We start from the raw sequence: 57,671 nt of genomic DNA, 5'->3' as shown, positions 1-57,671 counted from the left end.
CGTCGGCCCTTGTCCGAGATCAGGGCCGAGTACTCAAACACCTATAGGGATTTCTGGGACCGCGTCGCAGCGGCTCGGAAAGTGGCATAATGGCAAGAAAACTCATTCTCGATACCGATGGCGGCGTCGACGACGCGCAGGCCCTGATGATGCTGATCGCCAATGGCAAGACGCCGGACGCGATCACCACCGTCTTCGGCAATGTCGGTCTCGATGCGGCAACGCGCAATATTCTCACCGTGCTCGAAGTTGCGGGCAAAGGCTCGGTGCCGGTCCATAAGGGTGCCGATCGTCCGCTGACCCAGCCGGTGATCGACGCGAAATATATCCACGGCGAAGACGGTCTCGGCGGCGCCCCGCGCCCCGCAAAGATTCCGGAGGTCGCCAGCACCGATGGCGTCGGCTATCTCGTTGAAACCTTCCGCGCCGCCGCCAAGGCCGGCGAAAAGGTCGATATCCTGATGATCGGCCCGCTGACCAATATGGCGCTCGCCCTACGCTTGGCGCCCGATATCGTTCCCGGCATCGGCCAGCTCACCATCATGGGCGCTACCGTCTATGGCCGTGGCAACACCACGCCGGCTGCCGAATTCAATATCTATGCCGATCCCGAAGCCGCCGCGATCGTCTTTGGTGCAGATGTCGAAACGCTCGTCGCGCCTTGGGAGCCCTGCGTCACCCATTTCATGACCGGTGATGAAGTCGAAGCGCTCCTTGCCGAAATTCCGGACAGCCCGGAAAAGACTTTTTCCGCCGCGCTTGTCGACCATGCGCGCAAGACCACTGTCGGCTATGGCGGGCCCGATCATTTCCGCTTCGTCGATCCGCTGGCCATTGCCGCTGTTATCGAGCCGGAGCTTGTGACCAAGACCATTCGTGCTTCCGTCGATGTGGCGCTTGCGCCGGGCATCGCGCGCGGCATGACCGTGGTCGATCCTTCAGGCCGCCTCGGCACGCCGATGGTGACCTTGATCGAGGAAGCAAAGGTCGATCGCCTCGTGGCGCTCTACCGCGCGTCCGTTGCCTACCGCGCCACCGCCTGACCCAAGCCTTAAGGGAGCTTCGTCAATGTCCAATCCAACCTTTACCCGCCGCGCCTTTGCCGGCCTTCTTGCCGCCGGTCTCATGACCTCGGTTTCGGCCGGCGCGGTTTTCGCCCAGGAATACACCAAGGAAAACCCGCTCAAGGTTGCCCTCGTTGTCCACGGCAATCTCGGCGACAAGAGCTTCTTTGACTCCGCCGCGGCGGGTCTGGATCGGGCCGAGGCGGAGCTCCCGGTCGATGTCACCGTCATCGAAGCAGGCAATGATCGTGGCCGCTGGCAGCCGGCCCTCGCGGACGCCACCGACCAGGGCTATGACGTCGTCATCGCCGGCACCTGGGAAATGACCGGCTTCATGGCCGAGCTGGCGCCGGACTATCCGGAAACCAAGTTCATCGTTTTCGATGATGCGCCTGATTTCACCGCCGGAAATCTCGGCAATATGCTTGCCATCAATTATCGCGTGTCGACCGCCGCGTATCTGGCCGGCTATGCCGCCGCCAAGATTTCGACCACCGGCAAGCTCGGCGAAATCCTCGGTGTCGAAGGCGCGACCATCCTCGAATTCGCCCTCGGCTTCGAGCAGGGCGCCAAGGCGGCAAACCCCGACGTGCAGGTCACCCGCGCTGTCGCCGGCTCCTTCACCGATCCGGCCAAGGGCAAGGAACTGGCGCTCGCCCAGTTCGCCCAGGGCGTTGACGTGGTCTTCCCGATTGCGGGCGGCACCGGCATCGGCGCGCTCCAGGCAGCCCGCGACGAGGGCAAGCTTGCTGTCGGCGTTGATAGCGATCAGGCCGAAATCTTCGCCCCGACCGATCCGGCCCAGGCCGATGTGATCTTCACCTCGGTCGAAAAGAAGGTTGGCGATTCCCTCTTTACCGCTCTGCAGCAGACCCTTGATGGCACCGCGCCCTATGGCACCAACCTGATCCTCGGCCTTGCCGATGGCGCCGTCGGCATCGCCAAGAACAGCTACTATGAAAAGCTCGTTCCCGCCGATGTCCGCGCCGAAGTCGATGCCGAGGAAGCCAAGATCATCTCTGGCGAAATCACCGTCGAAAGCGCCATGAAGTAAGCGTTCCGGCCCCGCCTGTCCCTCAGGCGGGGCTTTTTCTATTCCAGCGAGGAGACGCCATGGCGCCGCTGCTCGAAGCCATTTCCATCGGCAAGACTTATCCCGGCGGCACCGTCGCTAACGACGGCGTCAATCTTACTATCGCGGCAGGCGAAGTCCATGCCGTCGTCGGCGAGAACGGGGCCGGCAAGTCCACGCTGATGAAGATCCTCTTCGGCATCGAACAGCCCGATCGCGGCGAACTGCGCCTCGATGGCAAGCCCGTCTCCTTTCCCACTCCGCGCGATGCCATCGACAATGGCATCGGCATGGTATTCCAGCATTTCTCGCTGGTGCCGTCCTTCTCCGTCTACGAAAACGTCGTGCTCGGCTCCGAGCCGCGCAATGGCATCAAGTTCGACCGCCAAAAAGCGATCGAAGAGGTGCGCGCGCTTTCCGAAAAATTCCGCCTTGCGGTCGATCCCCTGCCGCCCGTTGGCCAACTCCCTGTCGGCCAGCAGCAGCGAGTGGAAATCCTCAAGGCGCTTTATCGGAACGCGCGCATCCTCATTCTCGACGAGCCGACCGCCGTCCTTGCGCCGCAGGAAGTCGAAGAACTCTTCGTCGCCGTCCGCGCCCTTGTCGCGCAGGGCCGCACGGTCATCTTCATCGCCCACAAGCTGCCCGAAGTCCTCGCCATTTCCGATCGCATCACCGTCATGCGCGCCGGTAAGACGGTCGGCTCGGTGAACGCCAAGGAAGTCACCGAGCAGAGCCTTGCCACCATGATGGTTGGCCGCGAAATTGCCCTCCGTGTCGATCGCGCCAAGGGCCGCGGCGATCTCGCCTGCGAGGTCAAGGCGCTCAAGCTCACTGCCGAAAGCGGCGCCCCGATCGCCGAAGACCTCAACCTAAAAGTGCATCAGGGCGAAATCCTCGGCCTTGTCGGCGTCGAGGGCAATGGTCAGGCGGAACTCCTCGAAGCCATTGCCGGCCTCCGCGCAATCGCCGATGGCGTCGTTTATCTCAATGGCGACAAGCTCAACCCGCTCTCGACCCTCGAACGGCGCGAGCGGGGCCTTGCCAGCATTCCCGAAGACCGTATCGCGCGGGGCCTTGCGACCGGCGCCACCATCGCCGAAAACCTCGTCGCCACCCGCCTGGCCGACAAGCGCTATGTCCGCAATGGCCTCCTCGATTTGAAAGCCATCAAGGCCCAGGCCCTAAAACTGATCGAGCGCTATTCCATCCGCGCCGGCGGTCCCGGCTATCCGGTCGGCACGCTTTCGGGCGGCAATATGCAAAAGGTCGTCGTCGCCCGCGAACTCTCCGAGCAACCAAAACTCCTGCTGGTCAATCAGCCGACCCGCGGCGTCGATCTTGGCGCCACCCAGTTCATCTGGAAGTCCCTCACTGAAGCGCGCGATGGCGGCGCGGCGGTACTTTTGAGCTCTGCCGATCTCTCGGAACTCCTCGCGCTCTCCGATCGCCTCGTCGTCTTTTATCGCGGCAAGATCGTCGCGGCCTTCGTCAATTCCGATGACCTCACCGCCGAAACGCTGGGCACCTATATGCTCGGCCTGTCGCGCCAGGATCCCGAAACCATGCGGGCAGCCTTCCAATGAGCCAGAACTCTCCTTCCCGCTGGGCCATGATTGGCCGCGAAACCGGTCGCGCCCTCACCGCCGTCGTCATTGCGCTGATCGTTGCCCTCGTCGTCATCCTTCTTACGTCGGCCGATCCCGGCGCCGCCTTCCAAACGCTGCTTACAGCGCCGCTTTCGTCCAACCGCACCATGGGCCTCTGGATCGACGACGTCGCGAAATTGACCCTGACCGGCCTCGCGTTCAGTTTGGTCTTCCAGGCGCGGCAATTCTCCATGGGTGTGCAGGGCCAGGTCTATATGGGCGGCCTTTTTGCTGCGCTCATCGCCATGTCGCCCATCGGCGCCACGCCGATGGCCATTCCCGTCGCCATGCTCGCCGCCATGTGCGCGGGCGCCGTCTATGGCTTCATTCCCGGCTATGCCAAGGCGCGGTTCGGTGCGAGCGAGATCGTCTCCTCGCTCATGCTCAATTACATCGCTATTCTCATCGTCAATTACCTGATCCGCGCGCACCTCGCGCCGCAGGGCACAGGCCAATTGGCGACGGCCAAATTCCCCGACACGGCCATCTATCCCGCCATTCTCCCCGGCACGCGCTTCGATCTCGGCATCCTCGTCGCTCTGGTGGCCACCTTCGTCGTCTGGTTCCTGCTCTACCGCACCAATTGGGGGCTCAAACTTCGGCTTGTCGGACACAATCCGAAATTTGCCGAATATTCCGGCATCCGCTCGAGCTTCATCATGGTCTCGGCCATGACCGTTGCCGGCGCCTTTGGTGGCCTCTTGGGCTCGGTCTTCGTCCAGGGCCGCGCCTTCGGCAATCTGGCGCAGAATTTTGACGGCAATCTCGCTTTCGAAGGCATTCTCATCGCCATCGTCGCCCGCTCGCGGCCGCTCGCCGTGCCCTTCGTGGCGCTGGCCTATGGCTATCTCCGTCAGGGCGCCCAGCTTATGGGCATCCGCACCGATGTGCCGACCGAAATGATCTCGGTCGTTCAGGCCATCATCATCCTTCTCGTTGCCTCGTCCTTCTCGCTGCCCGGCAAGAAATTCTTTGCCAATCTCCTCGGTCGCAAGACGACACCAGCCGCCGCACCGGAGGCCGCGAAATGATCGAACTCCTGATGACGGTCTTTTCCGCGACCTTCTTCGTCACGGTCATCCGCACCACGACGCCGCTACTGTTTGCCACCCTCGGCGGCCTCATTTCCGATCTCTCGGGCGCGCTCAATGTCGCGCTCGAAGGCATGATGCTGATCTCGGCGCTCACCGCCGTCATCGTCTCGGTTTATGCCCCCTGGTATGTCGCGGTGCTCTCCGGCATCTGCGCCGGCGCCATGCTTGGCGCCATCATGGCCTTCTTCCATCTGCGCATGAAAGCCGACATCATCCTCGTCGGGTTCGCCGTCAATATCCTTGCGACCGGCGGCACCGTCTTTGCCCTCTCGCAAGCCACCGGCGGTGACAAAGGCACCTCGATCAATCTCCAGTCCAAGGCCGTGCCCGCGGTCAATCTCTCCTTCCTCGACGCCATCCCCCTCATCGGCCCGACCCTCCGCAGCCTCCTTTCAGGCCACTCGATCCTCTCCTGGCTCGCGCTCTTTATGGTTTTTGCGGTCTGGTATTTTCTCTACCGCACCCCCTACGGCCTCTGGCTCCGCGGCGTCGGCGAATATCCAGCCGCCCCGGAAGCTGCAGGGATCAACGTCACCAAGGTGCGCGCTTGGAGCCTTGTCGCCTCCGGCGCCTTCGCCGGCATCGGCGGCGCGCAATTGGCCATGTTCAACTATATCGGCTTTACCCGCGACATGACGGCCGGCCGCGGCTTCATCGCCCTCGGCGCGGTGCTGCTTGGCGCGCGCCATCCGGTCGGGGCAATGCTCGCCGCGCTACTCTTCGGCATTTTCGAAGCGCTGGCCGTTGTCATGCCCAATCTCTTCAATTGGATCCCCGGCGAAATGATCCAGACTATCCCCTTCGTGGTGACGGTCCTCGCCCTGATCCTCTTCAGCTATCGCGCCCAGCGCGCCCGCCAGATGCGGACCCTGACCAAGATATGACCCTCCCCGACGACCTCATCCTCTCGGCGACCGATGAGGTCGCCATCCGGCAGCATCTGCTGCTGGTGTCCCTGGGCAAAAAGCCGGCCGATCTTGCCGTGGAAGTTGGTCGTCTCCTCGCCGTCCATGCCAATGAATGGATGGACAATCAGGAGATCATCATCGCCGGCCGCCGCATCGCCTATGTCGGCCCCGTGGGTTCCTATCGTGGCGAGGTCGCCAAGCGCGTTTCCTATCCCGACCTCTCCGCCGTCCCCGGCTTCGGCGAAGTCCACAAGCACATCGAATCCACGCACATCACGCCCGATTTCGAGGCTGAGCTCGTCCTGCCGCGCGGCAATACCTGGACCTGCGAAGCGAGCCACGAATTCGCCAACGTCAACGGCCCCAAAAACATCGAATTCTGGGAAAAGGCCCGTCGCGCCGGCTCGCCTTTAAAACTGTTCATCCAGCCAGGGTCTGCCGTGCCGCCCACGCCATGGGAACAGTCGGGCGGCTATTTTGGCTATGATGAGCAGAAAGAGTTCCTGTCGGAAAACCTCTCGGTCACCAGCCTCGACGAAGTCATGGATTGGCCCTCGGTCTGGGACCCGACCAATCCGGGCTACGCGCGCATGTGGGGCATGATCCGCGCTACCTTTGAAATGCGCGGCGTCGTTGAGGGCCACGGCAATGGCCTCACCGATCTCCACGACATTTCGGCCTTTGCGGCCGCCGGCCTTTCGTCCGATCACGAAGTCTGGGCGCTCGACGAAACCTGGGATCGGCTGCTGCGCGGTCTTTTCACCGAGCTGCGTCCCTTCTCTTATGATGCCATAATTCCGGGCCTGATCGAAAAGGGCCTGAAAGACTGGTCCAATATCGCCTTCACCACCGACGATCGCAGCGCCAGCGATACGCTGCGCGATGGCGCCACCGACCACAATGTCCGCCATGCCATCCACTATGGCCTGTCCCCCGAAATCGCCATCCAATGCGCCACCATCAATCCAGCGCGCCACATGCGGATCGATCAATGGGTCGGCTCGATCACGCCGGGACGCTATGCCGACATAGTGCTTTTGCGCGATGTCCCCGCGATCGACATCGCCCATGTCTATTCCGATGGACGGCTAGTGTCCGAGGGCAAGAGCTATACCGGCCCAAAAACCCGCATCGACTGGCCCGATTGGGCTTCGGGCTCCGTCAATATCGGCCGTACGCTGACCGCCGCCGATTTCGCGATTCTAGCCGAACCTGGGCGCACCACCATGCAGGCGGCGATCTCCCGCCCCTTCGCCTGGAACGAGGATTTTTCCGTCGAAACCCTCCCGGTCGAGAACGGTGAAGTGCAGCGTGACCCGGCAAAACTCATCACCAAATGGTCGATGGTGGATCGGTATCGCGGCGATGGTGCCGTGGCGTCCATGTTTTGGACCGGCGTCGGCCCCGCCGATCCCGATACCGCCCTTTGCTGCTCGGTTGCCCACGATAGCCACAATATCTGGTGTATCGGCTCTTCGGACGAAGCCATGGCCAAGGCGGTCAATCGCCTTGCCGAAATCGATGGTGGCTATGTCCTCGTCCATCGCGGCGAGGTCGTTGCCGAACTGCGCCTCGAAATCGCCGGCCTCATGACCGCGCGCCCCGCCGAAGCGTTTGATGTTGATATGAAAGCCTTCCTTGCTCGCGCCAATGAAGTCGACTGGGTCTATGCCCCCGCCGCCATGAACCGCTGGAAACCTGGTTTTCCTGAATTCCTGATCTTTGCCACGCTCACCTGCTCGCCCTGGCGCTGGGTGCTCGTCGCCCCATCCGCGCTTTGCCCCGAGGGCTTTGTGAATGTACAAACGGGCGAGACACACAAAATAGTCTGGTGAACATGGATATCAGCGGCGCAGGTATTATCGGGACCTTCTTCCATGCGCCGACGCGCGAAAAGCTTGAGGTGCTGGAGAATGTGCTGATCCGCGTCGATGACGCGGGCACCATCACCGATATTCACCCGGCCGGGGATTCCATGCGGACCCTCGTCGAGGCCGAGCTTGGCGATCGGCTCTATCGTCTGCCCGATGGCCATTATGGCCTCCCTGGTCTCGTCGACCTCCATATCCACGCCCCGCAATATCCCCAGCTTGGCCTCGCGCTCGATGAGCCGCTCGAAGTCTGGCTGCAGAAATATACGTTCCCGCTCGAAGCCAGATATGCCGATCTCGACTTCGCCCGCGAGCGCTATGCGGTCCTCGTCAGCGATCTCCTCGCCACCGGCACGACGACGGCCCTCTACTTCGCGACCCAGCACGAAGCCGCGACCAAACTCCTCGCCGATATCTGCATCGAAAAAGGCCAGCGCGCCCTTGTCGGCAAGGTGGTGATGGACGATCCCGCCGCCTGTCCCGACTATTATCGCGACGAGAGCGCTGAAACCGCGGTGGCTGAAACCCGCGCCGTCATCGACCATATCAGCAATCACCCCGATAACAGGGCAGGGCGCGTGCTCCCGGTGATCACGCCGCGCTTCATTCCCTCCTGTACCGACGAAGCCCTCGCCGGCCTCGGTGCATTGGCGGAAGAATGCGGCTGTCACGTCCAGACCCATTGCTCGGAAAGCGATTGGGCCCACGGCCATGTGCTCGAGCGCTACGGCAAAACCGACGCGGCTGCCCTCGACGCCTTTGGCCTTCTGACGCGCAAAAGCGTTTTGGCCCATTCCAATTTCCTCACCGACGAGGATATGGACCGCCTCGCCAATCGCGGCGCCGCGGTGGCCCATTGCGCCCTCTCCAACATCTACTTCGCCAATTCCGTCTTCCCGCTTCGGCACGCGCTCGAAAAGGGCGTCCATGTCGGCCTTGGCACCGATATTTCCGGCGGCCCCTCCGCATCGATGTTCGAAGCTGTGCGTACCACCGTCCAATCCTCCCGCATGCTCGCCGAAGGCACCGATCCCTCGCTTCCGGCAAGCGAGCGCGGCCGCCCCAACTCTGCCGTCGATCTCATCACTGCCTTCCATCTCGCCACAGCTGGCGGTGGCATCGCGCTCGATCTTCCCATCGGCCTCATCGCCCCCGGCTACCGCTTCGATGCCCTCGCTATCGACACCACTGCCCATACCGGCGCCATCCGCCTCTTTGGCGAAACCGACCCCAATGCCATCTTCCAAAAACTGATCTATGGGGCCACCCGCCCCAATATCGCGAAAGTGTGGGTCGACGGCCTCGATCGCACCCCTTGATGCCTGGGCCGTCTCATGTCCATGATGGCAAAGGCGATTTGCGGAACGAGTGCCATGGCGACGATGGATTTCAAGGTTGTGACGGCCAGCTACGATGCTGCCGCCCAGCTCCTCTCCTATACGGCGACGGGCCTCCGCGACGGGCTCCATTTCACCGTGTCCTCGCGCGTCAAATGTTTGAAAGATCCATCGACCAAGGAGCGGCTCCACATGGTCGTGCTCCTCGCCCTCACCGATCATTTCAAGCGCCCCAGTCCCTCGGGACACCGCTGGTAGGGCTTGCGCCAAGGCCCGGCTTGGGAATAATCCCAAGCGACAGGTGAGGACCATGGCAGCGCGACAGGACAATTCTGCGACCCGGCTCGACGACGCTGCCCGCGCCGGCTGGCTTTATTATGTCGCGGGCAATACCCAGGAAGAGATCGCGGCCAAGATGGGCATTTCGCGCCAGACGGCGCAGCGCCTCGTCTCGCTCTCGGTCAGCGAGGGCCTCATAAAAGTCCGGCTCGACCATCCCATTGGCCGCTGCCTCGACCTCGCCCAGCGCCTCACCGATCGGTTCGGCCTCGTCCAATGCGAAGTCGTTCCGTCCGATCCGGCCTCGGGGTCGACCACGATCGGAGTCGCCGAAGCGGGCGCCGCCGAGATCGAGCGCTATCTCAAGAGCACCGACCCCATCGTCATGGCCATCGGCACAGGCCGTACGCTCAAAGCCGCGATCGAGCAGCTCCAGCCCATGGATTGCCAGCACCATAAGGTCGTCTCGCTCACCGGCAATATCGCCCCCGATGGCTCCGCGGCCTTCTACAACGTCATTTTCAACGTCGCCGATACGGTCAAGGCCCGCTCCTTCCCCATGCCCTTGCCTGTCATCGCCTCCTCGGCCAAGGAGCGCCAACTGCTCCACACCCAGGCGATGATCGAAGCGACGCTGACCCTTGCCGCACAGGCCCAGATCACTTTTGTCGGCGTCGGCCATCTCGGCCCCGACGCGCCGCTGCTCCTCGATGGTTTCATCACCGAAGCCGAACATGCCGAACTTTTAAAGGCCGGCGCCGTCGGGGAAATCTGCGGCTGGACCTTTGATGCCGCGGGCGAATTGATCGCCGGCCTCACCAATGATCGCGTCGCCTCCGCGCCCATCCCCAAGGGCCCCGTCATCGCCCTCGCCATGGGCCGCAGCAAAGCCGCCTCCATCCGCGCCGCCCTCAAAAGCGGCCTCGCCAATGGCGTCATCACCGACGAAACGACGGCGGCACTTCTCCTCCAGTAAGTGAAAATCCCAAAGAGCAAAAATACCCCGCTTGACACTTTCGCTCAGCTGGTGAACATTTGCTCAAGATGAGAGCAAAAACTCGCTCCGTCCTTGGGAGGATATCAATGAAACTCACACCCCTTTTCGCGGGCGCACTTCTTCTTGCCCTGGCTGGTTCGGCTTCGGCGCAGACCCTGACGATCGCGACGGTGAACAATGGCGACATGATCCGCATGCAGGGTCTTTCGAGCGCCTTCACCGAAGAAACCGGCATCGAACTCAATTGGGTCGTGCTCGAAGAAAATACGCTCCGCCAGAACGTCACCACCGACATTGCCACCAATGGCGGCCAATACGACATCATGACCATCGGCACCTATGAAGCCCCGATCTGGGCCAAGCAGGGCTGGCTGAAGCCACTCGATGCGCTTAGCGCCGATGCCGAATATGACGTCGACGATCTCCTCCCCGCCATCCGCGGTGGCCTCTCGCTCGATGGCAAGCTTTATGCCGCCCCGTTCTACGGCGAGAGCTCCTTCATCATGTATCGCAAGGACCTGATGGAAAAGGCCGGCCTTGAAATGCCGGAAGCTCCCACCTGGGAATTCATCGGCGAAGCCGCCCGCGCCATGACCGATCGCGCCAATGACATCAACGGCATCTGCCTCCGCGGCAAGGCCGGCTGGGGCGAAAACATGGCCTTCCTCACCGCCATGTCCAATTCTTTCGGCGCCCGCTGGTTCGACGAAAACTGGAAGCCCCAGTTCGATCAGCCCGAGTGGAAGAATACGCTCGATACCTATCTCTCGCTGATGGCCGATGCCGGCCCGGCCGGTGCGTCCTCCAACGGTTTCAATGAAAACCTGACGCTCTTCCAGCAGGGCAAGTGCGGCATGTGGATCGACGCCACCGTCGCCGCGTCCTTCGTCACCAATCCGACCGACTCGACCGTTGCCGATCAGGTCGGTTTCGCCCAGGCGCCGGACAATGGCCTTGGTAAGCGCGGCAACTGGCTCTGGGCCTGGTCCCTCGCCATTCCCGCCTCCTCGCAGAATGCGGAAGCTGCCGAGAAATTCATCAATTGGGCGACCGACAAGGACTATCTCGCGCTCGTCGCTGAAAAGGACGGCTGGGCCAACGTGCCTCCGGGCACGCGTACCTCGCTTTATGAAAATGCCGACTATCAGGCCGCTGCGCCATTCGCGGCGATGACTCTGGCCTCGATCAATTCGGCCGATCCGACCAACCCGACGGTCAAGCCCGTGCCCTATACCGGCGTCCAGTTCGTCGCGATTCCGGAATTTGCAGGCATCGGCACCAATGTCGGCCAACTCTTCTCCGCCGCTCTCGCCGGCCAGATGAGCGCCGACGACGCCCTGGCCCAGGCTCAGGAAGCGACCACCCGCGACATGACCCGCGCTGGTTACATCAAGTAGAATCTTCCCGACTGCCGCCTGGCCGATCGATCCCCTCTTTTGGCCGGGCGGGTTTCTCTCCACCCACTGCGTCATTCCCGCGAAAGCGGGAATCTCGGGAGCGGGGCACGCTGAAGAAGGGATTCCCGCATTCGCGGGAATGACGCCGCGATACTTGCAAGGGCTGGATCGCGCCGGGAGAAAGTCACAAAAGAATGGCCACCAAACAAACCCGCGCCTTGGCGCGCACCATGATGGCGCCGGCCGTTATCGTGCTCTTCATCTGGATGATCGTGCCACTGGTCATGACCCTGTGGTTCTCGTTCCAGAACTATAGCCTCATCAATCCGATGATGACGGGCTTCGCCGGCTGGGCCAATTACGTCTATGTCATCGGCGACCCCAGCTTCACCCAGTCCCTGATCAACACGCTCCTCCTCGTCGGCGGCGTGCTCCTGATCACCGTTATCGGCGGCACTTTTCTCGCGCTGCTGCTCGATCAGCCGATCTGGGGGCAGGGGATTTTACGCATCATCGTCATCTCCCCCTTTTTCGTCATGCCGCCGGTTGCCGCGCTGATCTGGAAAAACGGCTTCATGCATCCGGGCTACGGCATGCTCGGGCATCTCTGGAAATTCTTCGGCCTGCAGCCGGTCGATTGGTTCAACCAATATCCGCTGTTTTCGGTCATCGTCATCGTCGCCTGGCAGTGGCTGCCTTTTGCGACGCTGATCCTCCTCACCGCCCTGCAGTCGCTCTCGGAAGAACAGCGGGAAGCCTCCGAAATGGATGGCGCCAACGCCGTCAATCGCTTCCGCTACATCATCCTGCCGCACATGGCTCGAGCAATCACCATCGTCATCCTGATCCAGACGATCTTCCTTCTGGGCATTTTTGCCGAAATCCGCGTCACCACCGGTGGCGGCCCCGGCTATGCCTCCACCAATATCGCCTTCCTCGTCTTCCGCACCGGTATTCTCAGCAATGACATCGGCGCCGGTTCCGCCGGCGGCGTCGTCGCCGTCATCATCGCCAACGTGGTCGCCATCTTCCTGATGCGCGCCGTTGGCAAAAACCTCGACGCTTAGGGAGAACGAAAATATGGCCCGCCGCGTCTCCGTTCAAACCCGCATCGGCTTCACCGTCCTCGCCTGGGTGATCGCGCTTCTGCTGTTCTCGCCCATCCTCTGGACGCTCCTAACCGCCTTCAAGACAGAAGCCGAAGCCATCGCCTCCCGGCCGACGTTCTTCCCGCAAAACTTCACGCTCGAAAATTTCGGGGCCGTGCAGGAGCGGTCGGACTATTTCAAGCACGCGATCAATTCAATCCTCGTGTCCTTCGGCTCGACCATTTTGGGCCTCATCATCGGTATTCCCGCTGCCTGGTCCATGGCTTTCGCGCCATCCAAGCGCACCAAGGACATCCTGATGTGGATGCTTTCCACCAAGATGATGCCCGCCGTCGGCGTCTTGATCCCGATCTACCTGATTTTTCGCGATCTAAGGCTGCTCGACACGGTCCATGGCCTCACTCTGATCATGACGCTGATCAACCTGCCGATCATCATCTGGATGCTCTACACCTACTTCAAGGAAATCCCGGTCGACATCCTCGAGGCTGCCCGCATGGATGGCGCCGAACTCTGGAACGAGATCACCCACGTCCTTGTCCCCATGGCCGTCCCCGGCATCGCCTCGACGCTGCTGCTCAACGTCATCCTCGCCTGGAACGAAGCCTTCTGGACCATCACGCTGACCTCGGGCCGGGCAGGGACGCTCACCGCCTTCATCTCCTCCTTTTCCTCGCCGCAAGGCCTCTTCCTCGCCAAACTCTCCGCCGCCTCGCTCCTCGCCATTGCCCCAATCCTGCTCGTCGGCTGGTTCAGCCAGAAACAGCTGGTGCGTGGCCTGACGTTTGGCGCAGTGAAGTAAAGGACTGAAAAAAATGGGTTCCATCACCCTCGAACACGTCAACAAGTCCTTCGGCGAAGTCGAGATCATTCCCGATATCTCGCTCGATATCGAGGATGGCGAATTCGTCGTCTTTGTCGGTCCTTCGGGCTGCGGCAAGTCGACTTTGCTGCGTCTGATCGCCGGCCTTGAAGACACCACCTCGGGCAAAATCCTCCTCGACGGCCAGGACGTCACCGACGCGCCGCCCGCGCGCCGGGGCCTCGCCATGGTGTTCCAGTCCTATGCGCTCTATCCGCATATGAGCGTGCGCGACAACATCGCCTTTCCGCTCAAGATGGCGAAAATGCCCCAGGCCGAGATCGACAAGAAAGTCGACTACGCCGCGCGTACCCTCAACCTCGGCTCTTATCTCGACCGTCGCCCGCGGGCCCTCTCCGGCGGTCAGCGCCAGCGCGTCGCCATTGGCCGCGCCATCGTCCGCGAGCCCAAGGCCTTCCTCTTCGACGAACCCTTGTCGAACCTCGACGCGGCCCTTCGCGTCAACATGCGCCTCGAAATCACCGAACTGCACCAGCAGCTCAAGACCACGATGATTTACGTGACCCACGACCAGGTCGAAGCCATGACCATGGCCGACCGGATCGTGGTGCTCAATGCCGGCAATGTCGAACAGTTCGGCTCACCGCTCGACCTCTACAAGAAGCCTGCCAATCGCTTTGTCGCCGGCTTCATCGGCTCGCCGAAAATGAACTTCGTGGACGGCCCGGAAGCCGCCAAGCACAATGCCCATTCCATCGGCGTGCGCCCCGAACATTTCAAACTCTCGACCACAGAAGGCGCCTGGAAAGGCACGGTCGGCGTTGCCGAACAGCTCGGCTCCGACACCTTCCTTCACGTCCAGACCGACGGCCTCGGCCTCATGACCATCCGCACCGACGGCGACCAGACTTTTAGCCACGGTGACGTAGTCTATCTGACACCCGACCCAACCCGCATCTATAAATTCGACGCTGCGGGCAAGGCCTTATAAGCCTGCCACACAAACAGCGTCATTCCCGCGAAAGCGGGAATCCCTCGTTGCAAACAGGAGAGAGATTCCCGCTTTCGCGGGAATGACGCCGGGGCAGGGCCGGATGTGAAGAATAGGACGACCAGAATGACCAAACTTGCCGCCGCCACCCTGCCGAGCCTCACCACCGCCGCGGTCCCCGGCTACACCCGCGCCGACCTAACCCCCGGCATCGTCCATTTCGGCGTCGGCAATTTCCATCGCGCCCACCAGGCCGTCTATCTCGACGCGCTCTTCAATATCGGCGAGGGCCACGATTGGGCGCTGATCGGCGCTGGCGTCCGCGACACCGACGAGGCCATGCGCCAAAAGCTCATGGGCCAGGATTGGCTAACGACCGTCGTCGAGCAGGAAGCTGACTCCAGCTCCGCCCATGTCACCGGCGCCATGGTGGATTACCTCAAGCCCGGCGATAGCGCGGCCGTCATCTCAAAACTCGCCGACCCCGCCATCCGTATCGTGTCGCTGACCATCACCGAGGGCGGCTACTATATCGATCCGGCATCGCAAAAATTCGATCCGACCCATCCCGACATCGCCTATGACGCCGCCCATTTCGACGCACCCAAAACTGCCTTCGGCCTGATCCTCGCCGGCCTCGTCGCGCGGAAAAACGCCGGTCTGCAGCCGTTCACCGTCATGAGCTGCGACAACATCCCCGGCAATGGCCACGTCACTGAAAACGCCGTCGCAGGCCTCGCTGCCCTGATCGATCCCGCGCTCGCCAACTGGGTCAAATCATCCGTCGCCTTCCCCAATGGCATGGTCGATCGCATCACCCCCGCGACCTCCGACCGCGAGAAAAAGCTCCTTGCCGACAATTTTGGGATCGAGGACGCCTGGCCCGTCTTCTGCGAAAATTTCAAGCAATGGGTGCTCGAAGATAATTTCCCGGCCGGCCGCCCGGCGCTCGAAAAGGTCGGCGTTCAGTTCGTCCCCGATGTCGCGCCCTATGAGCACATGAAGATCCGCATCCTCAATGGCGGCCACGCAACCATCGCTTATCCGGCCGGCTTGATGGACATCCACTTCGTCCACGAGGCGATGGAGCATCCGCTGGTCGCCGCGTTCCTTAAAAAGGTCGAGACCGAAGAGATCATCCCGGTCGTGCCGCCGGTGCCCGATACCGATCTCAACGACTATTTCGCGCTCTGCGAAAAACGCTTCGCCAATCCCAAGATCGGCGACACGATCCGCCGCCTCGCGCTCGATGGCTCCAATCGACAACCGAAGTTTATCATTCCGACCGCCTTGGATAGGGTCAACGCTAACGGAATGGTAACAGGCCTTGCCCTGGTGAGCGCACTTTGGTGCCGTTATTGCTACGGCACGACCGACAGCGGCACGGTCATCGAACCCAACGATCCAAGCTGGGATCGCCTCACCGGACAGGCCAAGAAAGCCAAGGATAATCCCGAAGCCTGGCTCGAGATGGCTGACATCTATGGCAACCTCGCGAAGGCCCCAAGCTTCATCGCGGCTTTCACCAAGTCGTTGAATTCATTGTGGTCTATCGGCACAAAGGCAACGCTCGAAGCCTATCTCGCCGACCGCCTCTAGCCCCGCCCGCTGCCTTCCGCTAAGCTCCGCCCGGGACGGAGAAGCGAGGGCAGCGTGGGGCAAGACCTCCTGGTGGGAGTGGACGTAGGCACCGGCAGCGCCCGTGCCGGAGTTTTCACAGTCGACGGTAAACTGCTGGGCCGTCACGAAAATCCGATCCTGATGCGGCGCAGCGACGCCAACTTTGCCGAGCACGACAGCGAAGACATCTGGACCGCCGTCTGCCTCGCCGTCCGCGCCGCCCTCACCCAAGCCAAGGCCGATCCCGCCGATGTCGTCGGCATCGGTTTTGATGCCACCTGTTCCCTCGTTGTCCGCGACGCCGCAGGCGCACCGGTCACTGTCTCCAAAGATGGAGAAGATCGTTGGGATACAATAGTTTGGCTCGATCATCGCGCCCTCGAAGAAGCCGATGAATGCACGCGAACCGGCCATGAAGTCCTCCATTATGCCGGCGGCGTCATGTCCCCGGAAATGGAAGTGCCAAAGCTCATATGGCTCAAGCGCCACTTGCCTAAAAGCTGGGCCCGCGCAGGCCATATGTTTGATTTGGCTGACTTTTTATCCTGGAAAGCCACGGGTTCGCTGGCGCGCTCGCAATCGACCCTGACCTGCAAATGGACCTATCTCGGCCACCAGAAGCCAAGCTGGCGTCGAGACTTTCTGCAGCTCGTCGGCCTCAACGATCTCATTGAAAAAGCTGCACTTCCTGACGCCGCGAGCCCCGTCGGCGATGACCTCGGCTCCCTCACGGAAGCCGCCGCCGCCCAACTCGGCCTCACCCAAAATTGCCGCGTCGGTGCCGGCCTCATCGACGCTCATGCCGGCGCTCTCGGCGTCCTCGGCGCCTTCACGTCCGACGTGGAAACCATAGACCGCCACCTTGCCCTCATCGCAGGAACATCGAGCTGTGTCATGGCTTTATCGGCCGAAGACCGTCCGACCACAGGGGTTTGGGGACCCTATTTCGGCGCCGTCCTGCCCGGCGTCTGGCTCAACGAAGGCGGCCAATCCGCCACTGGCGCGCTGCTCGACCACATCATCCGCTGGCATGGGGCAGGGGGTGAGCCGACCCGCGAAAGACACCTCGCCATTTGCCGTCGCGTCATGGAATTGCGCGAAACCGAAGGCCTCGCCCTCGCTAACCGCTTGCACGTGCTGCCAGATTTCCACGGCAACCGCTCGCCGCTAGGCGACCCCTTCGCCCTCGGCGTCATCTCCGGCCTTACTCTCGACAGCGATTTCGACAGCCTTTGCCGCCTCTATTGGCGCACCTGCGTTTCCATCGCTCTCGGTGTCCGCCACATCCTCGAAACCCTCAACACCCGCGGCTATGCCATCGACACGCTACACATCACCGGCGGGCACACAAAAAATCCATTGCTCATGGAGCTTTATGCCGACGCGACGGGCTGCGCCGTGGTCGAACCCTCAACGCCCGACGCAACGCTTCTCGGCATGGCCATGGTCGCTGCCAATGCCGCGGGGCTTTATCCGAGCCTTGATCAGGCGTGTCTAGCCATGCAGCAGAGCGGCACCTCGCGGGCACCCAATCCGGCAGCCCGGTCGCAATTCGACAGGGACTACCGGATATTCCTCGAAATGTTGAGGCAGCGCCAAGCTATTGACGCGATGGAATAATCAGGCGCGACGAACGCGCGTGAATTTTACGGGCTGCTTCTTGTATTCATTGCCGGCGCCGGTTTCGGCCTCGGCAAAAATCTTCATCACTGTATCGCGGCCATCGACCACCTGACCAAAGGCGGCAAAGCCCTGGCCATCGGGATTGCGGCGTCCGCCGAAATCGAGTTCGGGCTGATCGCCGATGCAGATGAAGAACTCCGAAGCCGCGGAACCGACGGCAAACCGGGCCATCGAAACGGTCATATCCCTATGGGCAAGGCCGGTCATTTCAGTGGTTTCATGGGCGATCGGCGGAAAGGGCGCCGGCCGGTCGTCGGTCGTGTGATAACCCCACTGCACGACTTCGATCTTGTGCACCGATTGCGGGTTCTGGTTTTCGTAGTTGACGATGCGATAGGCCTCGGCATCGTTGAGCAGGCCGTCATCGACATAGCGCAGAAAATTGGCCGCCGTAACGGGGGCCTTGGCGTCGTCGACGGCAATGGTGAAGCTGCCAAGCGCAGTTTCGAGCAGAACTGAAATGGTCACGTCTTTAATCCGATAAAAGAGAAGCTCCCGCCGGTGGTCCGGCGGGAGGCATTGATTTTATTCAGCGATTTCAACGTCGCGGAAGTAGGGGACGTTGAGCGGCGAGCGCCAGAAGCCGGTCACCTTGGGGCTCATCATCATATAGTTGTAGCGGTGATATTGGGGCAGGATGACGTGGTCATTCATCAAAATGGCCTCGGCCTTGCGCATGTCGTCGCGCGATTCCGCTTCATCGCCCGTCGCCTTGGCCGCTTCAATTGCTGCGTCGTAATCCGGGTTGGACCAATTGGCGAGATTGTTGGCGCTGCCGGTGACGAAGTTGTCGAGGAAGGTCATTGGGTGCGGGTAGTCAGCGCCCCAGCCCATCTGCGCGATCTGGTACTCGACCTTCTGCACTTCGGGATAGAAGACCTGCCATTCGGTCGCCTGGATCTCGACGTCGATATTGAGATTTTCCTTCCACATCTGCTGGATGGCTTCGAGCAGCTTTTCGATCGGCGGAGAGGAATAGGTGACGTAAAGCGTCTTGGGAAAACCTTCGCCATTGGGGAAGCCGGCTTCGGCCAATTCGGCCTTGGCGCCTTCGACATCGGCGGTTTCCGAGAGACCAAAATTATCCCGGCCTTCGGTGAAATCTTCGCCGGCAAGGCTCATGCCGGGAGGCACGAGGCCGAGGGCTGGGGTGTCAGCCGATTGCAGCACGAACTCGATGATTTCGGAGCGGTCGATCGCCATCGAGAGCGCTTTGCGCACATGGATATTGTCGAGCGGCGCCTGATGCGGATTGAAGAACGCATAGGTGGTGCCAAGAGCGGGAACGATGAGGAAGGCATCAGACTCAACCGATAGGCGCGGAATTTCAGGCGCCGGGACGGCTTCGATGCCGTCGACATCGCCGGCTTCGAAAGCGGCGAGTGCGGTTGCCGGATCAGGGATCAGGCGGAAGGTCAGCTTGTCGAGGCTGACCGCGTCGGCGTCATAATAGTTCGGGTTCTTTTCGAAGACGACGGACTCGCCCTGATTGAACGCGGTGACGCGGAAGGGGCCGGTGCCGATAAAGGTCGCGGGATTGCGCGTCCAGCCTTCGGGATCGGCGGAGACGACATCTTCGCGGACAGGATAGAAGGTTGGGTAGTTAAGAAGCTGCAGCATATAGGGCACGCGCTGCTTGAGCGTGAAGGTCAGCGTCTTATCGTCGGGAGCCGAGATCGCAATCGCGCTGGCATCGCCCCCGCCATAGGCTTCTTCGGCGCCGACGATGTGGTAGAGCATCTGTGAATTCATGGCGCCCGATTTGGGATCGAGCACGCGCTTCCAGGCATAGACGAAGTCCGATGCCTTGACCGGCTCGCCATCGGACCACTTTGCATCGCGCAGGTGGAATGTGTAGGTGAGACCGTCTTCCGAAACATCCCAGCTTTCAGCCAATGCCGGCACGACCTCGCCCTCGGGGCTCAGGCGCACGAGGCCTTCGAAGGTGTTGCCGATGATCGGGGCAGCAAAAGTTTCGGCGGTGGTGCCGGGGTCGTATTTGGCGCTTTCATTGTTGACCACATAGGTCAATTCGCCGGCAGCAAAGGCCGACCCGGCCGAGGCCAGCAGCATTGCCGTTATGAGCGGCAGTACGCGTTTCATCATTGCGTTCTCTCCTTTGTCGGGGATGTTACCCCGTTTGCTTGTTGCGCCAGTTCCCCGGCGAAGTGGCAGGCGGCCAGATGCCCGCCGCCAATATCGGTAAGCTGCGGCTCGACTCGCGCGCAAAGCTCGGTGGCGAGCGGGCAGCGGGTGCGGAAGCGACAGCCGGATGGGATGTCGATCGGGCTCGGGATTTCGCCCTGCATCGGCTCGACCGCTCGCGCCGCTTCCGGGTCCGGCACCGGAATGGCCGAGAGCAGGGCGCGGGTATAGGGGTGCGAGGGGCGGTGATAGAGATCGGCAGAGGTCGCGAGCTCGACAATTTTGCCCAAATACATCACCCCGATCCGATCCGAAATATGCCGGACCATGGACAGATCATGGGTGATGAAGAGATAGGTCAGCCCGAGATCAGCCTGCAGGTCTTCGAGCATATTGACGACCTGGGCCTGCACCGAGACGTCGAGCGCGGAAATGGGTTCGTCGCAGATGACGAGATCGGGCTCAAGCGCGATGGCGCGGGCGATGCCGATGCGCTGGCGCTGGCCGCCGGAAAATTCATGGGCGAAGCGCTGGGCGGAATCGCTTGGGAGACCGACGCGGTCGAGGAGGCTCGCGACTTTCTTGCGGCGTTCAGCCGCCGTGCCGATGCCGGCGATTTCGAGGGGTTCGGCAATCAGATCACCGACGCTCATGCGCGGATTGAGCGAGGCATAGGGATCCTGAAAGATCATCTGCACGCGGCGGCGGAAGCTGGATAGCTGACGTTCGGGCGCTTTGACGACCTCCTGCCCATCGAACAGGATGCTGCCTGAGGTCGGCTCGTGGAGGCGAATGACGGTGCGAGCTAGCGTCGATTTTCCGCAGCCGGATTCGCCGACGAGGCCAAGTGTCTCGCCTTTCATCAGGTCGAGATCGACACCATCGACGGCGCGGAGCACGGGCTTTGCCGCGAAGGGGGCAGTCGGCAGATGAAAGTGCTTGTGGAGGTCGCGCAGTTGAAGAAGGGGTTGTCTCATGCCGCCACCTCGTGAATGGCGTCGACCTTGGGCGCATCGGGGTGTTGCAGCCAGCAGCGCGATTGGTGCGCCGCGCCGAAGAGCGGCGGCAGCGCGGCCATGCATTGCGCCATGGCGTGCGGGCAGCGCGGGGTGAAGGGGCAGCCGGGCGGGGGCGAGAGCATATTGGGCGGCGAGCCGGGGATCGGTGTCAGTCGCTTATGCGTGTCGTCACGGAGGTCCGGCACCGCGCCCAGAAGGCCGACTGTATAGGGATGCGCAGGGCGGGCGAAGAGGTCACGCACCGGGGCGGTTTCCATGACGAGGCCGCCATAGAGGACCAGCACGCGGTCGGTGACTTCGGCAATGACGCCGAGGTCATGGGTGATCAGGATCACCGACATGCCGAGGCGCCGTTGCAGGTCCTTCAGCAGAGCAAGGATCTGGCGCTGGATGGTGACGTCGAGGGCTGTGGTCGGTTCGTCGGCGATCAGCAGTTTTGGATCGCAGGCGAGAGCAATGGCGATCATGACACGCTGGCGCATGCCGCCCGAAAATTCGTGCGGATAGGAGTTGAGGCGCTTGGCGGCAGAGGGGATGCGGACGAGCTCGAACAGTTCGATGGCGCGCGCGCGTGCTTCGGCGGCGCTGGCCTTGCGATGCCGCCGCACCGCTTCCATGACCTGATCGCCCACGGTGAGCGTGGGATTGAGCGAGGTCATGGGGTCCTGGAAAATGACGCCGATGCGATTGCCGCGGAGGTCGGACAGGGCGTCTTCGTCGAGCGATAGAATGTCCGTGCCTTCGAAGGTCGCCGAGCCGGATTTGATCCGGCCGCCAGCTTTCAAGAGGCGGAGTACCGACATGCAGGTGATCGATTTGCCTGAGCCGCTTTCGCCCACGAGGCCGAGGATTTCGCCTTGTCGCACATCGAAGCTCACGCCGCGGACGGCCTGGACTTCGCCGCGTCGGGTGAAGAACGAGGTTGCGAGATCTCTGACGGAAAGAATGGGGGCGCTCATCGGCTGAGCCTCGGATCAAGCGCATCGCGGAGGCCATCGCCGAGGAAATTGAAGGCGAACATGGTCAGGGAAATCGCGGCAGCCGGGAAGAACAATTGGTGCGGATAGGCACGGAGCGTCTCGACGGCTTCGGACGTCAGCGAACCCCAACTCGCGAGCGGTGGCGTCACGCCGAGGCCGATAAAGCTCATGAAACTCTCGATGAAGATGGCCGAGGGGATGAGCATGGTCAGGGTGACGATGATCGGCCCGATGGAATTGGGCAAGAGGTGCCGCGTCAGGATGCGGGCCGGGGATGCACCCATGGTGCGCGCCGCCGCGACATAATCCTGGCTCTTGAGGCCGAGGATCTGCCCGCGCACGATGCGCGCCATATCGACCCAGAAGACCGAGCCGATGGCGATGATGATCGAGACGAGACCAGAGTCGAACACCACCATCAGCAGCACGACATAAAGCGTCAACGGAATGGTCGAGATGATCTCGACGATCCTCATCATCACGGCATCGACCTTGCCGCCCATATATCCGGCAATGCCGCCATAAAAGACGCCGATGAAGAAGTTCACGAGGGTCGCGACGAAGGCTACGGTGAGGGAAATCTGCGCGCCATAGAGCTGGCGCACCAAGATATCGCGGCCGAGCTGGTCTGTGCCGAAAAGATAAGTCTTGTTCCAGGCCCAGCCGGTGGGGCGGACTTCCGAGCCGTCTTCGAGCACGAGCCGGGCGGGCAGTTTTGAATAATCGAGCGTCAGGGTCTGATCGCCGAATTCGTACGGCTGGCTCTTCTTGATGATGTCTTTGCGCCCACCCCTCAAAAGGCCGAGCATGTTCCCCTCGGCGTCGACCTCGTACAGGTTGAAGTTCGACGCATTGAGGAAGAAGCGCGTCGTTTCGCCTGCACCGTCGGTCACCGCATAGGTTTCGAAGAAGGGCGGGATATTGGCGAGCTTCAGGTCCTGCTTGTAATAGGTGTGGGGCGAGAGATAGGGCCCGAAGAAGGCCGCGATCACGAGCAGCACGATGAAGACAATGCTGACGACGGCGGGCTTATTGGCCCAGAGGCGGCGGCGTACTTCCTGGCCATAGGTCGGGGCGGGCGGTGGAACAGGCGTCGCCTTTTCGTCGGCCGGGAGCTTGGCCCACATTTCCGGAGATATGTCGGTCATGCGGTTGCCTTGGTCAGTTTGATGCGCGGGTCGAGCCACACATAGAGAAGATCGACGATCAGGATCATTAGCATCAGCACGGCGGCATAGAAGATCGTGATGCCCATGATGGCGGTGTAGTCGCGATTGGTGATCGAGAGCACGAACTGCCGCCCGATGCCGGGCAAAGCGAAGATCTGTTCGATGACGAAGGAGCCGGTGATCAGGTTGGCAACGACCGGACCCAGTACGGTCACGACGGGCAGAAGCGAATTGCGGAGGCCATGCTTGATGAGGATTTGCCCCTTGCGCAGCCCCTTGGCGCGGGCCGTGGTCATATAATCTTGATCGAGCGTTTCGAGCAGCGACGAGCGCGTCAGGCGGGATACGAAGGAAATCCAGAAGCCAGAGAGGGCAAAAACCGGCAGGAAATAACCGCGCCAATCATCGAGGCCGAAGGTGGGCACCCAGCCGAGGCGCAGGGCGAAGACGTAAATCGAGACTGTCGCGATGACATAGCTCGGGATGGCGACGCCGAGCGTTGCGATAAACATCACCGTCGTATCCGGCCAGCGATTGCGGTTGAGCGCCGCGATGACGCCGAGCGGCACGCCAAGCGCGACGACGCAGATGACCGCCAGGAGCCCGGTCTGCAACGTGACGGGCAGGCCGGCGGCGATCATGGAATTGATCGAGACGCCGGGATATTTGAAAGACGGGCCGAGGTCGAAGGTTAGGATGCGGCCGAGGTAATTGAGATACTGCTCCCAGATCGGCAGGTTGAGCCCATATTTGGCATTAAGCGCCGCCGCGATTTCGGGCGCGAGCATGCGTTCGGACACGAATGGCCCCCCGGGTACCGCATGCATGAGAAAGAAAGTCAGGGTGACGATCGCCCAGAGGGTGACGAGCATCATGCCCAGGCGATTGAGAATATAGGTGAGCATAAACGACGCCGCTCTGGAAAGCGGTGCTGTAGGACGCCGCAGACTCGAAACATGGTTCTATTGCAGCACCATTGAGCCCCGAATTCAATATCTCAAACAGGCGGCCCATCGCCTCGTTGCGCGCGCCGCAAGCGTTACATGCAGGAACGCGCGCTGGGCGCAGGCATTTGGGAATCCAGATGCCTCACAGTCCATCCTGTCAGTTGTGTACCCATGAATATCATGATCCCCCAAGAGCCGCGCGTTGTTCGGCGTGACCAGCCGATGAAGTTCGGCACTCAGTTTACCGCGACCGGTGTGCGTTTCCGGGTTTGGGCTCCCTATTCCAACGGGGTCGCGCTCAAAATATACGATCTCGATATCACCGTACCGATGAACAGCCAGCCGCGGGATTGGTATGAAGTCGAGATCGAGGGCGCGCAGGCGGGCATGCGCTATCGCTACGTGCTCGAGGATGGCACCGAAGTGCCCGATCCGGTTTCAAGATTTCAGCCAGAAGACGCTCACGGCCCAAGTGAGATCATCGATCCGCACCAGTTCGAGTGGACCGATATCGGTTGGCCGGGCCGGCCATGGGAAGAGCAGATCATTTATGAACTGCATGTCGGCACATTTACCAGGGAAGGCACGTTCCGCGGCGTCATCGATAAGCTCGACTATCTCGTCGAACTCGGCATCACCGCCATCGAGCTTCTCCCCGTTGCCGAATTTCCCGGCAAGTGGAACTGGGGATATGACGTGGCGCAATTGTTTGCGCCCGATTCAAGCTATGGACGGCCAGAGGATCTCAAGGCGCTGGTCAATGCTGCGCACGAAAAGGGCCTCAGCGTCTTTCTCGATGTGGTCTACAATCACTTCGGCCCCAAGGGAAATTATCTCTCCGTCTATACCCCGCTGACGACCGACAAGCACGAAACGCCTTGGGGTCCGGCGATCAATTTCGACGCAGATGGCGCTTCTGTCATTCGCGAATATGTTTTCGCCAGCGCTCGTTATTGGCTCAACGAATATCATTTTGACGGCCTGCGTTTCGATGCCGTCCACGAGATTCACGATAATGGCCCTCGGCATCTGCTGCAGGATCTTGCGGAACAGATCCGCAGCTCGACCGATGGGCGCCATATTCATTTGATGGTCGAGAATTCCGACAATGAAGCGAGCTGGCTTAAAAGGCGCGAGGACACCACGCCATGGCTCTATGACGCCCAGTGGAGCGATGACATCCACCATGCGATGCACAATGCGCTGACGGGCGAAAGCGCCTGGTATTATGCGGACTTTGATGGTCGCATCGACCTTTTGGGACGAGCGCTAGCGGAAGGCTTTTCCTGGCAGGGCGAATATATGGAGCATGAAGGCCGCAAAAAGGGCGAGGCGAGCGCCTTCTTGCCGCCAACGGCCTTCGTCTCTTATGCGCAAAACCACGACCAAGCCGGCAATCGGCCGTTCGGTGAGCGGATCAACCATCTAATCCCCGCCGACCGCGTCCGGCTATGGGCCGCGATTTATTTGCTGAGCCCACATATTCCCATGCTGTTCATGGGGGAAGAATGGGCGCCCAAACAGCCTTTCCTGTTCTTTTCCGATGTGGGCGAAGATCTTGCCGATGACATCAGGCAATCGCGCAAGGATGAGCTCAAGAATTTTCCCGAAGATATGGACCGCGGCGATCCGCCCGATCCGATGGCGCGTTCGACCTTTGAAAGCAGCAAGCTCGTCTGGTCCGATCTCGAGAAAGACGAGCATGCCAAGAGCCTTGTGCATTATCGGCAGCTTCTTGCGCTGAGAAAAGAAGAGATCATTCCGCGCCTTGCGGATATCGGCGGCAATGCTGGCAGGTTCGAGCTGCTGGCTAAAAGGGTTCTCAAGGTTGAGTGGACGCTAGGGGATGAATCGGTTTTGACGCTGATCGCGAATTTGTCTGATGAACCGTTCTCGGGCGCCAAAATCTCCGGCGCGGATCAGCTTTGGCTTGAAGGGTCCGCGTCAAAGGATACGATTGGCGCTTGGAGTGCTGTTTTCACTCTCGATCGCGCAGGTTCCTGACCGTAACGAGCGCTGGGCATGCCGCATAGGCGTTGCTGCTCGGCGACATCCGCAGGCCTCTCAAAGCGTCACTGATATTGTTGACATCGTTAGTCATAATTATTAGTGCGGGCTGTGAGGCCACTTTTATGCGCCTCGGTATGGGGGAAACGCATGAACCGCTTCATTGCAGCCTTATTGGCTGTCATCCTCACCGTTGCCCCGGCGCTAGCGCAGGAGACACGCAGCATAACCGATCTGACCGGTCGGACGGTCGAGATTCCAGCACATCCAATGCGGATCGTATCGCTGCACGATCTCAGCATCACCATCCTGCTGATCGAGCTTGGCGTGCCCCCGATCGGTAGCCATGGGCGGACGACGGCCGATGGAAAGCCGTTCATCCGCGCCAGTGCGGTACTGACAGGGGTCGATTTCGACAATTCTCAAATCAAATTCGTCGGTAATCTGCCTGCTGATATAGAAGCGATCTCGGCGCTTGAGCCCGATCTCATCATCACGACCGAATGGCAGACAGCCCCGGTCGATCAACTGGAGAAGATCGCTCCCGTCGTCGTCATCGATACCAGCGCCGACGCTTTTGCGGCCTATGAACTTTTGGCCGACATAACCGGCACACAAGAGCGCATGGCTTTCCTCAAGACCCGCTATGATGGCCAGATTGCGCAGATCAAACGGCTGATCGACACGGCCAACATTTCGGTCTCTGTCATTCAGGGCAATGACGGCGCCTTCTATGTCGAGCACACCTATGGCACGCTCGGGCGTGTGTTGCGCGATGCGGGGTTCAAGGCGCCTGCGCTTATCGAGAGCATACCCGAGGGCGGCGACATGATGGTTCCAGCCGAAAGACTTCCGGAGCTCGATGCAGACTTTGTCTTTGCCACTTACCGCACGGACACGCTCGAAATCCCTCAAACGTCCAATGAGAAGCTAAACGCCGTTGTCCCCGACTTCTGCCAGTATCTGACAGCGTGCCAGAGCAACCAGCTGATCACCATTCCGCGCGAAGAAGCCTCGTCCAACTCCTTCTATGCGCTCGGAGCCATCAGCTACATGCTGATCTCCAACATTTCGGGCCGGACCTTCGTTCCCTATGCCGACCAATAGGACCTAAGAAGCGCGGCATCTAAGTGCCGCGCCATCCTCGCTAGCCGTCGCATCGCTAACGCTGCGGAACCCGGCCCACGTCTTGTCGTTTGCCCTTCAGTTGAAGGGTTTAAGTCATGCGCAACAAATTCGAGACATTGGCACGGGCAGGCTATGCTGCTCGTGGCGTTGTTTATATTCTCCTTGGCGGTCTCGCCTTCATGTCAGCTTTGAACGGCGGCGGGGGCACGGAAGACTCCTCAGGAGCGCTCTCGCATGTCTTGCAATTCCCCTTCGGTCGCGTGCTTCTGGGCCTGATTGCCATCGGTCTTGCCGGTCACATCGCCTGGCGCCTCGCGCAAGGATTTCTGGACGCTGACAATGTCGGCACGGACGGCAAGGGTCTTGTCGGGCGCGTCGGTTCGCTGATCAGCGCAGGCGCCAATGTTTTCCTTGCGCTCACTGCTGCGCGCATGGCGTTGGGGCAAGGGGGCGGCAGTAGCGGTGGTGGCGGGGAATCCGAGGCCTCGGCCTGGCTCCTCCAGCAGCCGTTTGGCCCTTTCCTCCTTGGCCTTGTCGCCATTGGTGTCATCGGCGCGGGTCTTGTTCAGATCGGCAAGGGCGTCACACGGAAATACCGCGATCGGCTTGATCTTCCATCGTCGCCCAAAGTACTCGACTTTGCATGCTTGTTCGGGCTGGTTGCCCGCGGCGCTTTGCTCGCCATCGTCGGTGGGTTCGTGGCTTATGCGGCTCTGACCGTTTCACCCGAGCAGGCTGGCGGCATTTCGGATGCTCTCGATTATGTCTATGCGCTGCCCTTCGGGCGTTGGCTTTATGGTACGGCGGCTCTTGGCCTCGTCGCGTTTGGCTGCTATTCCATCATCCAGGCAGTGTACCGCCACATGAATGCGCCAAGCCTTGCTGATGTGAAGCAGGCGCTTCCTGGTTAGATCTTCCCGAAAATTTACCCTTATTGGGGTTGGGTCGAGACGATCAAGCTGATACCACACGCCCCAATCGGTCTTACGTCGACTCCTGCCTGTCTGTTCAGGCGGGTGAGACGAAATCAAAGTTAGGAAATTTTTTGCAGGTTCAGGTACGCGACAACAACGTCGAACAAGCCCTTCGTGTCCTCAAGAAGCGCCTTCAGCGCGAAGGCGTCTTCCGCGAAATGAAGCTCCGGAAGTATTTTGAGAAGCCCTCGGAAGAGCGCGTTCGTAAAAAGGGTGAGGCCGTTCGCCGCGCCCGCAAGAATGCTCGCAAGCAGGCTATCCGCGAAGGTTTGATCGCGGCTCCCAAGCGCCCGGTGCGCACCGATGGTCGTCCGTCGCCCCGCTAAGGCATAACCCAGGGCCCGCCGGCATAAGGTCGGCGGCCCTAGGCTCTCTTCCTTCTTATCCATCGGATCGGGGCTTTGCCTCCCAGTATTCCGATGTCGCGGTTTAGCCTCGTTATGGGCTGTCCGCCAACTGGTGCGCTCAGCGTCGCTTTGCCCAGTTACTGCAATAACCATTCCCGATCTTTAAGTTCACATCGTGAATGTAATTGTCCGCGACCTGCGGTTCTGCAGTCGCTTGGCAATGCGGCTTAGTTCCACAAAGAACATGGGTTATATGAACACAGAAGATGGTTGTATTATCACCGATATTGGGTACATTGAGGTTGTGTATGTAGATTGCCTTAACCGCACCCTATGAACCAACTTCCTGGCTGATGAAAAAAACTGTCGATTGGACGGCTGAGCGTCAAAGGTTTCGGGCCGTTACTGAGACCACCAATTTGATCGCTTGGGCGACTGATTTGAATGGTGAATGCTTTTACCTCAGCCCGGAATGGTTTCATTTCACCGGTGCTGACGCTGATCAAGGGATCGGCCTTTCCTGGCTGAGCCTTGTTCATCCAGACGATGCCGGAAAGGTCCGGCGCAGCTTCCTCCACGCTCATGATACGCAGACTGCTTATGGCGCGGCCTTCAGGCTGGCGCGGGCGGATGGCGATTATTCGAGCGTCTGGGCCGTGGGCCTACCAAAATTCGGCGAGAATGATCAGTTCGAAGGATTTTACGGCACTGTTTGCCCGATCCAGGACTATCAAGAAGAAGAGCCGCGTGAGGAAGAGCCGCAGCCACGCGGCAAATACGCCATCACCGAGCGCGAACGGGAAATTCTGCGACTGATCTCTTTCGGCAATACCAGCGATACCGTTGCTTCGATGCTCGGCATCACCAGCCGGACTGTGGATACGCATATTGCCAATGCGGGGGCGAAGCTTGGTACGTTCAACCGCGTTCATGCGGTCGCTACGGCCCTTCGTAAAAACCAGATCTAGCGCTTTTTGAAACTAGTTTAGGCGTGAGACTGCGTTCACGTCTACGTCCATTGCAGAAAACCAGCAATTGACACGACGTCGAATCGCGCCAGATACGGAATATTCCGTACCAAGAACCCACAATATCTCGAAGAATCCGCGTTAAGCATACTGACAATCGGCGTCATGACGGCTTTCGATCGCAGCGCTTCTGGAATATCGCGCCAGCGTCAGGCTCCGATTTAGTTAACAACTGTTAACGTTTTTCTTTCCAGTTGGCAAATCGAAAGCGTTCAGACGGTCACAATTAGTGTTGTGCTCTTTCTGTCTGGGTTTTCGGTGGTACCGATCTTTACGCGCCTCTGGCGTAATGGCTTCGTTATCGGTGTTGTTCAGTGGCTGGCGACAGTCCTTGCTTTCTGCTGCGGCCGTCTTCTCACCCAGCCTCTTCGCCATTGCATTCCGGCATTGCTGTGCTTCTCCGCGCTGACAGGCGTCGCCGTCGCAGCGTCGCCCGGTTGCACTTACGTCAATTCAGGTGTGATGAACTATTCGGGTCCGCCATCCACCGCGGGACTGTTGCTTACGACGCAAGTTTTTTATGCCGGCGACGAAATTCGCTTTGCCTATACGAGCAATCCAGCCAAAGCCGGCGCAGTATTGCAAATCCTATATACCAACATCTTGCCCGCAACGATTCTTGGGGCGACCGTTACCAATGCCACCAATACCAGCTATGTCATCAATGGAACAATTGCGGCGACCGGCTCCGCCCTGCTGCAAGCGGCCCATGTCGATGCGACGGCCGCCCTAAGCCAGTCGAACCGCGTTACTGTCTCGCTCACCTGCAATCCGGCGCCCGCGCCGACAACACTGGCCGTTTCGGGCCCAAGTCAGTCGTTTTTTGGTCAGCCGGTTCAGTTTCAGGCAAGCGCGAGTTCGATTGGTGGAACACCCACGGGTGATGTGGTTTTCTCGATCGGCGGGGTGCAGCAGTCGCCGGTTGCCTTGACCAACGGCGTTGCGACCCTATCGCGTTCGGATTTGCCGGTCGGCACATATGCGGTGACCGCGAACTATCTCGGGAATGCGAACTTTGGTGGCGCAAGCGGCACGCTGGCCGGAGGGCACGGGGTCGCACTAGCGGCGACCACTACGACCGTCGCTTTAAATCCAACCCCAAGCGCTTATGGCCAGTCTGTTACTTTGACGGCTCAAGTCAGTGCGACTGCGCCCAGCGTGTCGACGCCCACCGGCACGGTGGTGTTTTCCATCGATGGCGTCGATCAGCCGGCGGTCGCTTTGCAGGCGGGCACGGCGACCTTCACGACCACAGCACTTGCCGCCGGCACGCGGTCTATCATTGCCAAATATTCGGGCTCATCGGGTCATGCTGCCAGTGTTTCGAGCCCAGCTTACCGGTCCGTCACGCCTGCAGCGACGACGACTACGCTCAGTCTTTCGCCAAATCCGAGCACTTTTGGCCAGGCCGGCACAATTACCGCCACTGTCGAGGCCTCCCAGATCACGCCGGTGGGCACCGTGGTTTTCACCGTCGATGGCGTTGCCTATGCGCCGGTCAGTCTTGTCAGCGGCAAAGCCAGTATCGCCATGCCGCCGCTTGGTGTCGGGACACATGCCGTGTTGGCGACATATCATCCCACGAGCAATTTCACCGGCTCCAATACGTCGGCTTCCCAGCAGGTCGATCAAGCGGCCACCACTGTCCAAGTCACGGGTCCGGGTGCCGTGGTCTATGGTCAGCAGGCAACCTTCGGCGCAACGGTCACCTCCGCTGGCGGCACGCCGACTGGGACGGTTACCTTCAAGATCGACGGTGTTGCGCAGACGCCGGTGCCTGTCGTTGGCGGTGTTGCGAACTTCACAGCGCTTAATCTTTCCGGTGGCACACATCTTGTGGAGGCTCACTATGGAGGCTCTACAAATTTTAAGTCCGGGGATGGGGTTCTCTCAGGCGGACAGGTCGTTTCGCCGGCCTCGACCACGACCACGCTCACCTTGGGTTCGGCAAATAGCCAGTTTGGCGATACGCCGACGGCGGTCGCTCGCGTTACTTCAGCCGCAGGTACTCCGGGTGGTAGGGTCGTCTTCAGTATTGATGGCGTTCCGGGGCCAGACGCCGCGCTCGTTGGTGGAGAGGCCAAGGTATCGCTGTCGGGCCTTGCGATTGGCGCTCGCAGTATCACCGCCGCCTATCAGGTGTCCGACAGCTTTTCGGCCAGCGTGTCAGGCGCTGTCGCGCACACCGTCAGTAAAGCGACATCCTCGGTTTTGTTAACCGCGACGCCCGAGCCAACCGTAACCGGGCAGGCAGTGAACTTTACGGCCCTTGCCTCCGCCCCGGGCGGCCCGGCAACGGGGTCGATAATATTCACGATCGACAATCAGCAGGTTTTGCCCGCGGTGACCCTCATCAATGGTGAGGCGACACTCACGCGTTCCTCGCTGGCAGTGGGCAATCACACCGTATCGGTAGCCTATAGCGGGAGTGCCAACGCTCTTTCGGCAACTGGCTTGCTTCCGGGTGGGCACACTGTTGGCAGAGCTGCCACGGCCACGACGATTTCAAGCAATGCTACGAGCGGGGCATTTGGCGCCGCTGCGGTGTTCACCGCTCATGTCGAAGCCCTCGCGCCTGGCGTCGGCGCCCTGACGGGGAGCGTCACCTTCTCCCTCAATGGGGCTCAGCAGCCGGCGCAAAACCTCGTCAATGGCACGGCAGTCCTCTCGCTGCCGAGCCTTGCAGTGAACACGTATACCGTAACTGCCGTATATAGCGGGGATGCAGGCTTTATCCAGAGCACCGATACGCTCGCCAGTGGCTACCAGGTGCGCCCTGCCGATACTGCTCTGAACCTCACCGTTCTACCTGAACCCAGCCGGTTCAAAGATGAAGTCACGCTTCGTGCCGAGGTGACATCCCTAGGTGGTGTGCCAACGGGCGATGTGACCTTCATGGCCGACGGGCAGTCTCTTGGTTCGGCGGAGCTTCACGCAGGTGTTGCCTTGGCCAAGACGACAACTCTTGCCGTCGGGCAGCGGCAGATTACGGCAAGCTATGCTGCAACGACCAGCTTTAGCGCGAGCCCAGTGGCCAGTGTGCAGCATCAGGTCAACAAGGCTTTGACGTCGACTGAGGTCACCACCTCGGCGCCTACTATTACGCTAGGCGGAACGGTAACCTTTTCGGTCAAGGTCAACTCCACAGCCGCAACGCCGACAGGCACGGTCGATGTCTACATCGACAATACGCTGGTCGCGGACGATGTGTTGCTTACAGCAGGTATGGCGAGTGTTTCCGCAACGCCGTCTTCCGTCGGCACTCATGTTGTCAGGGTTGAATATTCTGGCGACGGCGATCACGAACAATCCACGGGCATTCTCGCCGGTGACTTGCACGTCGATAGGGCGCTGGTTTCGCTAAGCGTATCAGCGAGTGCCAATGCGGTCGCCTATGGGCAGTCCGCGACCCTTTCTGCCGATATTTCCTCAGCGGGCGGGCCGCTTTCTGGTGACATCGTCTTCGATATCGATGGGACGAGGTACCAGGCTCCGATCACGAATGGCAGGGCGGACCTGACCGTTCCGACGCTGGAGTCAGGATTTTATCTCGTCACTGCCATCTATGCGCAGACGTCCGATTTCCAAGGTGCGACCGCGCCATTGGCCGGTGGTTTGACTATCCAACAGGCTTCATCCGCCCTAACGGTCGTCAGCTCTTCCCCCGTATCAGTCTACGGGACCAGTCCGACGATCGAGGCGCGCCTCAATACGGGCTCTCTTGTGCCAACCGGCACAATAACTTTCACGGTGGATGGTTCGCCAAGATCTGCTGGTTCATTTGCCAATGGCGTGGCGGTGCTGAGCCTTCCTGGCCTCGATGTCGGCAATCACACCATCTCGGCCAGCTATTCGGGCGATAGTCACATCCTGCCTGCGACGGGCGCTATAAATGGCGGGCAGACGGTCACCCCGGCGAGCACTCTCATGGCCTTGTCCGCGACGCCTTCGACTGCGGAATTGGGGACTGCCGTCGAGTTGGTGGCTGAGGTAACCGGCGTGGGAACGCCGTCGGGCAACGTAGTCTTTATGGTCGATGGGACCTCTTATGGCGCCCGCTCCTTGGTTGGCGGCAAAGCGCGACTGACATTGAGCGCTTTGACAGTCGGTTCGCACGCCGTCAGCGCCTCCTACGCCACGCAGAACAATCATGACACCTCCAGCGCGACGCTGGCGACTCCTGTCGTCATTACGCACAAAACGACGACGCTTAGAATTTTCGGGCCCCCTGCGCTTCTTCATGTAGGTGAGCTGGCCACGTTCCGCGCAGATCTGACGGCGGGTGCTTTTACCCCAACCGGCACAGTCGATTTCATCATAGATGGAGACACTTCGGCGCCAATCAGAAAACCCCTCGTGAATGGCTCCGCCACGCTCGATTACGCATTTGTGTCAGGCGGCAATCACACTGTGGAAGCGGTTTATGCCGGTACGCATGAATACGGTCCTGCGCGCGACGCGCTTGCTGGCGGGCAGGTCGTTGTCGCGGCTGCCACCAGCACGGCTTTATCCTTGCCCGCCGCACCTTTGCGCTTTGGCGATCCGATCACTGCCACAGCCGTCGTTACGGCCCTGACTGCGGGGGCGGGAACACCGTCGGGCATCGTCGAATTTTTGGTCAATGGGACTGTTGTCGGCACCTCGGCCCTTGTGGGTGGCTCTGCGGACTTCGACTTACCGGCATTGTCTGCGGGACAATATGTGGTCATCGCCCGCTATGTCGCAGGTCGAGACTATGGGGCAAGTTTTGACGAGCGCATTGGCGTCACCATCGAACGAGCGACACCAAAAGTTGCCCTTGTTGTCAGCCCGAGCCCCGCCACTGCGGGACAGCCGGTGGTGTTTGAACTCACGGTCGCTGCGCCTGGCCTGGTTCCGCCAAGCGATGTCACCTTCAGCGCTCCCGGCATGTCTCCGGCAACGGTCCAACTCAACGCGTCCGGCAAAGCTTCTTACTCAACAGCGTTCCCAAGCGCTGGCAGCTTCACCGTCGCTGCCGATTTCAGCGGAACACCGAATATCTTGCCGGCCAGCGCGTCCTCTGCGCTCGTGGTGGACCCTGCGCCAATCAGTGTGACGCTTGTCTCGCATGTTCCGCCCGGCGAAGTCGGGGCGGACTATTTCGGTTCGGTCACTGCCGTCGGTGGTACAGGTCCCTATTTTGTCACGCACGGCACCGGGTTTCCACCGGGTCTGCAGATGGACGCGGCAACGGGGCAAATTACCGGGCGCCCCTTGTCCGCGGGGTCGTTCACCTTTGACGTCGATGTGGTCGATGCAAACGACCAGCCGGTCACCACAGGCAGTTATTCGATCACCATCGTCGTTCCCGTCGCGGTGCTCATCACGTCAAGTCTTCCACCAAGCGGCGTCGCTGGAACTCCTTATCAGAGTGTAGCGCCTACCGTTACGGGCGGCGCTGGCGCCTATTTGTTCGCGCTATCGGGGGCACCATCGGGGATTAGTGTGGATGCAACGACTGGCATTGTCGCAGGGACCACGCGCCAAACCGGAACGTTCAACCTTGTCCTGACCGCGACCGACACCAATGGTGTTGTGGGCAGCAGAACCTATCCGGTGACCTTCACCGCGCCAGTGATCGCGGCGTCGGCCACTATGCCCGCAGGCGAAGTGGGCATCGCCTATCCCGGTGGTTCAATCACTGCCTCGGGAGGCGCTGAACCCTACACCTATGCGATCGGTGCCGATCCACTTCCGCCCGGGCTGGTACTCGATGCAGATACAGGCGCCGTGACCGGCATTCCCTCAGCCGCAGGGACCTATCCGGTGACATTCACAGTCACAGACGCCAACGGTTTTTCCGGGCAGGCATCGGCTTCGTTCGTCACCACCGTAGTGCCCGTGGTCACCCTGCCGGCTAGCCTGCCGCCTGCACGGGAGGGGCAACACTATCTTCAGTCGATCGCTGCGGTTGGCGCGACGGGTCCCTATACCTACAGCGTCTCAGCGGGCAGCCTGCCATTGGACCTGCAGCTCGATACCACGACGGGCTTGTTGTCTGGCATACCGAGCCAATCGGGCACTGCTGACTTCACAATCACTGCCACCGACAGCTCCTTGCCCGTGCCGCGTGCTGGTACCCAGCGCTACACCTTTGCAATCGCCGCTGCCTCGGTGCTCACGATGACGCCGCCGCCTGCGGTGGTCGCAGGCGCGGCATATTCCCATGCCTTCAATGCCACGGGTGGCTCTGGAAGCTACACCTATCAGATTGTTTCAGGCACGTTGCCTCAAGGCCTCCAATTCGATCCGCAGACCGGCTTGGTCTCTGGAACCACGACCGACGTCGGCAGTCATGCCCTTATCGTCGCGGCGACCGATACCGGCTCCGGTGACGTATCGAGCCAAGGCTTTGCTCTGGTCGTGGTTCCGCCATCCGTCGTGGTCTCGATCTCAGGGACCTCTGCCGCATTTGGCGCTGCTTTCTCGGCAAATCTGACGGCGACGGGCGGGCAGGGCACTTACACCTTCACCAGCCCCGACAAACCAGCGTGGCTATTCCTTACAGCAGCCGGTGACCTTACGGGCACACCCGACACTGCTGGCTCTGTGAGCTTCGATGTCGAGGCCAAAGATGCAAATGGCTTCATCGGCACTGCCGCAATTACCCTGGTTGTCGCGCCGCCGGTGCTTTCGCTTGGCGTCCTCAGTGATACTGCCCACGAAACCACTCGCCCCTATAGCGCGACGTTTTCGATAGCGGGGGGCGTCGCGCCTTACAGCGTGGTCCTTAAGGGAGGGACACTACCGCCCGGTTTGACGCTTGGTGCCACGGGAACAGTTCAGGGCACGTTGTCCGGTGCGCCATCGCTCGTCGGCACATATACGTTCGACATCGAGGCCCGAGATGCCAATGGCTTCACTGTCGAGCATCCCTATACCGTCATCATCAGCGCCCATCTGGGCACTGCCATATTGAATCCGACCCTGCCAACTTGGATTGCGGGCGAGCCTGGGTCTGGCACGGCAGGAGTGACCAATGGGGGCGGCAGTTTCACCTATGTGAGCTCGGACCTGCCTGTTGGTCTCAGCCTCGACCCGATCACGGGCGACATTTCAGGGACACTGACAACTGCCGGAACCTACGCGTTTACGGTGACCGCGACAAATACATTGACCGGTCTTGAGAATAGCCAAAGCTATTCGCTCTCCGTCGTGGCCCCGACCTTCACCTCGGCAAGTGCGCTGGCAACTGGTACCGCGGGGACGTCCTATTCTGCTCAGATCGCCGTCAGCGGTGGTTCTGGCATCTACACTTTTGGCGCAGCCACGGGGCTGCCGACAGGTCTGTCCTTTGATCCGGCAACAGGGACATTGTCCGGCGCGCCGACCGAAGCGGGTGCCTTCTCCATCGTTGTTCCCATCCGCGACAGCAATGGTTTTAACGGCACCGCGACCTATGCGCTGCAGGTCGACGCGCCAACGATGACGCTGGCTGGTGGCAGCCTCACCGACACGATACTGGCATCGCCGTTCGCACCTTATCAGTTCGCCGCGTCAGGCAATGGTGCTGGAGTGCTCAAGTTCTCGCTGAGCGCAGGAACGCTTCCGCCGGGCCTTGCTCTTGCGGAAGACGGGACGCTCTCTGGCTCTGCGACTGCCCAAGGCAATTTCTCGTTTGAAATAACCGCGACCGACGAAAATGGCTTTAGCGGCTCGGCGCTCTTTGATTTGACGGTACTCAGCAATGAAAGTGGCGCCCTCAGCTTCTCCGGCGCTTTGGCGGATTGGCCTTTCAAGCAACTCGATACGCGCAGCGTTGCGGCATCAGGCACGCCTGTCGCGATTGTCAGCTATAGCGTCACCGCTGGTGCCTTGCCGCCGGGTGTCAGCCTCGCGCCAACGACCGGTATGCTCAGCGGAACGCCCACGGCTGCGGGACCTTTCCGTTTCGAAATCACGGTAAAGGACGGCGACTATTTCAAATCTCATACCTTTGACCTGAACGTGGCTCCCCCAGGATTGAGCTTGAGCGGTACGGTTCCGCTGACGGCTCGTGTGGGTGTGCCCTATAATGCCGATGTGGACGCAACGAGTACGTTATCTGGCTCGAGCTTCGCCTACAGGTTGATCAATGCGCCGCCCGGCCTCTCGATCGATGCATCCGGCGCGATCACGAGCACGCCGACAACCGATGGTACGTTCACCTTCACTATCCAGGCGACCGATGCTGATGGTTTTTCCGTTAGCCAGAGCCAGACGTTAACAGTTTCTGAGGCGTTCATTCCTCTCGCGCTCCCCGCTAGCCTTCCCGATGCCGAAAATGGCGTGCCCTATTCCGAGCTGGTCCGGCCGACCAATGGGACTGGCCCGTTCACGTTTCAGATTGACGCGGCCCCTGACCTTCCTCCCAATCTGTCGATCGACAATACCAGCGGCGTGCTTTTCGGTACGCCTTCGGCCGACGGCCAATTCTCTTTCACGATCACGGCCACAGATAATCTGGGCAATAGCGGTTCTAAAACCTACACTTTGACAATTGCGCCCGCAGGCGCCAATGCGCCGAGCCTGACGACCGTCAACCTTGCGCCATCGTCCTCAAGCCCCGTTGTGGGGCAGCGCGTGGTTTTGCGCGCAGAGGTGCTTTCGTCAGGCGGTATTCCGGGTGGCTCCTTGGTCTTTAAATCCAACGGCGCGACGATTGACAGCGAGCTTCTTGACGCTCAGGGCCGCGCGGAAATCGAGTGGCCCATCGGACTTGCTTCGCAAACGGTGGAGGCCGAATATCTCGGTACCGCGGGCTTCCTGGGCTCCAGTTCCGCACAGCTTACCGTGTCGGCCACAGCAGCAGCCACGGAAGCCAGCATCAGCGGCAATCTCTCGATCAGCCGGCATGACGATAGGCTTGTCGTTGTCGCAAGCGTCGGGCGACTTGCGCCTTCGAGCGGTCCGGTGAGTGCCGGCACTCTTAAATTCTACCTAGATAATGCGCTCATCGACTCCGGTCCGGCCGTAGGGGGGACGCGCACTCTGATTAGCCCATTGGATCCTGGGATCCATATTCTACGCGCGGAATTTGAGCCAGACGACCCCGCGCTCGACCTTGGCGCATCCTCAGAGGTGAACATAACCGTCAGTGCAGACACGGTGGTCACCGTCACGGGTCCGGCCTCGGCAATGGAAGGCGCGACGTCCACATTCGTTGCTACCGTCGATCTCGTGCCGACCCATGCATTAGACGCCACTGGCGATGTGGAATTCTTTGCCGGAAGCACGAGACTCGGTGCGCAGACGCTAGTGGGCGGAGAAGCAACATTCTCGACCGATGAGCTGCCCGTCGGTACTCATGACATATGGGTGAATTACCCGCTTCATCACGTGTTCCGCGCCAGTGCATCGCCCCGCATGGCGCATCGTGTCATGCCCGTCTCGACGGTATCGGAAGACACGTTTACCGATCTTTCGCTCTCAACTGCGTCGCCGGTCATCAGCCAAATGATCACGATGAGGGCTGAAATAACCGCGCTGTCTGAGTTGATCCCGACTGGCGACGTCGAGTTCGTGGCGCAGCCGTCAGGCACTGTGCTCGGCAGGAGCGCAGTTGATGCCATAGGTGTTGCGAGCCTTGATTATGCATTTTTCGATCTCGATACGCGGAACATCGAGGCGCGATACCTTGGCGAGGGGAACTTCAATGCGAGTTCAGACACCTCGCCGGTCGTTCCGGTGAGTGCGCCGACCAAGCTCAACCTTTCAGCGTCAGCGCCCAGAACACTTGTTGGCGAGACGGTCACATTGACGGCCGAAGTCGAGCGACAGGCACCCGCCAGCGGCCTGCCATCCTCCGCAACGATAGAGTTCCTAGCCGATGGCAGTGTGATCGGAACATCGGTGACCAACGGCGCGAGCTCAGCGACATTTGTCACACCGCCTCTCGCCGCCGATACAGCGTTCACGGCGCGATATCTTGGTCCACTCAATCTGATCGATGCTGCAAGCCAGTCGGCGGTCCTCAACCAACCCGTCGTCCGCGACGATGTCGATCTTGCGGTCGATGCCACCAATAGTGGCACCGATTTCGTCATCGACGTTACGTTGACACCTGTCGCTCTCACCGGTCGCACGCCCAGCGGAACACTGACACTTCGTCACGCCGACGGACTCTTTGCCGATCAGGTCATCACGCTTGCGGGGCCGACCGCGCAGTTTTCCGTTACCGAAACCCTTTTTGGCCCAGGCGTCCATACGCTTTTGGTAAGTTATGACGGGGACACCTATTTCAATGCGGCCAGCGCCCAGATCAACCATCAGGTCATGGGCGATACGACGGTAAGCTTCACCATTTCGCCCAACCGTCCCGTTCCCGGCGCTCTTGCCACCCTGTCGGCGCGCGTTTTCTCGCTCTCGGGCAGTGGCATGCCCACGGGATCAGTCCTGTTCCGCTTCGCCAGCAGCACTTGGAGCGATCAGGTTTCAGCGAACCTCGTGGGTGACCACGCAACGGCCAGCATGGTCTTTCCGGACGCGACGGAAGGGGAGATGACGGTCATCTATTCGGGAGACGCCGTCTATCAATCAAACGCCGCTGCGCCGCTCAGGCGCCGCATCGTCATGATGTCGGGCCTTGAAGCCACAAGCACCGCTCTCTCGACCTCGGCCGCCGCAGTGGGCGTGGGCCAGCCCGTGACCTTTACGGCTGCCGTCCAAACGCCAACTGGTTCGCCGTCGGGGTCCGTGGTGTTTTATAGCGGCAACATCCTCTTGGGACGCGCCACGCTTGGCGGGGGACTGGCGCAATATACCGTGCCCGGCTTTGCGTCCGGCACGCATTCGATCATCGCCTATTATGGCGGCACGGCGATCCATGCCGCGAGCCAGTCACCGGCGTTGAGCCAGCGCGTGATCGGCGCCGATGGCGTCAGTTTCTCGATGAGCACACGTCCCGAGGCTTTCGTCGCGCTCGGTCAGCGGATCGAGGTCATCTATACGCTCGTTGCGACGGGTGGTGTCGATCTGACGGGCCTCGGCGTTAGTTCCGCGGCTATGGCGGTGGCGTGTCCGTCGGATAGTTTGCCAGCCTTTGCGACCATGGTCTGTACGGGGTCATATACGATCACCGAAGCCGACATGCAGGCCGGCCGCGTTGATCTGCCTGGCACAGCGGTGGTCGATGGGATCGGCGCAATCGTCTCGGGAACGTCGATCACCTTGCAGGCGACGGCAGTCGCCGAACAGTTCGCCACGATGACCGAAGAGTTCATGACGACGCGGCAAAAGCTCGTGGCAACAGCTCTTCGTCTCCCTGATATTTTTGATCGACGCCGCATTGCGCCCGGCCGGCGCCCCGGCACAGTCATTGCGCGGGCCGATGGCACAAGCCAGATCCTCGGCTTCACCTCGAGCCTAGCTGACGTCATGAGTTGGGGCGCGGCAAAGGCTGCAGAAAATCTGGCAACTTCGGTCGCGCTGGAGCCCCTTCCGGTCAATATCTGGATCGACGCGCAGATGACGCTGCATGCGCAAGCCGGTGTCGATACGCACTGGGGCGACTTCTCGACCCTCGCCATTGGTGTTGACTACCTGCTCGGCGATACTGCGCTGCTCGGCGCAGTGTTGCAGGGGGATTGGATGCACGACAATTCCAGCAAGGGGTCAGTGAGCGGCACCGGTTATCTCGCAGGCATCTATGGTTCAGTGGCCCTCTCCGAGCACCTCTCTCTCGACGGCAGTCTCCTCTATGGCCAATCGCAGAACGACGCGGTTGCGGAAATGTTTGGCCAATATTTCGCTGGCTCGTTCGGCACGGAGCGGTTCCTTGCCAATCTCGATCTCAGCGGTTTATGGGAGCACGACGCCCTCACCATCCGGCCGAGCGTGCTCATGACGCTTTCAAGCGAAGATGGTGGCGACTATTTCGTGCGCAACGAAACCGGGGATGCCGTTCTGGTCGAAATCGAGCGACAGACGGCATTCAAGGTGGGCCTGGGGAGCGCCTTTGAATACGGCATCGATTTGGAAGGCGGGCACGTTCTGACGCCAAAGGCAGAGGTGGAACTTGGCCTGTCCGGGAGCGTTCTCGGCGATCTCAGTGTCGACAGCCGCCTCTATGGTCGCAGCACGGTGGGCTTTGGCTATTCGAGTCCGAATGGGCTCACGCTCAACGGCGAATTTGGTGCAGATCTTGACGCGACGGGGTTCCGTTCCGTGACAGTCAGGGGTGGCATAGGCGCGAAATTCTAGGCGATTTCTGAACTATCCGCTTCGCCGATGACCAAGCATCCAGCCCTCGATCTCGCTGATTTGCGGGGTATCCGGCGCGCCGTCATAGCGCCCTCCGTCGACCACATCGATTATGCCAATTAGACCGACAAGAGAATCGAAGCGGTCTTCCGCATGCGGGTCTTCGCCGAAGCCCGTCGCGATCAATGGCAGTATTGCGCCTGGCTTCACGTGGGGTTTTTCCATGAACCATTGGGCGAAACTATCGGCAAATCTGACGCGATCGCCTTGCTTTCGCTTGCTCCAGCCGCGTTTGGGAAAGCCGATTTGGCTATAGATATCGCCGGGATAAGTTTCAGCGATGACAATGTCATTGGTCCGGACAAGCTCGTGCAAAGGCCCGTCGAAGGGCCATAGTGCGATGCGATCGAGGTTGGGAATGATGAGCTCCTGCCAGCCGGAGATGGCGGCTTTGCCAACTTGGTTGCCGCCCATGGTCCAGAAGAGGCTTGCGGCGGCTGGTCGTTCGTTGCTGGCGCGTTCGCAGAGGCGGAGGAGGTCATCCCAGGCCGTTAGGCCTAGCGCGGCGAGGAGATGGGCTCGCTTCGCGTTGCCGGGGCGTGCGGGATAGAAGGGGCGGTGAATTCCGATTTCTTGAGGCGTTGTGGCGACGTCGAGCCAGGTCGGCCACTTGCCCTCTACGATGGAATTCAAGAATTCTCGAAAGTCCGTTATACCGGCAGCTTTAGCGTAAGCTGCTGGTAAACCTATCGAAAAATCGACGCCTATAAGAAGCGCGCCGCTTTTGCGCTTTCGTTTGGCCAGTCTTTCGAAGAGTGTTTCGGTGCTGCCGACGGGTTCGGGTGCGGTAATTTGCCAGCCGCTGTCTGTCCGGCAAGCGAGGCTCATCCAGCGTTTGGATGGAGTTTTGCTCCAGTCGCAATGGGCGATCAGGCTCACATCGGCGGAGATATTTTGTGGAGGTCGAATGTTCGGCAATCGAGAAACGTTCTCCACGGGACTAAAACAGATAAGGCCCGCAGTGCTATCTGCGAGCCTTGTTCTGTTAGCATTCCGTTAACATCGACGCGCGGTTAAGCGCGATTAGAACGCGTAATTGACACCGGCGCGGATGACGCTGAAGCGCTGGCCGATTTCGCGGCTGCCGCCGGGGAGACCGTTATAGGTCTGGTTGCCGAGATCGACATAGAGGTACTCGGCCTTGACCGAGAGATTGTCGGTGGCCTTGGCCTCGATACCGACACCGGCGGTCCAGCCGAAATGGGTGGCGTTCTGGGAGGTGGTGACGCCACCATTGAGGACCTGGGACGTGCCGCGACCGAAGGCGGCGCCGAGGGTCACGAAGGGCATGACCTGACCGAAAGTGCCACCGGCGCGAGCGCGGGCGGTGCCGAACATATCGAGCTTGCTCTCGAACGTGCTGCCATTGCCGAGTGGCTCGCTATAGGCAAGGTTGGCCCACTGCAGATCGGCTTCAGCGCCGACGACGAAGCCGCCCATATCCATGTTGAAGCCGAGCTGGCCGCCGGCGGTCCAGCCGGAGCTGTTATTGTTGGTATTGTTGATCGCGGGGCTGGTGGTAGTATTGCCCCAGAGGTAGCCGCCGTTTACGCCGGCATAAAAGCCGTTCCAATCCGCAACGGACGTGGAGGAAAACATGGTGGACGTAGCGGGGGCGCCGCCGCCGTTCCAGCCCAGGTCGGCTGCGCTCGCAGACGCGGTAAGCGTCAGAAGGGCTGACATCACAATGGCTGAGCGTTTCATTCGGGCCTCGTCGAAAATGAGCCTTAACATCAAGGCCCAAAATCGTCCGAAGGTCTTAACGACGGGGTAAGGAATAAGGTTAACGCTGAAGGTTTTATGCTTTTGTGAAGGGGTTTGTTAGGGCAGGGGACAAGTCGGCTCGCCCGCTGCCTGTGCGAAATCCTGGCGCCAAAACAAAAACGCCACCCCGAAGGGCGGCGCTTTCAAATTCAGACTGTTCGCAAAACCTAGTTGCGCGCCGGTGGCGCTGCAATCAAGCCTTCGCGCTGTGCGCGCTTGCGAGCCAGCTTGCGGGCGCGACGGACGGCCTCGGCCTTCTGGCGAGCCTTCTTTTCAGAGGGCTTCTCGTAATAGTTGCGCAGCTTCATTTCGCGGAAGACGCCTTCGCGCTGCAGCTTCTTCTTCAGGGCGCGCAGCGCCTGGTCAACGTTATTATCGCGAACGACTACTTGCAAAGGTCAACTGCCCCTTCAAAACTTGGCAATGTGCTAGGATGGAAGCGCCGGAGCCGCAGAGCCACGTCGCCGACCAGCAGCGCCGGTCACCGTGGCGGGGTCTATAGAGTAAGATTGCGGCTCTGTCCACTGTAAAAGCCGCCGGAATACCGCCCAAAACTGGCTCAAGACTCCTGCGCTCAACCAACGCGAGCGCCATCACTGTCTTGCTCGCAGCAAGCCGGCATTCTACGTCTTGCCTGACTTAGGGAGACCACCATGTTCCAGCCGCTCGTCCTCGTCCCCGGCCTTCGCTGCGATGCCTATCTCTGGCATGCCGTGATCGAGCGTCTCGACGAGCGCGTGGCGCCGGTGGTGGCCGACGTTTCGCGCGACGATAGCGTTGCTGGAATGGCTGCGCGGATCCTTGCCGCGGCGCCGCCGCGCTTTGCCCTCGCGGGGCTTTCGATGGGCGGCTATGTGGTTCTCGAGATCATCCGTCAGGCGCCCGAGCGCGTGACCCATCTCGCCCTACTCGATACCAATGCGCGGCCCGATAGCGAAGAGCGCAAGACCGCACGCCGGACCGAAATGGAACTCGTCCGCCAAGGCAAGTCGGCGCTCGTCTCCCGCATGGGCCTGCCGAACCTATTGGCGCCGATCCATCTCGATAGCGCCATCGCCGAAGCGGTCCATGCGATGACGCTGCGCGTCGAGTCCGAAGTCTATCTGCGCCAGCAAAACGCGATCATGACCCGGATCGATTCCCGGCCGTTCCTCGGGCAAATTGCGGTGCCGACCTTGGTCGGCGTCGGGGCCGAGGACAAGCTGATCCCGCCTGAACTGTCAGAGGAAATGGCGGCGATGATCCCAGAGGCCAAGCTCGCCATTTTTGCCAATGCCGGCCACATCCCGACGCTCGAAGCGCCACAGGCGGTGGCGACCGCTATGCGCGAATGGTTGGCGCGGTAGTTTTTACCGTTCCTGAGGGGATAGTCTGCCTCCGAGGCGTCTAGTTCCCACCGGGCTTCCCTTGGGCTTGACCCGAGGGCCACTCCCCCACGTCTGAATGTTTGTGGCTCCCGCACTGGCCCTCGGGTCAAGCCCGAGGGAAGTGCAGTGGGTGGGAGGTCTTCGAGGACAAGGATAGGAGCGACGCGTTTCGCTGGCGGTTAGAAAACCCTCCGCGAAAAGCGTGATGAAAACTAGTTCGCCCGCACGATCCGATTGATGTGACCCATCTTTCGACCCGGCCGTGCTTCAGTTTTGCCGTAGAGGTGGGGTTGGGTATCGCCATCGATGCCGCCGGGGACAATATCGACCTCGTCGCCGATCAGGTTCTGCATGACCACATCGGCATAGCGCTGCGGATCGCCGAGCGGCCAGCCGGCAACGGCGCGGATGTGCTGTTCGAACTGGTCGGTGAGGCACACTGCTTCAGTCCAGTGGCCGGAATTATGGACGCGGGGTGCGATCTCGTTGACGACGAGGCTCGGGCGCTCGCCGCCGACGACGAAAAATTCGACGCCAAGCACCCCGACATAATCGAGCGCAACGACGATGACCTTGGCGAGCATGGCCGCATGTTTGGCAATGCCCGGCGCAATCTCGGCTGGAACCGTCGAGGTGAAGAGAATATGGTCGCGATGGACATTTTCGGCTGAATCGAACGCCCGCACGGTGCCATCCGCGCCGCGGGCTACGACGACGGAGATTTCCTTTTCGAAATCCACAAAACCTTCGAGCACCAGCGGATGCGGCTTTAAATCGGCAAAGGCCGATGCGGCGTCTTCCGGCGCCCGCAGCACGCGCTGCCCCTTGCCGTCATAGCCAAGTCGCGTCGTCTTCAGAACCGCGGGAAGGCCAATCGCCGAGATCGCGTTATTGAGCTCATCGAGCGAATGAACCGCGCGATAGGGCGCGACCGGAATATTCTTCGAGGCCAGAAAGCTCTTCTCGGCCAAACGATCCTGCGAGATCGCCAGGGCGTTGGCGCCTGGCCGAAGCGGCTTCAAACTTGCGAGAATTTCGGCCGTCGCTGCCGGCACATTCTCAAATTCATAGGTGATGACATCGACCTCTGCCGCGAAGGCCCGCAGCGCAGATGCATCATCATATGCCGCGACGGTCTTCAGTGGAGTCACGTCAAAGGCGGGGCTTTGCGGATCGGGGCAATAGATGTGGCTCTTGAGCCCAAGCTTTGCTGCCGCGAGGGCCAGCATCCGGCCCAACTGGCCACCGCCCAAAATGCCGATGGTGGCGCCGGGGCGCAGCGCCGCAAAAGTGTCTGCCAAGAGTTTTACTCGAGATCGGAGGGGAAATGCGGCACGGCCTTCGCCTGCCGTTCGCGATGCGCGTCGAGCCGGTCGGCCAATTCGTCATCATTGAGGGCCAGAACGGCCGCAGCCAAAAGGGCGGCATTGATCGCGCCCGGCTCGCCGATGGCGAGCGTGCCGACGGGAATGCCGCCGGGCATCTGCACGATGGAATAAAGGCTATCGAGCCCGCTGAGTGCTTTGGAGCGCACCGGCACGCCGAAGACGGGCAGCGGTGTCATCGCGGCGATCATGCCCGGCAGATGCGCGGCGCCGCCAGCCCCAGCGATGATGATCTTGATGCCTTCGGCGCGGGCATTGGTGGCAAAATCCACCAAGCGCTCGGGCGTCCGATGCGCCGAGACGATCCGAGCCTCATATTCGATTTCAAGGGATTCGAGTGTTTCGGCGGCAAGACGCATGGTCGGCCAGTCCGATTGACTGCCCATGACGATGGCCACAGGTGGCTTGAGCATGGCGGTGTCTCCCCTGCCGCTCCGCAAAAACCGCATCTAGCTCAAAATCGGGGACCGCTCAAGCCGGGGAGGGGCGCTCAGCGACTTTTCAGGCGATGATATCGGGCAGTAAAATGTTTTCGAGCTGGGTAATGCGGTCTTTCAGCGCCAATTTGCGCTTCTTGAGCCGCTGCACGAGCATTTTGTCGGAAAATTGCGACTGCGTCAGCGTGTGGATCGCCGCGTCAAGATCCGCATGCTCCTGCCGCTTTGTCGCCAGTTCCAGCCCGAGTTGGGCCTCTTGTTCCTTGCTGAGCTGCAGCATGACCGGAAAACCCTGCTCCCACTCACCTTTGGTTAACGCATCACACTTTGTTTTGCATCTGATTTCGATGAGCTGCCCATCTGTGCTCGACAAACCATGAAAGATTTGTGACCATGGTCCTCGTCCACGATGTCTAAGGAGTTGTCTATGACTACTGAAGGCCACATCGCAGCGCTGGAGCGGCGCCACCAGGAACTGGACCGGCAGATTCAGGCAGAGATGCAGAATCGCCAATATAACGACCTGATGGTTTCCACGCTGAAGCGAAAAAAGCTCGAAGTAAAAGACGAATTGTCGCGTTATTCCGAAGCGCAGCACTAATCGGTCGGACGACCATCTATCACTGAATTCTGAGGGTCACGGATTTTCCGCGGCCCTTTTTATTTGGGCATGGCAACGCCTTCGCGATGGTTGGCGCCAGCAAAAGCGAAGCCGAAATATTTAGGATTAACACCCTCTTAAGGCCGTTTCTTCATTGTCTTCCCAAAACGGCACACACGATTCGTGCCTTTTGCCCGCAATCAGCTTTGGGATAGGCATGACGCGCGTTCTTGTGGTCGATGACGATCCGGTCCAACTCCGGCTTACTGCCGAAATTGCCAATCGAGCCGGCTTCAAGCCATTGACGGCGACGGGGGGCGAGCAAGCCCTCGCTATTCTGCGCGACGATCGCAAGATCGGCGCGATGATCCTCGATCTGGTCATGCCCGATCTCGACGGCATGGGGGTCATGTCGGTGATGCGGGCCGAGGGACTCACCACGCCGGTGATCATCCAGACGGCCAATGCCTCGCTCGAAACTGTCATCTCGGCCATGCGCCAGGGCGCCGCCGACTATTTCGTCAAACCCGTTTCGCCCGAGCGCCTTATCATCTCGCTGCGCAATGCGATGAAGCTCGATACGCTCGAAGCGGCTATCCGCTCCGACACGGCCAAGCGCAGTGGCACGCTGACCCAATCGGACATGATCGCGACGGCGCCGGCCATGGCCCGCGTGCTGACGCTTTCGGGCAAGGCGGCGAAAAGCCCGATCCCGGTGCTCATCGAGGGCGAAACCGGCGTCGGCAAGGAAATGGTCGCGCGCATCATTCAGGGCATGTCCGATCGGGCGGGAAAACCGTTCGTCACCGTCAATTGCGGCGCCATCCCGCCCAATCTCGTTGAATCCATGCTCTTCGGGCACAAGAAGGGGGCCTTTACCGGCGCCATTGCCGACCAGACGGGCAAATTTGCCGAAGCCCATGGCGGGACGCTGTTCCTCGATGAAGTGGGCGAATTGCCGCTCGAAACGCAGGTCAAACTGCTCCGCGCCTTGCAGGAGGGCGAGATCGAACCGGTCGGCGCGGCGCGGTCAGAGCGTGTCAATGTGCGGGTGATATCGGCCACCAATCGGCGTCTCCTCAACCTCGCCAAATCGGGCGAATTCCGCGAGGACCTGTTTTACCGGCTCAATGTTTTCCCGATCTATGTGCCGCCGTTGCGCGAGCGTATGGAAGACCTGCAAAATCTTACGACGCATTTCGTCGCTCGCCTTTCGGCGGAAGCCGGCAAGCGCGTCGTCGGCGTGACGCCCAAGGCGCTTGATTTGCTCGCGTCCTACGATTGGCCGGGCAATGTCCGCCAGCTCGAAAACGCCATTTATCGCGCGATCGTGCTCGCTGACTCAGCTTTCCTTGAGCCCGAGGATTTTCCGCAGATTCTCGCGCAAGCTGCCGGCCGCGATGAGGCGTATCGCGCGACCGAGCGCGCCCCGGTCTTGGCGGCGCCCATTCATATCGATACCGCTCCGGCTCGGCCGCGGCCTGAGCCAGAAATCGAGCCGATGCAGGATCGCTTCCTCAGTTCAGCGGGGGATCTGCGCGCGCTTGGCGATATCGAGCGCGAGGCTATCGCCTTTGCCATCGACTATCACGGCGGCCGCATGTCGCGGGTCGCAAGGGCGCTGGGGATCGGCCGCTCGACGCTTTACCGCAAGCTGCACGAATACGGCATGGCCGAGGGGCTGATCAGCGACGCGGCTTAGGCGGGAAAGCGCTGCAAGGCCGCGTTGCAAAACGCCGCCTTGCGCATAACGCCCCCGTTCTTTAGAGACCGCCCTAAATCGTAACGCATAGTCGTCCTCATGGTGAGGTGCGGAGCGCAGCGTAGCCTCGAACCACGAGGACGCGGCACGCGCTCCTTGAACCACACCCTCGTCCTTCGAGGCTTGCCTCCGGCAAGCACCTCAGGATGAGGACTACTGTATTTTCAAGGGCCCAAAAACATGATCCGCCTCGAAAGCATCGGCAAGCAGAACGGCAAGCAGATCGTCTTCATCGAGGCGTCGGCAACGCTGCTCAAGGGCGAGAAGATCGGTCTCGTCGGGCCCAATGGCGCGGGCAAGACGACGCTTTTCCGCATGATCACCGGCGAAGAGCAGCCCGATGAGGGCCAGGTTTCGGTCGAGCGCGGCACGACCATCGGCTATTTCAGCCAGGATGTCGGCGAAATGAGCGGCGTCAGCGCTGTTGCGGCCGTCATGGATGGCGCCGGCCCGGTCAGTGAAATCGTCAGGGAAATGCGCGCCCTCGAAGCCGATATGGGCGATCCCGATAAGGCTGACGAGATGGACGCCATCATCGAGCGCTATGGGGAAATCCAGCATCAGTTCGAAGAACTTGATGGTTATTCGCTCGATGGGCGCGCGCGCGAAGTGTTGGATGGCCTCGGCTTTTCGCAGGAAATGATGGATGGCGATGTCGGCGCGCTTTCGGGCGGCTGGAAGATGCGCGTGGCGCTTGCCAAAATCCTTCTCATGCGTCCCGATGCGCTGCTGCTCGACGAACCCTCGAACCACCTCGATCTCGAAAGCCTGATCTGGCTCGAAGAGTTTCTGCAGAATTACCAAGGCGCCCTCTTCATGACCTCGCACGACCGCGAATTCATGAACCGGATCTGCACCAAGATCGTCGAGATCGATGCGGGCGCGCTGACGACTTATTCGGGCAATTACGAATTTTATCAGCAGCAGCGGGCGCTGGCCGAGAAGAACCAGCAGGCCCAGTTCGAGCGGCAGCAGGCCATGCTGGCCAAGGAGCTCGATTTCATCGCGCGCTTCAAGGCGCGCGCCAGCCATGCGGCGCAGGTGCAGAGCCGGGTGAAAAAGCTCGACAAGATCGACCGTGTCGAGCCGCCCAAGCGGCGCCAGACCGTCGATTTCGAATTTCGCCCAGCGCCCCGCTCGGGTGAAGACGTGGCGCTTCTGAAGGGCGTGTCGAAAAGCTATGGCTCGCGCTCGATTTATGACGGGCTCGATTTCCACGTTCGTCGGCGCGAACGCTGGGCGATCATGGGGATCAACGGCGCGGGGAAGTCGACGCTGCTGAAACTCGTTACCGGCACCACCGATCCCGATGACGGTTCGGTCTCGCGCGGTCCGTCGGTGAAGATGGCCTATTTTGCCCAGCACGCCATGGATGTGCTCGATGGCGACCTGACCGTCTTCGGCCAGCTCGAATATTCGTTCCCACAGGCAGGCCAGGCTCCGCTGCGTGCGCTGGCCGGCGCCTTCGGCTTTTCAGGCGACGATATCGAAAAGAAGTGCCGCGTGCTCTCGGGCGGCGAAAAGGCGCGTCTCGTCATGGCGATGATGCTGTTCGATCCGCCGAATTTTCTGGTGCTCGACGAGCCGACCAACCACCTCGATATCGCGACCAAGGAAATGCTGATAACGGCGCTGAGTAATTACGAAGGCACCATGCTCTTCGTCAGCCACGATCGCCATTTCCTCGCCGCGCTCTCCAATCGTGTGCTCGAGCTGACGCCCGAAGGCGTGCACGTCTATGGCGGTGGCTATACCGAATATGTCGCGTCGACCGGCCGCGAGGCACCCGGGCTTCATAGCTGAGGCGCGAGATTAGCGCTGGACTGCCGACCGCGCGCGCCTCAAGTCGGCGCTGGCAAGGGCGATGGCCAACAGCGCCAAAGCCGGCATGAGGATGACGAGCGCGCTGCGGGCTTCGGGGAAGAGCAGCGTGCCGGCAAGGGAGGCGAGGAAACCGCCGCCCATCTGAAAGAAGCCGGTCAATGCTCCCGCTGAACCGGCAATTTCGCCAAAGCCTGACATGGCGGCGGCGGTGGCGCTGGGGCTGATGCAGGCAAGCGACAGCATCCAGAAGCCCACGGGGATCATGACAGCCAGAACTTCATTGGGCCAAATGCGCGGGGCAATGGCATAACCAAGACCGGATAGCCCGATGAGCACGAGGCCGATGCCTACCAGTTGCCAGCCATCGACGCGCTTGGCGAGGCGCGCGGCAATGAGATTGCCGGTGATGAACGAGCCGGTCTGGATCAGCATGGCCATGGCGAACTGGAAGGGCGTGAGGCCGATCTGATCGATGAGGACAAAAGGCAGCAGCGCGGCGGAGGCATAAAAGCCACCGAACGCTGCGGCCAGCGTGCCGGCGGGCAGCAGAAAGGCCGGGGCGCGGAGGAGACGCCAATAATTGCCAAGGATCGTGCGCGGATTGAGCGGGACGCGCCGGTCGGCGGGGAGAGTTTCGCGGGCTGAAAAGCCCAGAAGTGCGATAATGGCGAGGCCGAAGCCGCCCATGACGACGAACATTAAGTGCCATGAGCCGATCGCAAGAAGCGCCGTGCCGAGTGTTGGGGCGATGGCCGGGGCAACGGTGAGAACGAGGTTGATCAGGGTGAGGATGCCAATCGCTTCGCGGCCGACGAAGAGATCGCGGACCATGGCGCGCGACAGCGCCACGCCTGCTGAGACGCCGAACCCCTGGAGGATGCGGCCAATGAGCAGCATTTCAAGGTTTTGCGCCGAGGTGCAGACCAGTGCGCCCAGCACGTAGATAGCAAAGAAGGCAATGCCGACCATGCGCCGGCCATAACGGTCGGACAGCGGGCCGCAGATCAATTGGGCCAGGGCAAAGGCGGCGAAATAGACGGTCAGCGTCAGCTTGCCGCCAGCGTCGGTCGTGCCGAGATCGATGACCATGCCGGGCAAAGCAGGCGCATAGAGCGTCAGGCTCAGAGGGCCAGTCGCGACCATGAGGCCGCCGATGATGGCGGTGCGGCGGCCGGACATGGCGCCCGATGCGGATGAGACGGTCAGCGGACGGCTCCGGCGCGGGTGAAAAAAGCCTTGGCCTTAGCCCAGATGCCAGCATCCCACAGATCGGAATGGTCGGCGCCCGGGACGATCCAAAGTTCGTCCTTCTTGGGTACGAGATCATAGAGCCGTTCGCCATTCGATACGTCGATGGTGCGATCAGCCGTGCCGTGGCCGATGAAAACCGGCTCGGTGACATTGGCGATCCACTGATCGGAATGGAACTGATCGAGCATGACGAGGCTGACCGGCAGGAAGGGATAGCGCTCGGCGGCGACGCCGACAGCGGAGAGGAAGGGCGTTTCGAGAAGCAGAGCGAGCGCATCCCTCTGGCTCGCGACATAGGTCGCCGGGCCCGTGCCGAGCGAGCGGCCCCAGATGACGAGGGGAAAGCCTTGCTTCTGCGCCCAATCGAAAGCGGCGATGGAATCATCGAGGATGCCGGCTTCACTGATCGAACCGGGCGAGGCGGGGAAACCGCGGTAGTCAAAAGCGAGGAAGCCGTAGCCTTCGGCGGCAAAGGTCTGGTAGCGCTCGTGCTCAGCCGAGAAGCTTTCAGAATTGCCTTTGTAGTAGATGATCAGCGGCTTGCCGGGCGATGGCGCCTTGTACCAGCCATCGACGACGGAGCCATCCACCGGAATGGCGACGTCTTGGGCGCCGGGAATGCCGGCTTCGGCGAGGGTGGTTACCTCGCCGAACGGATTGTACTGCAGGGCGCGCTGATTGACATACATGTAACCGACGATGCCGAGATAGGCGATGACGACGAGCCCCACCAGGGCCAGAAGAGCAAGACGTAGGCGCTTCACCGATGCGATCCTCAAATCATTCGGGTCAGCTATAGCGTCTCGCCGATCTCAAATCTCGGAAATTGTTTTCTCAAGGGCTTGGGCGAAGACCTCGTCCGGCTGCGCACCCGAAAGGGCGTATTTTTCGCCGAAGACGAAGAACGGCACGCCGCGAATACCCTGCTGGGAGGCGGAGGTGGCGAGCTGTTCGGTGGTTGCCAGCTCATTGGCGTCGTTCATCGCGTCGAGCGCATCGCCGCGATCCCAGCCGAATTCGGCGGCGATATCGGCGAGGATATTGTCGTCGTTGATCTGGCGGTGATCGAGGAAATAGGCCTCGGCAATGGCATTGGCCAATTCGTGCTGGTTGCCATTGGGTTTGGAGAGCCGCGTGATGGTGTGCGCCTTGGCCGTGTTGAACATGCGCGGCTGCTTGGAGAGATCGAGCGTGATGCCGGCCTTGGCGGCTTCGCTTTCGACCCGCTCCCACATTTCCTTGGGATCGCGACCGTATTTTTGCTTGAGCATCTCGCCGACATCGACGCCTTCGGGCGGAACCGTCGGGTCGAGATAGAAGGGGTGATTTTCGACGACCACATCGACATCGTCGGGGACATTGGCGAGGGCGGCATCGAGACGGGCCGAGCCGACGAGGCACCAGGGGCAAACGACATCGGTGAAGACGTCAATCTTGAGCGTGCGAGCCATGGTTCGCTCCAAAATGAAAGGTGCCCCCATGTGGGCTGCTTAACGCAGACCCGCAAGAAGGCACCTTTGGGTAACTTGTCTGGCCGGCCGTTAGATGGCAGCAGGCGCTGGATTCTGTGCGGTCACCAGGGCAAAAGGCGGAGCCCAGGCGGCGGAGATGGCAAGGCCAAGCACTGCGCCAAAGCCAATCCAGCCAAGCATGGGGATCATCAGCCAGCCACCAAGGCGCGAGACGCGCGCCACGCGGATGGACGTTGCGAGGCCAAGCATCGTGACGCCCGTCATGACGAGGGCAAGCTGCAGCGAATCAAGCGGAGCGGCAAAGAAGGGAAAAGCGATCATGCCAATGATGAGGGCAACGCCCCATGGCAGAGCCTTGCGACCCCGCAACCCTTGGCCATACGCAATGCCGATGCCGAGACCGGCCATGGCAAGTGCTACGAGGTGAATGCCGGCGCCAACCCAGCCCGGAAGGCCGGCAGGCGAGAAAAACAGCGGCATGACGCCGAGGCTTTCGGCCATGAAATTGGCCGCGCCAAAACCGGCTAGGGGGAGAAGGGCCGACAGAACGGGACGTGCGACATTGCCGATTTCCGCCTTGTGAGCGGTCGGAGCGAGCGTCGTATTTTGAGCCGTCAAGGTCGCCATTTTAGGCTCCCGAATTGTTCGATTTCGCGGAGTCAATGGCGAATTGCACGAAGAAGTTCCCTAAACGTCAACACGCTCCCGTGTAGACCCGGCTTGCCGCAGGGACAGGCCAGAGCTATGTGCGGGACGCATGAAGAGGGATTGGCGATGAGTGACGACGACGTAAACCAGCGCCTGGATCGGCTCGAAAGCCGCATCGCGTTTCAGGACCAGACGATCGAGGATCTCAACGCCGTCATCACCGAGCAGTGGACGGCGATGGAGCAGTTGCGGCGCCGGCTTGATGCCATGGAAGAGCAGGTGCGCAGCGGGAGCTATATTGCGGATCCGGCGAACGAGAAGCCGCCTCCGCATTATTGACCCATCGGCAGTTCGCTCATCCTGGCCTGCGAATGGCAATTTCCTGCGCTTCCGGTGCTCACGTACCGATGTACGCTCCGCTCCGGTTCTCGGAAATCACCATTCTCGTCTCAGCCTGAGCGAACTTCCGACGGGTCAGCCCACTACTGAGAGAGCGCCTCCGCCAGGTAGGGCAGGCTGATGTCCATGCGGTAATCGACGCTGGAGTGGTTGTCGGGGAATTCTTCGTAGCGGTGGGCAAGTCCCTTTTGCTCGAGGGTTTTGTGGATGCGGCGGGAGCCGTAGAGGATGTTGTATTGATCCTCGGTGCCGCAATCGAGATAGAAAGCCTTCAGTTTGCCGATGGCGTCGGCATGGGTTTCGACCATGCGGGCCGGGTCCCATTTGAGCCAATTGGCCCAGCGCTCGTCGATCAATTCGCAGGTATCCATGGTGACGGGCAGGCGGAGGCCGAGGAAGGTGTCGGGGTTGTCGTCGGGGTCGAAGCTCGCGGCCTGGGCGAGGATCATCAGGACCAGGGTGTCCTTGCCATCGATCTTGGGCTTCGCCTCGAAGGCGCGGAGCCAGTTTTCGATATCGTTGCCGAATTTGGCGAGCGTTCGCAGGGTGCCGGGGAATTCGGGGATATAGAGATTTTCAAAGCCGGCATCGCCCGAATGGCTGGCTGCCGCAGCCCAGAAATCGGAATGCAGCATGGCGTGGACGAGCGAGCCGAAGCCGCCTGAGGATTTGCCGAAAACGCCGCGCCTGCCGGCGCCGCCGCAGTTGAGTTTTTCTTCGACCGTCGGGACCATCTCACGGATGAGAAAATCTTCGTAATTTCCGAGGACGGGGCTGTTCACATATTGATTGCCGCCGAGGCGCGAGAAGCAATCGGGGAAGGCGACGACGACGGGCGGCATCTTGCCGTCGCCGATCAGGCGATCGAGGCGCTCGGGGACGTTTTCGCCAAAGTTTTTCCAGGCGGTGTGGGCCGGGCCGCCGGCGGTGAAGCCGACGAGGTCTACAAGCAACGGCAGGCCGGTGCCGGTGTGACCGGCCGGGACATAGACATCGACCAAGCGCGCAGTGGGGTCGCCAAGGCGATTGCCAGCGATGGCTTTGCTCTCCACGGTCAGGCGATGAATGGTGCCGGCGGGGTGGCTGGTGCGGCGCATGGTCTTGGCTCCCTTTGCTCGTTGGGCACGAGGTTTGGCCCACCAACATGTCCTTGGCAAGACGATGTGAACCGGGGGGCGGCAAGAGTCGTTGGAGGAATTATGGGCTTTCTCATAGACCGCAATCTCTACGTTCCTGCCATTGACGCCTGGATCGATCCGGCGGAGCCGAAGCCGCGTGCCATCATTACCCATGGCCATGCCGACCATGCGCGGTCGGGCCATGGCAGCGTTTTGGCGATACCCGACACGATCGAAATCATGAAGGTGCGCTATGGCGTCGATTGCGCTGGGCGGTTCGAGGCGCTCGACTATCGCATGCCGCTTGAGATCGACGGCATGACCGTGAGCTTTCATCCCGCCGGACATATTCTGGGGTCGGCGCAGGTGCTGATGGAGCAGGGCGGGCAGCGGGCCGTGGTGACGGGGGATTATAAGCGGCTCCGCGACCGTACGGCGCAGCCCTATGAGGCGGTGGATTGCGATCTCCTGGTGACCGAGGCGACCTTTGGTCTGCCGGTTTTTCAGCATCCCGATCCGAAATTCGAAATCGGCCGGTTGCTGAAATCGGTCGAGGCGCAGCCCGAGCGCTGTCATCTCGTTGGCAGCTATGCGCTTGGCAAGGCGCAGCGGGTGATTGCGCTGTTGCGCGATGCCGGCTGGGACAAGCCGATCTATCTGCATGGCGCCATGGTGCGGCTCTGCGAACTCTATCAGGCGCTTGGGGTCGAGCTTGGGGAATTGCTGCCGGCGACGGGGATGCCGAAGGCGGAGATGATGGGGCAGATCGTCATCGCGCCGCCCTCGGCCATTCGCGACCGGTGGAGCCGGCGGTTCCCCGATCCCGTCGTGTGCCAGGCTTCGGGCTGGATGAGCGTCAAGCAGCGCGCAAGACAGGCGCTGGTGGAATTGCCGCTGGTGATTTCCGACCATTGCGATTGGGGTGAACTCAATACGTCGATCCTCGAATGCGGCGCGGAAACGGTTTGGGTGACGCATGGGCGCGAGGATGCGCTGGTTTATTGGTGCCGGCAGCAGGGGCTCGATGCCGAGCCGCTGGCACTGCCGGGGCTCGATGACGATGGCGGGGAGGGCGGGGAATGAAGCAGTTTGCGGATTTGCTTGAACTTCTGGCGCTGACGCCCTCGCGCTTGCGGAAGATCGAAGCGCTAAAGCGCTATTTTACCGAAGTGCCGGACCCGGATCGGGGCATTGCGCTGGCGGTGCTGACGGGGGAAATGGACATCCGCAACGTCAAGCCGGCGCTGTTGCGCGAGACGGTGTTGCGTGAGGTCGACGAGACGCTCTTTGCGCTGTCCTATGACTATGTCGGGGATCTCGGCGAGACCATCGCGCTGATCTGGCCGCATAAGGGCGAGGGGGAATTGCCCAGCTTGAGCGAGACGGTGGATCTCCTCAACCGCACGAGCAAGGCGGACTTGCCCAAGGTGATGGGCGGGCTGTTGAGCCAGGCGGCGATCCATGAGCGCTGGGCGCTGGTGAAGCTCGCGACCGGGGCATTGCGCATCGGGGTTTCGGCGCGGTTGGCGAAGACTGCGCTGGCGGAGATGAGCGGCGTACCGCTCCAGGATATCGAGGAAGTCTGGCATGGGTTGAAGCCGCCCTATCAGAACCTTTTTGCCTGGCTCGAGGGGAAGGCCGCGCGGCCCGACATCGACCATGCGGCGCGGTTTCATCCGCTGATGCTGTCCAATCCGATCGAGGACCGGGATTTCGAAAAACTCGAGCCCAAGGATTTTTCGGC

Annotated in this window: 46 protein-coding genes (2 of these 46 cut by a window edge); 29 read left to right on the top strand and 17 right to left on the bottom strand. The window is 60.8% G+C overall.

The annotated features are described in order from the left end of the window. The 16 genes from ASG47_RS13295 to ASG47_RS13220 all read left to right on the top strand — a co-directional run. On the top strand, nt 1–90 hold the 3' portion of the coding sequence (locus ASG47_RS13295) for an amidohydrolase family protein (protein WP_061909734.1). 1,254 nt of this gene lie to the left of the window's left edge; 90 of the gene's 1,344 nt are visible here — the last part of the coding sequence; its start codon lies off the left edge, out of view; it ends in the stop codon at nt 88–90. Beyond that, the gene (locus tag ASG47_RS13290) at nt 90–1,043 is read left to right on the top strand and encodes a nucleoside hydrolase (protein WP_061909732.1); all 954 of its coding nucleotides are present in this window, start codon (nt 90–92) and stop codon (nt 1,041–1,043) included. The genes ASG47_RS13295 and ASG47_RS13290 overlap by 1 nt, the downstream gene beginning before the upstream one ends. 25 nt (nt 1,044–1,068) lie before the next feature. After that, complete coding sequence (locus ASG47_RS13285) at nt 1,069–2,118, top strand: BMP family lipoprotein (RefSeq protein ID WP_200940928.1); 1,050 nt, start codon at nt 1,069–1,071, stop codon at nt 2,116–2,118. Nucleotides 2,119–2,177: 59 nt separating this feature from the next. Next, the gene (locus ASG47_RS13280) at nt 2,178–3,722 is read left to right on the top strand and encodes an ABC transporter ATP-binding protein (protein ID WP_061909730.1); all 1,545 of its coding nucleotides are present in this window, start codon (nt 2,178–2,180) and stop codon (nt 3,720–3,722) included. Next, nucleotides 3,719–4,816 (top strand): ABC transporter permease, encoded by a 1,098-nt coding sequence (locus ASG47_RS13275; protein ID WP_200940926.1) that lies wholly within the window; start codon nt 3,719–3,721, stop codon nt 4,814–4,816. Before ASG47_RS13280 ends, ASG47_RS13275 begins: the two co-directional genes overlap by 4 nt. After that, nucleotides 4,813–5,763, top strand: a complete 951-nt coding sequence (locus ASG47_RS13270) for an ABC transporter permease (RefSeq protein ID WP_061909726.1) — start codon at nt 4,813–4,815, stop codon at nt 5,761–5,763. The genes ASG47_RS13275 and ASG47_RS13270 overlap by 4 nt, the downstream gene beginning before the upstream one ends. Beyond that, nucleotides 5,760–7,622, top strand: coding sequence for an adenine deaminase (locus tag ASG47_RS13265; protein ID WP_061909725.1), 1,863 nt, complete (start codon nt 5,760–5,762; stop codon nt 7,620–7,622). Before ASG47_RS13270 ends, ASG47_RS13265 begins: the two co-directional genes overlap by 4 nt. A gap of 2 nt (nt 7,623–7,624) precedes the next feature. Further along, nucleotides 7,625–8,977 carry a guanine deaminase gene (guaD, locus tag ASG47_RS13260; protein ID WP_061909724.1) on the top strand — a complete coding sequence of 451 codons (1,353 nt, stop codon included), beginning with the start codon at nt 7,625–7,627 and terminating at the stop codon, nt 8,975–8,977. Nucleotides 8,978–8,992: 15 nt separating this feature from the next. Continuing rightward, complete coding sequence (locus tag ASG47_RS13255; protein WP_156464097.1) at nt 8,993–9,253, top strand: hypothetical protein; 261 nt, start codon at nt 8,993–8,995, stop codon at nt 9,251–9,253. 52 nt (nt 9,254–9,305) lie between these two features. Then, complete coding sequence (locus ASG47_RS13250; protein WP_061909722.1) at nt 9,306–10,250, top strand: sugar-binding transcriptional regulator; 945 nt, start codon at nt 9,306–9,308, stop codon at nt 10,248–10,250. Nucleotides 10,251–10,357: 107 nt separating this feature from the next. Further along, nucleotides 10,358–11,668, top strand: a complete 1,311-nt coding sequence (locus tag ASG47_RS13245) for an ABC transporter substrate-binding protein (RefSeq protein ID WP_061909720.1) — start codon at nt 10,358–10,360, stop codon at nt 11,666–11,668. 194 nt (nt 11,669–11,862) lie between these two features. Then, nucleotides 11,863–12,735 (top strand): carbohydrate ABC transporter permease, encoded by an 873-nt coding sequence (locus tag ASG47_RS13240; RefSeq protein ID WP_061909718.1) that lies wholly within the window; start codon nt 11,863–11,865, stop codon nt 12,733–12,735. Nucleotides 12,736–12,748: 13 nt separating this feature from the next. Continuing rightward, the gene (locus ASG47_RS13235; RefSeq protein WP_061909716.1) at nt 12,749–13,579 is read left to right on the top strand and encodes a carbohydrate ABC transporter permease; all 831 of its coding nucleotides are present in this window, start codon (nt 12,749–12,751) and stop codon (nt 13,577–13,579) included. A 13-nt stretch (nt 13,580–13,592) separates the two neighbouring features. Next, complete coding sequence (locus tag ASG47_RS13230; RefSeq protein ID WP_061909714.1) at nt 13,593–14,591, top strand: ABC transporter ATP-binding protein; 999 nt, start codon at nt 13,593–13,595, stop codon at nt 14,589–14,591. Nucleotides 14,592–14,717: 126 nt separating this feature from the next. Next, nucleotides 14,718–16,190, top strand: coding sequence for a mannitol dehydrogenase family protein (locus ASG47_RS13225; protein ID WP_061909711.1), 1,473 nt, complete (start codon nt 14,718–14,720; stop codon nt 16,188–16,190). Between the two features lie 72 nt (nt 16,191–16,262). Then, on the top strand, nt 16,263–17,831 hold the full coding sequence (locus ASG47_RS13220) for an FGGY-family carbohydrate kinase (RefSeq protein ID WP_244487095.1): 1,569 nt from the start codon (nt 16,263–16,265) through the stop codon (nt 17,829–17,831). Here the strand turns inward: ASG47_RS13220 and ASG47_RS13215 are convergent, their stop codons facing one another. From ASG47_RS13215 to ASG47_RS13190, 6 genes are read right to left on the bottom strand one after another with little or no spacing between them, the layout of a single operon-like run. Continuing rightward, nucleotides 17,832–18,362 (bottom strand): peptidylprolyl isomerase, encoded by a 531-nt coding sequence (locus ASG47_RS13215; protein WP_156464096.1) that lies wholly within the window; start codon nt 18,360–18,362, stop codon nt 17,832–17,834. Nucleotides 18,363–18,419: 57 nt separating this feature from the next. Then, nucleotides 18,420–20,000, bottom strand: a complete 1,581-nt coding sequence (locus tag ASG47_RS13210) for a peptide ABC transporter substrate-binding protein (RefSeq protein ID WP_061909705.1) — start codon at nt 19,998–20,000, stop codon at nt 18,420–18,422. Further along, a complete protein-coding gene (locus ASG47_RS13205) occupies nt 19,997–21,016 on the bottom strand; it encodes an ABC transporter ATP-binding protein (protein ID WP_061909704.1) in 1,020 nt (339 codons plus the stop codon). The genes ASG47_RS13210 and ASG47_RS13205 overlap by 4 nt, the downstream gene beginning before the upstream one ends. Further along, nucleotides 21,013–22,017, bottom strand: coding sequence for an ABC transporter ATP-binding protein (locus tag ASG47_RS13200; RefSeq protein ID WP_061909703.1), 1,005 nt, complete (start codon nt 22,015–22,017; stop codon nt 21,013–21,015). The genes ASG47_RS13205 and ASG47_RS13200 overlap by 4 nt, the downstream gene beginning before the upstream one ends. After that, entirely contained in the window at nt 22,014–23,186 is a 1,173-nt protein-coding gene (locus tag ASG47_RS13195; protein WP_061909702.1) for an ABC transporter permease, read from the bottom strand. Before ASG47_RS13195 ends, ASG47_RS13200 begins: the two co-directional genes overlap by 4 nt. Further along, a complete protein-coding gene (locus tag ASG47_RS13190) occupies nt 23,183–24,112 on the bottom strand; it encodes an ABC transporter permease (RefSeq protein WP_061909701.1) in 930 nt (309 codons plus the stop codon). The genes ASG47_RS13195 and ASG47_RS13190 overlap by 4 nt, the downstream gene beginning before the upstream one ends. 213 nt (nt 24,113–24,325) lie before the next feature. Here ASG47_RS13190 and treZ point away from each other — a divergent pair, with 213 nt between their 5' ends. The 6 genes from treZ to ASG47_RS20695 all read left to right on the top strand — a co-directional run bounded on the left by treZ (nt 24,326) and on the right by ASG47_RS20695 (nt 41,839). After that, on the top strand, nt 24,326–26,158 hold the full coding sequence (gene treZ / locus ASG47_RS13185; RefSeq protein ID WP_200940924.1) for a malto-oligosyltrehalose trehalohydrolase: 1,833 nt from the start codon (nt 24,326–24,328) through the stop codon (nt 26,156–26,158). A 153-nt stretch (nt 26,159–26,311) separates the two neighbouring features. Then, nucleotides 26,312–27,268 carry an ABC transporter substrate-binding protein gene (locus ASG47_RS13180; protein ID WP_061909699.1) on the top strand — a complete coding sequence of 319 codons (957 nt, stop codon included), beginning with the start codon at nt 26,312–26,314 and terminating at the stop codon, nt 27,266–27,268. Between the two features lie 116 nt (nt 27,269–27,384). After that, the gene (locus tag ASG47_RS13175; RefSeq protein ID WP_061909697.1) at nt 27,385–28,200 is read left to right on the top strand and encodes a DUF1206 domain-containing protein; all 816 of its coding nucleotides are present in this window, start codon (nt 27,385–27,387) and stop codon (nt 28,198–28,200) included. Between the two features lie 134 nt (nt 28,201–28,334). Beyond that, complete coding sequence (gene rpsU / locus ASG47_RS20380) at nt 28,335–28,589, top strand: 30S ribosomal protein S21 (RefSeq protein ID WP_082460827.1); 255 nt, start codon at nt 28,335–28,337, stop codon at nt 28,587–28,589. A gap of 374 nt (nt 28,590–28,963) precedes the next feature. After that, nucleotides 28,964–29,578 (top strand): PAS domain-containing protein, encoded by a 615-nt coding sequence (locus ASG47_RS13165; protein WP_061909693.1) that lies wholly within the window; start codon nt 28,964–28,966, stop codon nt 29,576–29,578. A gap of 294 nt (nt 29,579–29,872) precedes the next feature. After that, nucleotides 29,873–41,839 carry an Ig-like domain repeat protein gene (locus ASG47_RS20695; protein WP_061909691.1) on the top strand — a complete coding sequence of 3,989 codons (11,967 nt, stop codon included), beginning with the start codon at nt 29,873–29,875 and terminating at the stop codon, nt 41,837–41,839. 12 nt (nt 41,840–41,851) lie between these two features. Here the strand turns inward: ASG47_RS20695 and ASG47_RS13155 are convergent, their stop codons facing one another. The 3 genes from ASG47_RS13155 to rpsU (ASG47_RS13145) form a co-directional block, all read right to left on the bottom strand. Then, nucleotides 41,852–42,778, bottom strand: coding sequence for a DUF429 domain-containing protein (locus tag ASG47_RS13155; protein ID WP_244487094.1), 927 nt, complete (start codon nt 42,776–42,778; stop codon nt 41,852–41,854). Nucleotides 42,779–42,922: 144 nt separating this feature from the next. Continuing rightward, nucleotides 42,923–43,603: an outer membrane protein gene (locus ASG47_RS13150; protein WP_062629127.1), complete on the bottom strand. Its 681-nt coding sequence runs from the start codon at nt 43,601–43,603 to the stop codon at nt 42,923–42,925. A 227-nt stretch (nt 43,604–43,830) separates the two neighbouring features. Continuing rightward, nucleotides 43,831–44,058 (bottom strand): 30S ribosomal protein S21, encoded by a 228-nt coding sequence (rpsU, locus tag ASG47_RS13145; protein ID WP_061909685.1) that lies wholly within the window; start codon nt 44,056–44,058, stop codon nt 43,831–43,833. Between the two features lie 258 nt (nt 44,059–44,316). On the opposite strand from rpsU (ASG47_RS13145), the gene ASG47_RS13140 reads away from it, so the two are divergent. Beyond that, entirely contained in the window at nt 44,317–45,009 is a 693-nt protein-coding gene (locus ASG47_RS13140; RefSeq protein WP_061909683.1) for an alpha/beta fold hydrolase, read from the top strand. 233 nt (nt 45,010–45,242) lie between these two features. Here the strand turns inward: ASG47_RS13140 and ASG47_RS13135 are convergent, their stop codons facing one another. The 3 genes from ASG47_RS13135 to ASG47_RS13125 all read right to left on the bottom strand — a co-directional run bounded on the left by ASG47_RS13135 (nt 45,243) and on the right by ASG47_RS13125 (nt 47,132). Continuing rightward, on the bottom strand, nt 45,243–46,331 hold the full coding sequence (locus tag ASG47_RS13135; RefSeq protein WP_061909681.1) for a 5-(carboxyamino)imidazole ribonucleotide synthase: 1,089 nt from the start codon (nt 46,329–46,331) through the stop codon (nt 45,243–45,245). A gap of 5 nt (nt 46,332–46,336) precedes the next feature. Further along, on the bottom strand, nt 46,337–46,828 hold the full coding sequence (gene purE / locus ASG47_RS13130) for a 5-(carboxyamino)imidazole ribonucleotide mutase (RefSeq protein WP_061909679.1): 492 nt from the start codon (nt 46,826–46,828) through the stop codon (nt 46,337–46,339). Nucleotides 46,829–46,916: 88 nt separating this feature from the next. Then, nucleotides 46,917–47,132, bottom strand: coding sequence for a YdcH family protein (locus ASG47_RS13125; protein ID WP_061909677.1), 216 nt, complete (start codon nt 47,130–47,132; stop codon nt 46,917–46,919). 147 nt (nt 47,133–47,279) lie between these two features. On the opposite strand from ASG47_RS13125, the gene ASG47_RS20300 reads away from it, so the two are divergent. From ASG47_RS20300 to ASG47_RS13115, 3 genes are all read left to right on the top strand, one after another. Beyond that, the gene (locus ASG47_RS20300; protein WP_082511733.1) at nt 47,280–47,453 is read left to right on the top strand and encodes a YdcH family protein; all 174 of its coding nucleotides are present in this window, start codon (nt 47,280–47,282) and stop codon (nt 47,451–47,453) included. A 217-nt stretch (nt 47,454–47,670) separates the two neighbouring features. Continuing rightward, nucleotides 47,671–49,155: a sigma-54-dependent transcriptional regulator gene (locus tag ASG47_RS13120; RefSeq protein ID WP_061909819.1), complete on the top strand. Its 1,485-nt coding sequence runs from the start codon at nt 47,671–47,673 to the stop codon at nt 49,153–49,155. Nucleotides 49,156–49,395: 240 nt separating this feature from the next. Next, nucleotides 49,396–51,018, top strand: coding sequence for an ABC-F family ATP-binding cassette domain-containing protein (locus tag ASG47_RS13115; protein ID WP_061909675.1), 1,623 nt, complete (start codon nt 49,396–49,398; stop codon nt 51,016–51,018). Nucleotides 51,019–51,027: 9 nt separating this feature from the next. On the opposite strand, the gene ASG47_RS13110 is transcribed toward ASG47_RS13115, so the two are convergent. The 4 genes from ASG47_RS13110 to ASG47_RS13095 form a co-directional block, all read right to left on the bottom strand. Beyond that, a complete protein-coding gene (locus ASG47_RS13110) occupies nt 51,028–52,218 on the bottom strand; it encodes a multidrug effflux MFS transporter (RefSeq protein ID WP_061909672.1) in 1,191 nt (396 codons plus the stop codon). 23 nt (nt 52,219–52,241) lie between these two features. Further along, nucleotides 52,242–53,054, bottom strand: coding sequence for an alpha/beta hydrolase (locus ASG47_RS13105; RefSeq protein ID WP_061909670.1), 813 nt, complete (start codon nt 53,052–53,054; stop codon nt 52,242–52,244). A gap of 48 nt (nt 53,055–53,102) precedes the next feature. Then, complete coding sequence (locus ASG47_RS13100; protein ID WP_061909668.1) at nt 53,103–53,741, bottom strand: DsbA family oxidoreductase; 639 nt, start codon at nt 53,739–53,741, stop codon at nt 53,103–53,105. Between the two features lie 90 nt (nt 53,742–53,831). Beyond that, nucleotides 53,832–54,389 carry a tryptophan-rich sensory protein gene (locus ASG47_RS13095; protein WP_061909666.1) on the bottom strand — a complete coding sequence of 186 codons (558 nt, stop codon included), beginning with the start codon at nt 54,387–54,389 and terminating at the stop codon, nt 53,832–53,834. A gap of 147 nt (nt 54,390–54,536) precedes the next feature. Between ASG47_RS13095 and ASG47_RS13090 the strand changes: the two genes are divergently transcribed. Further along, nucleotides 54,537–54,749 carry a SlyX family protein gene (locus ASG47_RS13090; protein WP_061909664.1) on the top strand — a complete coding sequence of 71 codons (213 nt, stop codon included), beginning with the start codon at nt 54,537–54,539 and terminating at the stop codon, nt 54,747–54,749. 143 nt (nt 54,750–54,892) lie between these two features. Here ASG47_RS13090 and ASG47_RS13085 read toward each other — a convergent pair whose 3' ends face one another. Further along, nucleotides 54,893–55,906, bottom strand: coding sequence for an alpha/beta hydrolase (locus tag ASG47_RS13085; protein ID WP_061909662.1), 1,014 nt, complete (start codon nt 55,904–55,906; stop codon nt 54,893–54,895). Nucleotides 55,907–56,008: 102 nt separating this feature from the next. On the opposite strand from ASG47_RS13085, the gene ASG47_RS13080 reads away from it, so the two are divergent. Together ASG47_RS13080 and ASG47_RS13075 are read left to right on the top strand one after the other, a co-directional pair. Further along, nucleotides 56,009–57,010 carry a ligase-associated DNA damage response exonuclease gene (locus tag ASG47_RS13080; RefSeq protein ID WP_061909660.1) on the top strand — a complete coding sequence of 334 codons (1,002 nt, stop codon included), beginning with the start codon at nt 56,009–56,011 and terminating at the stop codon, nt 57,008–57,010. Next, on the top strand, nt 57,007–57,671 hold the 5' portion of the coding sequence (locus ASG47_RS13075; RefSeq protein ID WP_061909658.1) for a cisplatin damage response ATP-dependent DNA ligase. It continues 901 nt past the right edge of the window; the window shows 665 of its 1,566 coding nt (coding positions 1–665); it begins with the start codon at nt 57,007–57,009; the stop codon falls past the right edge of the window. The genes ASG47_RS13080 and ASG47_RS13075 overlap by 4 nt, the downstream gene beginning before the upstream one ends.

Source organism: Devosia sp. Leaf420, assembly GCF_001425445.1.
Taxonomy (GTDB): domain Bacteria; phylum Pseudomonadota; class Alphaproteobacteria; order Rhizobiales; family Devosiaceae; genus Devosia.
Note: the sequence above shows the minus strand (reverse complement) of the source record. Positions and strands in the feature narration are given on the sequence as shown.

What these genes read in the sequence shown, in the direction of transcription:
- ASG47_RS13200 (WP_061909703.1), bottom strand. Translation starts at nt 22,017, where the DNA reads ATGAGCGCCCCCATTCTTTCCGTCAGAGATCTCGCAACCTCGTTCTTC.
- ASG47_RS20300 (WP_082511733.1), top strand. Translation starts at nt 47,280, where the DNA reads ATGACTACTGAAGGCCACATCGCAGCGCTGGAGCGGCGCCACCAGGAA.
- ASG47_RS13115 (WP_061909675.1), top strand. Translation starts at nt 49,396, where the DNA reads ATGATCCGCCTCGAAAGCATCGGCAAGCAGAACGGCAAGCAGATCGTC.
- ASG47_RS13125 (WP_061909677.1), bottom strand. Translation starts at nt 47,132, where the DNA reads ATGCTGCAGCTCAGCAAGGAACAAGAGGCCCAACTCGGGCTGGAACTG.
- ASG47_RS13095 (WP_061909666.1), bottom strand. Translation starts at nt 54,389, where the DNA reads ATGGCGACCTTGACGGCTCAAAATACGACGCTCGCTCCGACCGCTCAC.
- ASG47_RS13140 (WP_061909683.1), top strand. Translation starts at nt 44,317, where the DNA reads ATGTTCCAGCCGCTCGTCCTCGTCCCCGGCCTTCGCTGCGATGCCTAT.
- ASG47_RS13235 (WP_061909716.1), top strand. Translation starts at nt 12,749, where the DNA reads ATGGCCCGCCGCGTCTCCGTTCAAACCCGCATCGGCTTCACCGTCCTC.
- ASG47_RS13205 (WP_061909704.1), bottom strand. Translation starts at nt 21,016, where the DNA reads ATGAGACAACCCCTTCTTCAACTGCGCGACCTCCACAAGCACTTTCAT.
- ASG47_RS13230 (WP_061909714.1), top strand. Translation starts at nt 13,593, where the DNA reads ATGGGTTCCATCACCCTCGAACACGTCAACAAGTCCTTCGGCGAAGTC.
- ASG47_RS13275 (WP_200940926.1), top strand. Translation starts at nt 3,719, where the DNA reads ATGAGCCAGAACTCTCCTTCCCGCTGGGCCATGATTGGCCGCGAAACC.
- ASG47_RS13210 (WP_061909705.1), bottom strand. Translation starts at nt 20,000, where the DNA reads ATGATGAAACGCGTACTGCCGCTCATAACGGCAATGCTGCTGGCCTCG.
- treZ (WP_200940924.1), top strand. Translation starts at nt 24,326, where the DNA reads ATGAATATCATGATCCCCCAAGAGCCGCGCGTTGTTCGGCGTGACCAG.
- ASG47_RS13225 (WP_061909711.1), top strand. Translation starts at nt 14,718, where the DNA reads ATGACCAAACTTGCCGCCGCCACCCTGCCGAGCCTCACCACCGCCGCG.
- ASG47_RS13085 (WP_061909662.1), bottom strand. Translation starts at nt 55,906, where the DNA reads ATGCGCCGCACCAGCCACCCCGCCGGCACCATTCATCGCCTGACCGTG.
- ASG47_RS13195 (WP_061909702.1), bottom strand. Translation starts at nt 23,186, where the DNA reads ATGACCGACATATCTCCGGAAATGTGGGCCAAGCTCCCGGCCGACGAA.
- ASG47_RS13180 (WP_061909699.1), top strand. Translation starts at nt 26,312, where the DNA reads ATGAACCGCTTCATTGCAGCCTTATTGGCTGTCATCCTCACCGTTGCC.
- ASG47_RS13290 (WP_061909732.1), top strand. Translation starts at nt 90, where the DNA reads ATGGCAAGAAAACTCATTCTCGATACCGATGGCGGCGTCGACGACGCG.
- ASG47_RS13250 (WP_061909722.1), top strand. Translation starts at nt 9,306, where the DNA reads ATGGCAGCGCGACAGGACAATTCTGCGACCCGGCTCGACGACGCTGCC.
- ASG47_RS13245 (WP_061909720.1), top strand. Translation starts at nt 10,358, where the DNA reads ATGAAACTCACACCCCTTTTCGCGGGCGCACTTCTTCTTGCCCTGGCT.
- ASG47_RS13090 (WP_061909664.1), top strand. Translation starts at nt 54,537, where the DNA reads ATGAGTGACGACGACGTAAACCAGCGCCTGGATCGGCTCGAAAGCCGC.
- ASG47_RS13100 (WP_061909668.1), bottom strand. Translation starts at nt 53,741, where the DNA reads ATGGCTCGCACGCTCAAGATTGACGTCTTCACCGATGTCGTTTGCCCC.
- ASG47_RS13270 (WP_061909726.1), top strand. Translation starts at nt 4,813, where the DNA reads ATGATCGAACTCCTGATGACGGTCTTTTCCGCGACCTTCTTCGTCACG.
- ASG47_RS13165 (WP_061909693.1), top strand. Translation starts at nt 28,964, where the DNA reads ATGAAAAAAACTGTCGATTGGACGGCTGAGCGTCAAAGGTTTCGGGCC.
- ASG47_RS13280 (WP_061909730.1), top strand. Translation starts at nt 2,178, where the DNA reads ATGGCGCCGCTGCTCGAAGCCATTTCCATCGGCAAGACTTATCCCGGC.
- ASG47_RS13265 (WP_061909725.1), top strand. Translation starts at nt 5,760, where the DNA reads ATGACCCTCCCCGACGACCTCATCCTCTCGGCGACCGATGAGGTCGCC.
- guaD (WP_061909724.1), top strand. Translation starts at nt 7,625, where the DNA reads ATGGATATCAGCGGCGCAGGTATTATCGGGACCTTCTTCCATGCGCCG.
- ASG47_RS13190 (WP_061909701.1), bottom strand. Translation starts at nt 24,112, where the DNA reads ATGCTCACCTATATTCTCAATCGCCTGGGCATGATGCTCGTCACCCTC.
- ASG47_RS13240 (WP_061909718.1), top strand. Translation starts at nt 11,863, where the DNA reads ATGGCCACCAAACAAACCCGCGCCTTGGCGCGCACCATGATGGCGCCG.
- ASG47_RS13285 (WP_200940928.1), top strand. Translation starts at nt 1,069, where the DNA reads ATGTCCAATCCAACCTTTACCCGCCGCGCCTTTGCCGGCCTTCTTGCC.
- ASG47_RS13120 (WP_061909819.1), top strand. Translation starts at nt 47,671, where the DNA reads ATGACGCGCGTTCTTGTGGTCGATGACGATCCGGTCCAACTCCGGCTT.
- ASG47_RS13080 (WP_061909660.1), top strand. Translation starts at nt 56,009, where the DNA reads ATGGGCTTTCTCATAGACCGCAATCTCTACGTTCCTGCCATTGACGCC.
- ASG47_RS13110 (WP_061909672.1), bottom strand. Translation starts at nt 52,218, where the DNA reads ATGTCCGGCCGCCGCACCGCCATCATCGGCGGCCTCATGGTCGCGACT.
- ASG47_RS13150 (WP_062629127.1), bottom strand. Translation starts at nt 43,603, where the DNA reads ATGAAACGCTCAGCCATTGTGATGTCAGCCCTTCTGACGCTTACCGCG.
- ASG47_RS13175 (WP_061909697.1), top strand. Translation starts at nt 27,385, where the DNA reads ATGCGCAACAAATTCGAGACATTGGCACGGGCAGGCTATGCTGCTCGT.
- ASG47_RS13255 (WP_156464097.1), top strand. Translation starts at nt 8,993, where the DNA reads ATGTCCATGATGGCAAAGGCGATTTGCGGAACGAGTGCCATGGCGACG.
- purE (WP_061909679.1), bottom strand. Translation starts at nt 46,828, where the DNA reads ATGCTCAAGCCACCTGTGGCCATCGTCATGGGCAGTCAATCGGACTGG.